The following is a 49,288-nucleotide window of genomic DNA, read 5'->3' on the forward strand; positions in this document are numbered from 1 at the left end:
CACCACTTTCGATCTCTCCGATTATGGTAAGTTTCTCTGATGCGGAATATTTAACTTTAGACATGAAAATGCTCCCCTCATAGCAACAGGTTTTTTATTATTTCACCTGTCTACTATTTGGGGAGCATATCACTTTTGCGACAGCCTCTTCTTATGTCGAAAATATCTAGTTGCTGCGATCCTGCGGGTGCGGCTCGACTGCAAGCATTGCCGCCTTTGCGTTCGCTTCAACCTGAGCCGGGTCCTTGCAGCCCGGAATGACAGCCGTTACGGCTGGGTGCTTCAAGCACCAAGCAAGCGCCCAGCTCGCCATATCGACACCTTGCGGTACCTCTTCACGCTGAATGTGTTCTACTTCCAGCAGCTTAAGCCGTGTGTTCTCTTTATCATGCCTGTGGCGTACATCGGTATCACCGAACACGGCACCCGGCTTATATTTGCCGCTCAAATAGCCGCTCGCCAGCGGAACACGTGCAAGCACGCCCAAATCCTGCTGCTCGCATGCTGGAAATACTCTTTCCTCCGGCTGACGGTCGAGACGATTATATACGACCTGAATGACGCGAGAATTCACCTTTGTTGAGGCTTCTGTCTGATGCAAATTGTCATTGCTGCCGATAGACGTCCCAAGAAAACGGATTTTCCCGGCTGCAATTTGCTTATCCAGAGTGGTCCACAGCACATCATTATCAAATGCTTGGTCTGGTCCTGAGTGGAACTGGTACAGGTCAATATAGTCCGTCTTTAGCGCCTTCAGTGAAGCATCAAGCTGAGCTACAACACCTTCAGCGTCAAATACGTCGGTACGCGTGAAGCGCTCGTGGAAATGATGGCCAAACTTTGTTGCTATGATCCAATCCTCGCGGTTGCGGCGGCTGATATAATCTCCAATGAGTGACTCTGAGAGGTGATCACCGTAACATTCTGCGGTATCAATCAGATTGATGCCAAGCTCACGCCCTTTATCGAGAATCAAATCGACTTCATTCTGCGAATACTCCCGGCCCCATTCTCCTCCAAACTGCCAGGTTCCGATGCCGATTACCGACACATTTAGTTCTGTGCTTCCGAGTCTTCTATACTTCAAGATCAACACTCCTTCTAAATGATGTAGCCTGTCCTTTTCATTTTAACATTTTAAACCATGAGTAAGAAATAGCATGCTTCCGTATTCTGTGCTACAATACTGAAATTGCTATGGCAATTTTATTAGGGAGGTTTACTGAATCACCATGCTTATTATTGGTATCGCTGGCGGCACCGGCTCGGGAAAAACTACGGTTGCACGCTCTGTCATTGAACGTCTTGGATCGGAAAAAGTAACTTTCATATCTCAGGATAACTACTATAAAACCTATTCGCATCTCAGCATGGCTGAACGTGAATTGATCAATTATGATCACCCTCTCTCTTTCGATATCGAGCTGCTCGCTCAAGATCTACTGCTTCTAAAAGAAGGGAAAACCGTTTACGCGCCAGTCTATGACTTCGCCGCTTATGCTCCATCCACTACAGAAACGGTAGAGCTTAAGCCGAACAATATCGTAATATTGGAAGGACTTCATGTACTCGCGGAAGAGAGCATTCGGAAGCTGCTCGACATCAAAGTATTCGTCGATACGGATCCCGATGTGCGTATTCTGCGCCGTGTGCTTCGGGATATTGAGGAGCGCGGCCGGACGATCCAGTCCGTTCATGACCAGTACTTGAAGACGGTTAAGCCAATGCACGAGGCTTTTATTGAACCATCCAAAAAATATGCCGATTTAATCATTCCCGAAGGCGGACACAATGAGGTCGGTATTCAGTTGCTGTCCATACTGACTGAAAAATATATGACAGATCACGAGCCGCCGATTCTCGGCTAATTGCGCTCTAAACATAGGAAAGGGGCAGTCCCTCCGGTCATTTCAGACCATGAGGGACTGCCCCTTTTTTAGTAAATGTAAGTTTAAAGTGCTATTCGGCAGCCTCTCAGCAACAATAAGACTACTTTCTAGATCTATTTCGGCAAAATGAGCTCATCCGATGATAATAAGACTATTTTCTAGATCTATTTTTTCGAGCAACCATTAAACAATCGAGTTTGTTTGGTTTCCGCGCTCATGATGCTTGTTTGCGAAAAACAGTACCGAAGCCGTCAGACATAAACAAAACAGAATCAAATAAAGGAATGGCGCGCCAAAATAATCGACAACCGCGCCGCCCATCGCATTGCCGACAATGCCACCAAGTCCCCAGGTTACAGCCGCATATACCGTTTGCAGAGTCGCTTTCGTGCCCTCAGTCGCATAGCTTTGTACGATTTCAACAGCTGTGCCCGCGACAAAAGCGAACGCGATCCCATTTAACAGTTGAACCGCCAGCGTCAATGAAACGTTGTCGAAGAAAAACATCGCGAAATATTGGATGCCATAGATCAAAGCCGCGACGCACAGCAGCTGATATCTGCCTATTCGCTTGCTTAGCTTCGTCGCCACCCAGAACATCGGCACCTCAATAATAGCGGCTATCGCAAATGCACTGCCGATCCAGCTCTTATCAAAGCCCATTTCCTTAAAGTATAATGGCAAAAAATTCATATTAATCGATGCAGACATCATCATCAGCATGCTAGTAGCGACAAAGATCATAAATGGTTTATTGCGAACAACCTCGCCCATTTGGCCGAATAACGTCACATTTCTTCGAGTAACCTTCGTTGCTGGAAGCAGCATGAGCGCCAAGCAGACGGTTATACTCACAATAAGATAATAAATAAAGATGTCGTTGTAGCCGTATTTTTCGTATAAAATGCCTGTAGCAAATGTACCTATCGCATAACTTAAAGCTCCCCATAATCTGACGCTGCCAAAGGAAAAACCTTTTTTGCTGGCAATTTCTACAGACATCGCGTCGCCTATCGGTCCGCCAGAGGATTGAAACCATGCAAAGAAAATAGACAAGAAAAGAATCCCCGCAAGTCCCTCCATAAGCTGAAATCCAAGCCCGAGTATCGGAGCAATGATAACGCAGATCATGATAATTTTGCGCGGATTGTTGATTCGGTCATTAATCATGCCCATCACGGGCTGGGCAATGACGCTGACCAGAGCCCATAAAGACAGGATGAGACCAACCGTTGTATGGCTAAAGCCGCGATCGCTGAAATATAGACTGGTGTAAGGCATAACGACAGAAATGGCTAGATACCATAAAAAATAATAGGTTGCTAATGACTTCACCGGGTACGTACCTTCTCTCTACAGCTCTTCCTTAATCTCCGATTGCCAGCCGAGCTGCCTGCACATCTCATGCATATTGCGAATATCCCGTCTTGCTTCAATGCGGGTTAACCCTAATTCCATTGCATGCTTAGCAGCCCACCGAAGCAAATATACGAGCGTATCCGCTTGCGCTTCCTTAGCCGCAAAGTCGAGTAGTACAAGCGTATCTTCTACGACACCAGCGCGTACGAAACCCCAATAGGAGCCTTCAAACTGCCATATGTGGAACAGCTCACGATTCTCTATAACGCCGAATTCATGAATTGGATTCTCCAAATGCTCAAGCCATTCCTGCTCGGAATTGAATTGAAGCGTATATTGTGGAACGTTCCATGCTATGGTCTGAGCAGCTAGCGCAGACAGCTCCTCTTTATTTGCCAAGGGAGCCCAGCCCTCCGAAGGATAATCCAGCTCAGACGGAACCTCAACCGTTATTTTCCAAGGCTTGTAGCCTACTTCTAACCCTGCTGACTCCAGCATTTCGGGAATACCAACGCATCGTAGTCCTCTTTGCTTAGCGGTTTGGATAAGTGCTCTTAAAGCCTCCGGAGTGCCTGTCGCAATATCATTGCTATGCATGACGACAATCGTCCCTTTATCTAGAACGGGTTCGACCTTTGCAATGATATCTTCCGAAGATACGCCCCTCCAATCTCCTGAATCGACGCCTTCAATGTCCCGATAGCCGCCCCATTCGTCCAGCCAATCCAAGTTTTCCTCGCGGAAAGAACAATAAGGAAAACGCATAAAAGTTGGGCAAGCAAGGCCTGTCGCATCCTGATAAGCCAGCTCGGTCAGCTTAAGCTGCTCCAAAAATACAGCCTTAGGCACCTGTGCCATCCGGCGATGATGATACGTATGAGGGGCAAGAACATGACCCCGAGACAAAATCTCTCTAGCTTTATCTGGATATCTATCTATCCACTCGCCCGTAAAAAAGAAGGTGCCAATCGCTTCTTCTTCCTCTAGAACAGAAAGCCAAAGTTCAAGTGGTAGATGTGAAGGCCCGTCATCAAACGTAAATGCACATATCGGCTGGTCGTTATTTCCCTTCCAAAACGCTTCAATTGTCATATGGCAACCCCTATTCTCTCGTTAGTTTCCTGTATTATAGTTGAGAATAAAAAAATGTTCCAATACTCTCCTCTCCTTATCTAATACAATCCTACTGTCTTACAAAAAAAACTCGTCTTGCTTAAAAAGCAAAAACGAGTTTCCTTCTATCCGCTCTATTGAACAGATAAAAGTATGCCAAAAAACGGGAATAAGACAGCTATGCAAGCAAAGGCAGCAAACATGCTGCGTTTCTCTTTTTTATAGCTGGGAAATAATAAGGCCAGTGCTGCAATTCCAATAACAATCATGCTGATATATCCCAAACTCCAGTTCCACTGCAGCGACAAGTCTTGCAAATCGCCATGCAAAAAAGTAAATAACGGAGATGGAGAAGGCTGTTCGAACTCCCCTTCATGAGGCGGCTCCTGTACACCCATGTAGGCGGTTGTGATGAGAATGACTAGTGCAAGAAACGTTTCCGCGCGAAGCCACCATTGCAATCTACTTTTATGTCGACCATGATCTGTAATTTTTGATAGAAACCCATTCATAAAGCCTAGAAGAACAAGCGGCAAGAAAACAAGATGCTTAAGTAGAAGCGCTTGTCCATAATTGATTCCCCATGAGTTGATATAACCATCGACTAGGAGAAACATCATCATTATACCAGCCGCTACAATTAGGACGATGCTGCTGATCGACATTGGCGTAAACCATCGTACAAACGCCTTCCAGTTCCATTCCCCTTTTGTAAACCAAGCAACAATAAGAAGCGTGCCGAGCCAAAGAGAAACTGCAGCGACATGAACGGATTGTGAAAGTACGCCCCAGAAAGGCGAGAAGCCTGCCGGATGGCTGGCCCAGCCATGAGCTAGAATACTGGCACACCATAAGAGTGCTAAAACCCATTTGGTCATTTTACCCTGCAAGCCTTTAAACTGTGTGATCATGTACATCACGGTACATATAATGAGATTCCACACCCAAGCATTGCCGTACGAATAATCTTTTACAACAATTAATAAAACTTGAATAAAGGGCATGTCCTGCGCAAAATCGTGTAAAACAAGCGCTGATCGAAGAATCGACATAAATGAAAAAAGCGGGATTGCCAATAAAGCATATTGAAATAAATCAGTGATGTTCTTTAATTGTGGTTTGGACTTCTCTGGAATGAATTGAAGCAATAGATAACCACCGGTCAAAGCAAAGGACAAATAAAGCAGCGTTTCAAACAAATAAATGTACAATATGATCAACTCCAAGCACAGGGTTCAACTCAAAAGTCATCATATCATAAATAAAAACAAATGAATGCATGCTCATATGATATTTGTTTGAAAAATAGGAATGCCTGAACTCGAGTACGTATTCCATAAACGAACAGCTCCTTCCTCGGAAGAGAAAAGAGCTGCCAGCTGCTATTGGATTATTCAAATATTAGCTTATTTAACCGCACCAGCTGTAATCCCGCTTGCGATTTGCCTTTGAAAAATAATATAAATAATAAGAACGGGAATAATGGTGATCAATAGCGCTGCGAACAACGGACCCCACTCTGTACGATACTGCATCTCGGCTTGCATAACGCCAATTTCCACCGGCAGCGTATACTGGGTCGGATCATTAATAAGTATCGTACCCACGATATATTCGTTCCAGATGTTCAGGATGTTGACGATGCCAACCGTGATCAAACCCGGCTGCGCTAGCGGAAGCATAACTCGGAAAAATGTCCCGTAATAAGAAGCGCCATCCACGATTGCTGCTTCCTCGAGCTCCTTCGGCAGCGACTTGAAAAACCCAACGAGCACAAAGATGCCGAAGGCCAGCAAGCTGGACGTATAAACAAATATCAATCCAAGCTTCGTATTAATTAGGCCGAGTGAATTCATTAAGAAAAACAACGGAATGAGCGCTAGTACAAACGGTACCATCATTGAGGAAATATAAAGCAGAAACAACGCATTGCTTCCTCTAAATTTATATCTCGCCAGCACATACGCTGTCGTTGCGGATAGCAGCAGCGCCAATATCGTCGATCCCGTCGTAATGACAAGGGAATTCACGAAATAAGTATCAAAGTGGTATTTGCTCCACACATACGAGAAATTGGACCAAATAAGTGGAATCTCCGGCAAAGCCCACGGTGCATTTAAGAAAAATTGTTCATTATTTTTTAGAGAATCAAGCAAAGTCCAAATGAGCGGGTACAATACCGATATGCCCCATAGGATCAAAATGGCATAGATGATTAGCTTGGCGATCGGATTTTTAATCTGTATATTCATCTCTTTATCCCCCTTAGCTCATCTCAACGGGATCATGACGCATAAGCCGTTGAAGTATGATTGTCGTAATTAAGGACAGGACCAGGATGATAAACCCTATCGAAGCGCCATACCCAAAGTGGAATTGCCGGAATGCCATTTGATACAAGTAGGAGCCCATAACCTGTGTGCTGTTATCCGGTCCGCCTTCTGTCATAATCCATACGATTACGAAGGAACCGTTAAGCGTAGTCATCATGATGTTAAGAATGGACACTTTCATCTGCTCCCAAACGAGCGGAAGCGTGATGCTCCAAAACTGTTTCCATTCCCCTGCGCCCTCAATGCTTGCCGCTTCAAAATAGGAAGCAGGAATGCTTTGAATAGCTGCAATGAGAAGAATCATATAAAAGCCGATACCCGCCCAAATAGCCGGAGGCAGAAGCATCCAAATCGTATGATCGGAAAAACCAAGCCACGTTATCGATACTTTTTCACTCGTGAATAATGACAAAAATGCATTCAAGAAGCCAATTTGCGGATTATATATGAAATTCCACAATACGCCAATAACAACGACGGAAATTACATTCGGAATGAAGAAAATCGACCGAAAAAATCCAGCCAGCTTAAAGCCAAACCTAGTGAGTGCTACTGCAAAAAACGTCGCGAGAAGCATAATTCCGATTACTTTGCCAGCAACAAGAAAATAGTCGTTGCCGATCGCTCTCCACACAATGGGATCATGGAACATCTCTTTGAAATTATCAAAGCCAACAAACGTTTTTGTCTCCGACATGCCGGACCAGTCAAAAAATGAATAATACAAGCTTTGCACTACCGGATAGATTGTAAATACGCCGAAAAATAAAAGAGTTGGGATGATGAATGATGCGATAAATATATTTCTCTGCCATTTTACTGTCCCTGAGTTCATACCTTCCATCCCTCCGAGTAAATTCACAGAAAGTGATCGAGGCGTTGTGCCTCGATCAATCTCTGCCGTCAATCTTTTGAAGGCTTATTATTTGCTAACCTTTTTCACCACGTCAGTTACCCGCTTAACCCACTCTTCAGGCGTAATTTTGCTAATCGTCAGTGCATCTGTTGCATCCATCATCGCTTTATCAACGTCAGCGTTGTAAGTGATTGTTGGGATAACAACCGTGTTAGGATCTGTCAAATATTTAGCAGCATCTTTAACATGGCTTGGCGCATTGGAGCTGCTGATGTCGCCTTTAATGTTAGAAGGAGCGCCACTTAGCTCAGCCCATTGTGAAGCTTGATCTTTCGAGAAAATGAATTGCAAGAACGCTTTAGCTGCTTCTTTGTTTTTCGCTTTTTTCGCAATGGCTACAGTAGCTGTGGATGTATTCGCAACCACTTTACCGCCTGCTTCTTGCGTAATGGAAGGAATGAAACCAAAGTCAAAGCCAGCAGGAACGTCTTTAGCCATTTCATTAGGCAGCCAAAGGCCATTCACAATGAAAGCATCTTTGTTTTGCAGGAATAGCATTTGTGAATCCGTGTGATTGATTTGGATAGAAGCTTTGTCGATGTAATCCTTATCGCGCATTTCTACGATTTTGTTCAATGCAGCAAGAACAGCAGGGCTCTCAAAAGCTTCTACTTTGTTAGCTGCCATATCTTGAAGAATGGAGAAATCGTTGTTGTTTGCTGATACGATAGCTGGATACAGGAACGAGCCATTGATATAGTACGGGTATTTACCTGTGTGAATGAACGGCGTAATGCCGTCTGCTTTGATTTTTTCGCTTACAGCAAGGAACGATGGGAAGTCAGTTGGTTCAGCCCAGCCTTTTTCCTTGAAGAGCGCTTTGTTCCAGAAAACACCCCATGAGTTGAGTACGAGTGGAATGTTGTATACTTTACCGTCAAATTGTTGAGCAGGTTGAGCCAAAATGTCGCTGATTAGATCACCGTCAACGTTTTTGGCATCTTTCAGCCAATCCGTCAAATCTTCCAGCTGGCCGTCTTCAACCATTTGGCGATCGTTCAATACCGGACCATCGATGTATACGAAATCTGGCGGGTTGCCGCCGATCCAGCGAGGTCTATTTTGATCGTTAATTTTAGGTCCTGCGGATTCTTTAATGTTAAGCTCCGGATTTGCAGCTTGGAAATCAGCAATAACTTTTTTCCACCATTTATCGCCATACCCGCCCACAAAATATTGAATTTCGAAATCGCCTGTTAGCTTAACCGTCGTGTCGGTAGCAGCAGGTGCGTCCGTCGCTTCAGCAGCCGGCTCCTTTGTAGGTGCATTAGTAGCTGCTCCACCATTATTGCTATTCGAGCCACATCCAACTAACGATACGGCAGCCAAAATAACGGCGATACCAAGCGCTGCAATCTTTTTCTTCATAATCATTAAAGCAAACCCTCCCAAAAATGATGTTTTTTACACTGTACTTAGGGGCTCATCTTGCTGCTCCATCGTGTAATTTCATCATAAATTGGGAGGGCTATAATCTCTATTGAATATCTTCCATATATTCTTTATTATCTTCTCTTCCGTGCATATAAAGCTATTTTTCGAGTAATTTCGCTAAGATAGTGCTTATTTTTGCGGATTGCTCTTGTTTTCTGCAAAAGACTGCAATTCATCTAATGCCGCCTTTGGCGTCATTTGCTCATATAGAACAGCTTCACCGAGCTTACGGGTATAATCAAGCACCGCTTGCCAAGCAGGCTCCTTCGCCGGATAAAACCTCGCTTTGCTTAACGCTTCCAAATCGCTTTTGATCACTTCGCTCTTCTCCGACAGCTTGGCGCCCACCGTCGTCGTGACGGGAAGAAACCCTTCGCGTTTAATCATTTCTTCATAAGCTCGATCTTCATAGAGGAAGTCAAGAAACTTGGACAATGCTTCTTTGTTCGTATGATCGGTTTTGAAGGAGACAAGCAGATCATGTACACCAAACGTAATTGGCGATGTACCATCCTTTACTGGAATCGGACCCTTTCCCCATTCCAGCTCCGGAAACTCTTTGGGGACGACTGCCGAGAAATAATTGCCTGATATCATCATAGCAAGATTGCCTCCGCCCATAATTCGCTGCTTCTCGTCGCGAGTCGTTATGTTTGGCTCTGGCTCAGTCAAGCCTTTATCAAACAGCTCTTTAAAAAAAGACAATCCTTCCACATTGGTCGGTGAATTAATGGCCCATTTCCCATCCTTAATCCAATCTCCGCCCGAGCCAAAAAATATATAAGACAAAGTCGCCTGAGTCTCATTGTCCGACAGGTCAATTCCGAAGCCGTCTGCTGCACCAAGCGCTTTAATTTTCATTGCGGCCTGCTCCAGCTCCGACCATGTTGTCGGAGGGGCGGCAATGCCCGCTTTGCGGAACAGCTCCTTGTTGTAGTATAAATTCCGTGTAGTGGCTACGTATGGAATTGCGTATTGTACCCCATCTATCTGATCCATATCTACTAAGTTCGGATACAGCCGATTCGCTAGTTCAGGCGATATAATATCGTCCATATTATTCAACAAGCCATCCTTGGCGTAATGGGCATACACATTCGTATTCAGAAGATCGGGAGGCTGGTTTTTGCTAATCATTGTCGTATAGATTCCATCGAGTATATCCCAGTTGGCTACTTGCAGCTCTACATCAATGAGGGGGTTTTTCCTCTCAAACTCTTTTACTAGCTTCTCAAGCAGCGGCTTCGTTTCCGTACTGTATTCGGAGGCGACAAACCGAATCAACGCCCGCTCCTCCTTCGGAGTTGCAACTGGCTCTGGGTTCTCGTTCATGCACGATGAGGAAACTACTGTAATTAACAAAAGGCTGATAGCAACCATAAGAGGCTTAGTTCCATAGCGTTTTCGCTGCATAGGGTTATATTATCCTTCCAAATAGGAATCTACTTACTCGTTATAAATGGGAATAGCAGCTTCTGATTTTCCGTTGTATACATATTTTCTTTCGTGATGACATTGGATTCGATATAGGTGATAGGCTCGGTTTTTTCTCCATCAATTAGCTTTAGCGCCGCTTTCACGCCAAGATAACCCATATTAAATGGCTTTTGTACAATAGAAGCTGTCATAATGCCCGACTCCAGCAATTGAACCTCATCACTGGTGCTATCAAATCCAATAAGATTAATAGCACCTGCCTTGTTATACTCCTTCAGCAGCCTTGCAACCCCCTGTGACGCGGATTGATTGAGTGTAATAAATGTATTAATGCCGGAATCGCTTCGAAGCAGCCGCTTGGCAATTTCATAGGCTTGATCCTCGGAATCATCTGCATAATAGGTTTCCATTGCACTCGCTTTGTAGCCCTTCAATGCAAAGCGCATTCCCTCCAGCCTCTCTTGCGAAATAATAGAGCTCGCGTAATCACTAATAACGGCAATATTCGGATCACCGTCCGTTTCCTGAATGGAGGTTTGTCCTGCTAGTTGTCCTGCTTCTTTATGGTTGCTTGAAACAACGATAGGAGAGGGCTTCATACTCGGAGAATGATTAATAATGACCAGCTTGATGCCTGCAGCGCGCGCCTTGGCAAGAATAGCTGGCATTCGATTATCCATTACCATATCAATGACAATCGCTTGCGGCTTCCGTGCGATCGCATCCTCCAAGATTTGAATCTGAGCATTGGAATCGCCTTCAATAAGCGGACCTTCTACACTCAGGTTTAGCCCCGTTTCCTTAGCTGCTGCTTCCGCACCCTGATTGACTGCCTGCCAGAAATCAAGTCGAATATTTAAGGATTTCAAAATGACCGTAACATTTTTCTCCTCATGGTTAACACCAAAAAGCAGATTAAAGTTGAATACAAAATAGATGGCAATCATCGCAATTGCCACGACTAGCAGCAGCGTAAATCGATGCTTTCGCATTATTTTGCTTCCCCCTTAATCGAGCTTCGGTATTACGATCGTAATACAGGTGCCCTCTTCAATTTCGCTGCGAATTTGAATGCCATACTCATGCCCAAAATAAAGCTTGATTCGCTCGTTTACATTGCGTATCCCGATGCCCTGGTTGGCGTTATCCTCCAAATTGCTGTAGAGAAGCTTCCCTAGCTGTTCCGCTGACATCCCTTGGCCGTTATCCTCTACTTCAAAAATAATTTGATCGCCTGCCTGCCTTCCGCGGATCGTAATTAATCCATCATCCATGCCATACATGTTCCGGATGCCATGATAGATCGCATTTTCTACAAAAGGCTGAAGCAATATTTTTAACGTTTTATAATCAAGAATCGATTCGTCCATATCAATGACATAATTAAGCTCATCGTTATAGCGCATTTTCTGTATAAGCAAGTAGTTCGTAATATGCTCAATTTCCACTCGAATCGGAACCAGCTCTTTTTCCTTCGTAATGCTTGCGCGGAACAGCTTAGCTAAAGCGGATGTCATCAGAACGACCTCCTCATGCTGCTTCTGCTCGGCCATCCACACAATCGAATCGAGAGTGTTGTATAAAAAATGAGGATTGATTTGCGATTGAAGCAGCAGCAGCTCGCTCTTTCGCTTATTTTCCTGATTTAAAATCGTTTCCTCCATTAGAAACTTGGTTCGGCTGACCATTAAGTTAAAAGATCGACCCAGCTGTCCGATTTCATTCATTTGGCCAATTTCCGTCTGAATATTGAAGTTGCCCTTCTCTACTTGCTTCATGTCGGATTGCAATACTTTAATAGGCTTGGATAAACGATGTGACAATCCTATAGAAATCAGCAGCGTAATGGCTAAGCCGCATAAGGAATAAAAAATAATGGAATTACGCAGACCCTCTTTGTTTGCAATTAAATCATCTGAATAAGCCACTCCGGCAATTCTCCAACCAAAGTTCGTGTCCTGCACGGAGTAAATACGTTTGTCTCCACCCTCGTTCACGACGAAGGATTGACCGCTTGGAGCCTGCAAAACTTCTGCAATACGCTCTGTACGCAATTTGCTATCGATGAGCTGCTGCTGCGGATGATAAACGATATGACCTTCGTTATCCACGATGAAGAGATAACCTTTTTTGCCGAGGTTAATATTTTCGCAAATGTCATTAATGACACTTAAGTTTAGATCAACGAGGAGTACGCCATCCGCCTTAATTCCATCTGTGCTCTTAAGCTCACGACTCAGAGAAACCACCCAGCGGTATTCGTTTTCAATTAAGCTTTGTACATGAGGAGCAGAAACGACGGACCTGCCGCCTGCCGCTTTTGCCAGCTGATACCACTCTTGATCCTCTGTCTTTGTATTTGGATTTAAGGTAGTAATTCGGCGGTCAGAAACAAATCGTCCATTGTATCCAAACACCATAATGGATGCAATGTCCTTGCGCGTATACAAGATCGCCTGGAACAAGTCGGAAATTTGCTTCTCGTACGTGCGGCGGTTCTCTGCGCTGATGAAGTTATTGTCCGATATGTAATACTTGACGTCCTTATTCGTTAAAGCGAGCAGTGAAATATTTTCCATATTGTCGACATACGATTGAATATTTAGGTTGACCTGCTTAATAATTTCCTCAATGTAGCCTTTCGAATTCCGCTCAACCGCCGATACGGAAACTTGATAGCTTACTAGACTTGTTAATACGATAGCAGCCAAAATCAGCATAGAAAAAGCTAAAGATATATTGGATTGAATGCTTTTTAGCGGAAACAAAGGAAAGAACCGATCTTTGAGCATGTTAGGCTCCGCTCCCCTTTATTTGTCTCTCTCTGTAATCCTTTGGCGTTATACCTGTGTGCTTCTTAAATAAAATGCTAAAATAATTCGGGTCCTTGTAGCCCACCTGCTCCGCAATTTCATACAGCTTCATCGCCGAATTGTGAAGCAGCTCCTTCGCCTTGGCCACCCTTACACCGGTCAAATACTCAATAAACGTCTCTCCTGTATGCTGTTTGAACACGAGACTGAAGTAGCTTGAGCTCATGAGCACATGACGGCATAAGTCCTGCAACGACATCTTTTCATTCGCGTAATTTGTATCGATATACTCCACCGCGCGATGAATTTGCATGTTGGTCAAATAATTACGGTTATCCGCTATAGTAGAAATAACGGAGCTTACCATGTCCTTTAGCCAAATCTCAACCTCATCCAGCGTCTTGAATTTGAACACGTTCATCAGCTTCATTTGCTGCTCAAACGGCGATTCCTGCTCTCGAACGGCTAGCTCCTGTACAGAGTTCATCAGCGAGAGAACAACCTTTTGCATTTGCAGCATACAGGCTTCTACTGGAACAAGAGAGGTTTTCAGCTCCGCTACCCCTTGTTCAATCAATTGGTAGGCTTCTTGAATGGCGCCTGTCTTAACAGCAGCAGCCAGCTTGCGGTCGAGGTCATGGCTCAGCGGCATGTATCCGGAAGGTTTTCCTTCAATATCAATAATGCTTAGCACTCTATTTTTACCTAGCAGAAAACGATAGTCCAGCACCGACAACGCACTCTTGTAAGATAACGGCAGCTGTTCAGCAAGCGTACATGTTCGTCCGATTCCTATCGTCACTGTAAACTTCAAATATTTCTCAATATGATAGCGGACCTCCTCAGCAAGCGAAAATCCTTGTTCATACAGGAGGCTTTCACTGTCATGTCCAAAAATGATGGCAACCATCCGCTCCTCACGGGTTCGGAATGTCAGCACATGCTCTCGGTCCAGCGTTTCATTAAAAATATCATAAGCAGCGAATCGCAAAAATTCGACATCATGCTCATAGGAGGACAGTTCTCGGTCGCCAAAATCGTCGATATCTACGACCATGACCAAATATAGCGGTGATATCGGCGGCAGGTTGAAATAAGCAAAACGTTCTGCGATTTCCCCTTTTCCTAAACCAACCGCAACTAAACGCTCTAGAAATCGCTCTTTAAGCAGCGGAAGACTGTGCTCCAGCTGGTTGTTTAGCCTGCCCAGATCTTCACGACGCTGCTTCTCTTCATCCATCTCTGCTTTAATTCGATCCAGGAGCTGACGTATCTCTTGCGCTGTAATCGGTTTCAGAATGAAATCAGAAATTTTAAGCCGAATCGCCTGCTGCGCATACTCAAATTCGTCATAGCCTGTTAATATAATCATTTTTATATACGGGAATTGAGCGGAAATTAAACCAGCCAGCTCTAATCCGTCCATAAACGGCATACTGATGTCTGAAATAACGAGCTCCGGCCTATCCAATTCTACGGCATCCCACGCTTCTCGACCGTTAGCGTAATCACCAATCAATTCGAAGCCATGTTCATTCCAATTGATTGTATTTTTCAATCCGATTCGGACAACCGCTTCATCATCGACAATAATTACTTTATACATCGAAGCCTCTCCAGTCTGTAAATGCCAATATACGAGCAGTAACAATATACTCCAATTATGCATGAGAATACACAAGCTTACAATTCTTTGATTCAGGAAAATGTCGAAAAACCCGGCCGCAAGCGGTTCGGGTTCTCTTGGCTTAAGCGGCAGCAAAATCATGCTGCTCCTTCCACCATTTCATATACTACTTTGCTTTATTCATCCACCATACGTTTCTTGTATACGTACAAGCAGACAGCATACATCGCAATAATCCAAACAAAAATGATAGCTAAATGGGACAATACGTCTACCAGCCCCGCACCAGCCTCCACTTGTTTTGCTAATTCAATCAGCTGCAGGTTCGGCATGAACTTGGCAACGGTCAGGATTGGATACTGATCCATCAACGGTGTAATCAATGACCCAAAAGCAAAAATGACAAATGCCGGCATGATCGCAACGGAGGCTTCCATCACCGATTTGGTTAACAAACCGATGAACGTGCCTAAGCCCAAGTAAAAAACGGAAGATAAAAATATTGCGATGATAATGACCAATAGGTTTTTCGGATGATAATCGGTAAGCAAAGCAGACAAAATAATTATAACCGTGCTCGCAATAAAGCTTAGCAAGCTTTTGCCGCAAAAAATCTCGAAAATACTCGCCGGTGACAGCATAAGTCCGCGCAGTGTGTTTTTTTCTTTCTCTTCGGCGACTAAAGAAGACTGCACATAAGTAGCTACTAAAATTAAGGCCATATTGATGATCAAATAATGTACATCAATGGTATTCCCACCAACGCGCCCAAAAAAAGCAGCAAGGACTAAAGGAAGGATCAATGTCGTGGTTATATACATGTTTCGAGATACGTCTTTATAGTCTTTTTGCAAAATGGCCCTTACTCGTTTCATTGAAAATGTCATGATAGTTTCCTCCCAGTCACTTCTACAAAAATATCGCCTAATGTCGGAAAATTGGATTGAATGGATGCTACTTGGTTTTTGCTCATATAGTCAAATACCTTCTGCGCCCCATCAGACCCCTTTGGTACAATAACCGTTGACCCATCAGTTAGCTCCACTGTAATGGTTGCATCACTATGCTGCTCACGCAGCTTCTTTGGTTCATCGAGCAATTGAATCGTTCCATTGTTTAGGAAAGCAACGCGGTCGCATAAAGTTTCGGCTTCGTTCATATCATGCGTCGTTAAAAAAATGGTTGTGCCCTTGGCTTTCAATTGTAACAAGCCTTCATAAATATGCTTCGTATTCACAGGGTCAAGCGCTGATGTGGGCTCATCCAGGAACAAGAGCTCTGGTTCATGCAGAAAAGCCCGAGCGAGAATGACCCGTTGAAGCATGCCCTTGGATAATTTAGATACCATCTTCTTGCTCTCTTGCTCCAAATTCACCATCTGCAGCACGACATGAATCCGGCCTTCGGGCACATCGTATAAGTCACAAAAAAACTTCAAATTATCGTAAACAGACAAGCGAGCATACAAAGACGTATTGTCGGTAATGATCCCAATTTTTTTGCGATACTTCTCTTCTCGCAATTTACTCGTGGGTACTCCAAATACATAGGCACTCCCCGAGGTCGGCTTCGACTGCGCTGTTAATATTTTGATGGTTGTTGTTTTGCCCGATCCGCTTGGTCCTAGAAATCCGAAAATCTCACCCTTCCTTACGTTAAAGGAAACGTCCTTTAACGCCCTGGAATTCGAAAATGATTTCTCTAATGAAGTCACTTCAATTATATTTTGCATGCCGCTCTCAACCTCCGTTGTTTTATCCGATCTACCTTCATCTTAGGTGAGAGGAGGGAGAGGCGCATTATAATCGCATTGAATGGAGCATACAAAGGGGTGAATGATGCTTATTTCGGGCTGAATAGCGCAATAATCACGTGGTTTGGAGCAGCGGTTTCGGTGAATGGAGCTTATTTAAGCCCGATCATTTCCTTTAACTCAGCCATTTTTGTTTTTGACAGCGGTACGTTAGTCTTTAAATGATCATCAAGCACCAAGCTATAGCTATTGCGAGTGAAGGTGATGACTTCTCTTACCTTTTGCAAATTAACGATGTAAGAACGATGGCAACGAAAGAAACCATACGTCTGCAGTCTTTCTTCCAGCTCATTAATTTTGAAGGATGTTGGATACATCTCCCCTTTAATATAGAGATTCGTTTGTCCTTCACTGCTTTCGATATAATCAATTTCCGGAGGATTAAACAATATAATTTTGTCATTCATTCTTGTCGGAATTTTCTCGAATCTGACGTGCTGAACGATAGGCTCATCATCTTCAAGGTCCTCATCACTTTCTGCATGTGAAGGCATAAGTTCTTCCTTTTTATCCGCATCTTCTGGAGATATTGATTTTGGTTCTTCTTCTGTATCTTGAACATCAAAAGCTTTGAGTCCCTTCTCATCCAGTCGATAGACCCGGCTCGTCACACTAAGCGCTGTTTCCATATTCCCCGTGAGCACGAGAATCGCTTTGCCGCTCTCCCCGAGTCTATGCACCATCTTATGAAAAACAAGCTTCGTTTCGAGGTCGACATTCTGATCCGGCTCCTCAAAAATGTAAAGAGCAGGATTTTGAAATAATAAGCGTGCAAACTGAACCCGCCTTTTCTCTGACAGGCTCAGCTTCGTTAGGCGCTTATTGGCTTTCAGATCGAGCTTGACGATGCGGACAGCTTCATCGATGGATAGGCTTGAACCGTATAGCTGTTTAAAGAAACTAAAGTTTTCTTTGACCGTCAGCCGTTCATAAGAGCCTTCTTCCAGCAGCAGAAGACCTATCTGACTAAGAAAACCCTTCCTGTTATTTGCAAATGACAGCTCATTCACTTTAATTTCCCCACTGGAAATCGGCAGTTTTCCTGTCAGCATCGCCAATAACGTATTTCGGACATTCATGCTCGAATAAAGCGCGACCACTTCATGACGTGCAATTTCGATATGAAAGGCAGGAAATACGAGTACGTTTTCGGTATATCTCTCTAACTCATTAATGGTAAGAACCGACACATGATCACCTAGCTTATCTATAGTTTAAAAGCCATATTTTTCATTTAACTTGTTTATTATACATGACCTAATCACTGCAATGAATTTAAAAAATCCACAACCAGGTGAGGTTGTGGATTGCGTTTAACGATTTAAATGAAAATATGCTACCCGCTTCTCCTTGTAAAATTTTCAGCAGCTTCGAATGTTTAATATCGAGCATGGCTTACTCTTACTCATGCGGCTATTGGAAATCCAAGAGAAAATATAGCACCGCCGCCCTTGCGGTTGTCGGCAGTAATGAGGCCCCCGCATCGTTCCACAATCGCTCGCGATATAGCTAGGCCGAGGCCAGACTCCCCGTCCTTGCCTTTCACAAAACGATGAAATAAATAAGGAAGCAGCTCATCCGGAATGCCGCCGCCATCATCGGACACCGATATTTCTATCCGGCCTTTCTTAGCCGAAGCATGAATATAAATATTTTTGTCCGCATGTCGAATCGCGTTTGTCACAACATTAAGCATCGCCTGAAGAAGCTTGTCTTGGTCTGCTCGTACAATCAGCTGTTCATGCTCATCATAGCTTGGATGCAGAGTAATTCCTTTTTTGACGAGCATAGGGTTTACACGTTCAATCGTCTCAGCGAGCAAATCCTTTAAACACACCCACGAGGGCTGATAAATATCCTCCTCGCTGTCCAGCTTCGCTAACAACGTCATTTCGGTCACCAGATTTTTTAGCCTGTCACTTTCGCTTAAAATAATGTCCAAGCCTTTATAAACACCTTCACCTTCAAACACTCCGTCTCTAATGCCTTCCGCATAACCCGCAATGGACATTAAAGGTGATTTCAGCTCATGTGAAGCATTTTGGAAAAACTGCTTTTGCGCACGGTTAAAGCGATTAAGCTCGTCAGCCATTTCAAAAACGACCTGTGCAACAGAACCAAGCTCCCCCCCTGCCTTTACGCGTTTCACCTTGGAAAACTGGCGGCTCTTCACCTTTGTCAATTCTTCCTTTAATTTCATGAGCGGCTTGATTAGCTTCCTCGTGATCAAATGGCTGAGCACCAGCATGAGCATTCCGCCCAAACCGAATACAAGAAGCAGACGTTTCAGCAGCGCCTGTTCAATTTCTTTGATTTTGCTGACCGGTGTAAAGAGCGTCAAGGTACCCTGCGGAATGGCGTTCACTTCAACAAGAAACCCTTTATCCGTACCATCTACTACATTACCAACGCTCGTAATGGCTGCTGTCTCCGTGCTCGATGCTTTACCCGCCTGCAAGGTTTGCATCGGCAATACCTCTTGCATAATATTTCCTTGGGCATCCGTCACGACGGCTTCAATGGATGGGTTAATTGACAATGCACTGGCAGAAAGTGTCACCCGGCTATCGATTGCTGCTTGGCTCAACGTCTCCGTCTTCATCATAGTAGCGGACAGCGATGCGCTTGCCATCTTCAATTCTTCCTTCTGCGCAACCATAAAGTGATCTAATAACACATAGTGAATTAAGAGCGCTGTGATCGATAGCACAAGCACAAGCGCGATGCCAAATGCGAGATTAATTTGATGAACGAGCTTCATATTAATACACACCCCGATCCGTTCTCATTCGATAGCCATGACCCCATACCGACTCTATAGGTAAATGTTCTATTTTTTTTCGTATTCGTTTAATAAGATGATCGACTGCACGATCGCTGCCGAAATAATCGTCGCCCCAGACGAGTGTGAGCAGATCAGCTCTAGCAAAAGCACGATTCGGCTGCTCAATAAACACCTTGAGCATCGTGAATTCCTTGCTCGTCATGTCGACTTCCTCGCCTTGCCAGAATACACGTCTTTCCTCCAGCATCAATTGAAGTTCACCAAGCTCCAGCCGTGACAATGGCGTTGCAGCATTCGCCGTGTTTTCTTCGGCTTGGTTAATTTTATACCAGCGTTGGAGCTGCCGCTTTATGCGTGCCATCAGCTCCCGAGGACTAAATGGCTTAACTAAATAATCGTCGCTCCCAAGCTCTAAGCCTAATATTTTATCAACCTCTGTATCTTTGGCTGAAATCATAATAATGGGCACTTCTGCCTCATTCCGAATTCGCCTGCATAGCTCATAGCCATCCATTCCCGGCAGCATAATATCGAGCACCCACAGATCCGGAGGATTGGTTTGCCACAGCTCCCATGCGTCCTCTGCATTTTCCAAACCGATTGTCTGGTAATTTTCCTTCTGCAAATAAATCTCGACTAAATTACGTATATGAAAGTCATCATCCACAACGGCGATGCGATAATTGCTGTTCACCTTCACTAACCCCCTGAGCATTTCTTCTATAAGTATACCAAGCCCACAATCGCAATGGGGTCGTGCCATCGTTTTTCCACAAATACACCAATGTTCTGACACAGCCTTCTTGTAGAGTAAGACGAGTAAGACAAACCCATTAGGAGCGTGAAACCATGAACCATAAGTTGATTATTTCCAGAGTTGTCCTTTCATCTGCTTTATTAATGTCCGCTGTTGCAGGCCCTGCCATCTCGAATGCAGCGTCTAAAGCGCCAGCACCTGAAAAATTCTCAATGCTGCAAAACGTAACAGCAAGTACTTCCATCTCCGCAGATGCAACGACTGGTGTAGCTGTGGTCAACAGCTTTACTAATCCGCTCGACTTAGCCAAAAAGTATGCACCTGACACACTAGCGGACTGGCAGGATACATTAGACCAATATGAGAAAACGATCGGCAGCACGATGAAGAACCTCATTTCATCTGTTGAAGCAATACCAGCAATTTCAGCTGGCAAGGAAACGATTTCGATTTCTAAATCGGAGAATGTCGGAACTTTATCAATGAGCACTTCTGCAGTGAAAATCTCAGATTCCACTAAACTAAATATTGCACCAGCTGATGTCGTACAGCTTGATAAGAATACAGGTACGGCAGTTCAAATGACTGAAGCGACTATTAGCGAAGCCGACAGCGCTGACATGGCGTTTATTAGAGCAGAGATTAAGCTGGCGCAAGCGGTTCAAGCTGAAGATGCTGCTGCTATTAAGCAATCACTGAGCGAGCTTCTTGTACAATACAAACAGCAAATCGCTGAATGGAAAGCAGAAAAGTAAAACCTATAAAAAAGGAAACAAGCTCACCTCCTTCATGAGGTGAGTTTGTTTCTTTTTCGCATATGCTTACGCATCTAACGGTAGAAAATTACTGTTTCTAAGCTTTACAGCATAATTTAAAGTGAAGTCTTTAGCCAAGGATGTGTGTATGCCATGAAACGTAATCAGCAAGCTTTACGAAAGCTCGATAAGCCTAATTTTCTTGTCATCCTGGTGGATGAGGAACGTTATCCCCCTGTATATGAGAACGCCGAAATAAAAAAATGGCGCAAAAAAAATCTAATCGCACAGGAGCTGTTGAAAGAAAACTCTATGGAGTTCCATAGGCACTACATCGGGAGCTCCGCATGCTGCCCAAGCCGGGCAACCTTATTTACCGGACATTACCCATCGCTCCACGGCGTCAGCCAAACGGTTGGAATCGCCAAAGAGTCTTTCGATTCCGATGTGCATTGGCTGGATAAAAACACCGTTCCTACGATGGGCGACTATTTCCGCGAAGCCGGCTATCAGACGCACTACAAAGGGAAATGGCATATAACCAATGCAGATATTATCGTGCCTGGCACCCACAACAGCATTCCAAGCTTTGATCCTTTGACAGGCGTACCTGACAGAGAGCGAACCGACTTATATTACCAAGCTAATCGCTTAGATGACTTCGGCTTCTCTGACTGGATTGGTCCGGAGCCAAATGGAAAAAATCCGCGTAATTCCGCCTCCTCTGCAGGTTTTGGAATAAGCGGACGCGATGTGGTTTATGGTGAGGAAACCGTGATGCTGCTTGAAAACCTTGATCGTCAAAAAAGCAATGATAAAAATGCCAAGCCATGGTTAGTCATTGCTTCCTTCGTTAACCCGCACGATATTGTTTTGTACGGTGCGCTCACCGCGCATCTGCCCGCCTTCCGTTTCGAAGTGGAGCCTACGGTACCATCCGTTTCCCCGCCACCAACGATGAACGAATCGCTGCTTACGAAACCACGCTGCCAAGCAAGCTATCGCGATACTTACCCTAAGGCACTGCAGCCGATTATCGACAATCCATTTTACCGTCAGCTTTATTACCAGCTGCAAAAAAATGCCGATCAGCAAATGTTAAAAGTATACGAGGCGCTTGCTCGCTCATCATTTTATGACAATACGATCGTTATTTTCACCTCAGACCATGGAGATTTGCTCGGATCTCACGGAAATCTTCATCAGAAATGGTACTGTGCCTATGAAGAGTTTCTGCATGTGCCATTCCTTATTCATAATAAACATCTTTTTCCGCATAATAAAAATGTGGATACCCTTACAAGCCATGTTGATTTGCTACCTACTATGCTTGGACTTGCGAATGTGGACATCCATACCATTCAATGCTGCTTGCAAAAGAGATTCAGCGAAGCCCGCCCTTTTGTTGGGCGCGACCTCACTCCTATCATTTTGGAACAAAAACCGGCGGTAACCGGCGATAGTCCTGTATATTTCATGACCGATGACGACGTGACACGCGGCCAGCACCAAGTAAATCCACTCGGGGAAGCCTATGCATCCGTTGTTCAGCCTAATCATATTGAGTCTGTCCTCATGACGATCATTACCGATGGCAAGAAACAATTGTGGAAATACTCCCGTTACTATGACAACGTGCAATTTTGGAGCCAACCAGGCGTACAAGATGTAACCTTTTTGCAAGCTGATGCTGCGAAAGGTGAACAGTACCCGCTGTGGGCGACACAAGTGAAAACGGAGCCGGCTCCTGAGGAATTTGAGCTGTACAACTTAACCGAAGATCCTCTAGAAAATCGCAATCTTGCGAATCCAGCCTATGCCACGCAGCATACGAAAGAAATTGAAACATGGATGATGGAGCTGCTGAATGAGCAGCGCATGCAAAAACGTCTTGTCCCAGCGGATACGGGCATCACTTAATGCCATGAATCAAATCAAGCCTTGCAGGCGAATAATCGCCTGTGCGCGATCAACAACTTCCAGTTTGCTATAGAGATTGCTGATGTAGTTGCGTGCTGTACCTTCGGCTATGAACAACGCATCAGCAATTTCTCGATTGTTCAGTCCGCGTATAATAAGCTGTGCCAACTTTTTCTCGCGATCTGTCAGCTGGATGTGGCGCTGGCTCGGATTTTGCCATTGCTCGTGATCTTCTGTAAACCTGTTCATCCTCTCAGCCAGTTTGGCTGCAACCGCGGCTGGAAGAATAAACTGCCCGGATATCGTATCACGAATCGCGGCAATCATTTTATCGATGTCCATATCCTTCAGCATATAGCCGCTTGCCCCATGCGCCATGCCCTCTACAATATAATCCGCGTCTATGAATGTCGTTAAAAACAAAATAAAAATGTTGGGCGAGCTCTGCTTTATTCGTTTTAAAGCGGTGATTCCATCCATAATCGGCATTTGAATGTCCAGCAGCATAAGGTGTGGCTGAAGCGTCTCTGCCATTTCACACGCCTCTTCCCCATTTTTAGCTACGCCAACGATCTCGAAATCATCTTCTAAGTCCAGTATGGTTCGAAGTCCTTCCCGTGTCAGCATCTGATCATCGGCAATTACAATCGTTATCTTATTCATTCCCTCTCTCCATTCAATCGTATCTTGTAGGGCAAATCGATCTTTAACAGACAGCCTTGATTTGGCCATGATTCAATAGAGAGGCTTCCGCCCAGCTGTTCCACTCGCTCTTTCATCGCCTTTAACCCAAATCCGAGCGCAATCTCAGGGGCTCCAATTCCGCAATCCTCAAGCCTGAACTGCAAATAGGTGCCGACGGTTTGCAAACTAAAGCGGAATTCCTTGCTCCCCCCATGCCGGATGCCATTGGTTAAGCCTTCTTGGAGCGCATGATAGATCGCCTTCTTATGCGCTGTCGACAGCTTCGGCAAAGGCTGAATCACTGCATGAACTTCTACTTCCATATTGCGCTCTGTATCTTGAATGAGCCGATTCAGCATTTGTCCGAGGTCAGCGAACTTGTCCTCCTTCAACATATGGACAGAGCCGCGGATCTCATTCAAGCTATGCCTTGCTAGATCCTGCGCTTCTTTCAACCGCTGCATGCCACCCTCCATGTCCTTGTGCAGCAGACGCTTTCCAGCTTCAATCTGAAGGATCGTCGAGGTAAGTGAATGACCGACAATATCATGAATATCATGGGCAATGCGGCTCCGTTCCTCATAAACAGAAGCTTCGGCAAGCGCAGCAGACGTCTCTTGCATCGATCTCTCAAGACTGCGAGTCCGCTCGACGACTTGTGCCTCTAAGTTGTTTTTAAGATATTGTATCCCCGAATAAAGCTTAGCGTTTTCTATGGAAATGGCGCACTGGGAGCCGAGCAGCTTCAGAACATCAAGCCGCTGCGGTGTGAAGACGCTCGTCGATAGCTTATTCTCCATATAAAGCAAGCAAATCAGCTTATTCTGATGCATGATAGGCAGACATAAAACCGACTTTAATCCATTATTTTTAACATACGGATTTCGGACGAACATCCCTTCATGGGCTGCATCATGCAGGACAACTTCCTCTTTCGTTCGTGCTGCATAGCCAATAATAGCCGCTGAGGCGATTTCCGATTCCTCCGCAAGGGGCACGGTTTCAATGTGAAGCTCCTCTGCTGTTCCATACGCCTCAACAACCCAATTGTCTTCGTGACCAAAAATAAGCACGCCATATTCCGCGCCAGCATTATGAAGCATGATACGCATCAGCGTATCGAGCAAACGATTCATTTCCATTTCGCCCGATAATGCTTGCGCGGACATGACTGCTGAGAGATAATCCACACTTTCAAGGCCCGACTCCCGTCTGATGTGGAGCAGATGCCCATATTTTTGTTCCAGATCAGCCGCTTTCGCAGCCGCCCCCCATTCAATATAAGCTTCATACGCTTCCGTCATATAGATTTTCGCGAGCTGCTGCCTGCCTTGACGAAGGGCAAATTTTGCAAGGCATTCCGCTGCTATTGCAAGATCATGTATATATCCATAAGCACGCGCTGCCTCAATCGACTGCTCAAACAGCTCCTCCGCTTGACGGCTCTTTCGTGTAATCCGCGCCATTTCAGCTTTAATGAGCAAATATTTATGCTTATAGTTTTCTGGACAACGCGAAGTGAGCACTTTCATTCTTTTCATATGCTTCTTAATAGTTGTCAAAAATTCTTTTTGCTCCTGTACGGAAACATCCTCATAAAGCTGTGCCAGCACTAACGATTCATAGAAATATTGTACGGTGCTCTCATAGTTATCATTACGCAAAGAAATAATTGCGGCTGCTCTCTTCAAAGCTTCATTTGCTTCCTGATACTGACCAAAAAAATAGCCAGGCAAATAATGAAGCGTGCAAACCAGCTCTTGAATCGTATTAAATTGATCTCCGTGCACCGATCCGGCAAAATCCTCGCTAAAGATATCTGTTTCCATAAATGGATCATTCGGCGCGCGATATCCCGTTAAACGGACAAGGAGATTAGCAAGCAAAACGGCTTGCTTCCAATGAAGCGTATTATTATGGCGCAAAAAATCGCCTGAATGCGCAATTAACCGGTTATAAATATCACTAAGCGGATGACCATATTGCAGCAGAGTTGCACAATTAATTAATACACTTTGATTGCTGTGCCACAGATCTCCCGATTCCAGTCCAACTTTCCCAGCATGCTCGGAAAAGGTCTTCAGCATCATCGGATCAAATTTGCGCCAGCTGTCGTAACAAAGGGTGAATGAAGTAAGTGTCTTAACATGCAGTATAGGGTACGGCTTCGATAATTCACAGGCGAGCATCCCCCATTCGAATGCCTCTTTATAATGCCGAAACTGAAAATTCAGGAACATGGCATAACCGACAAAACCGATTGAAGACTCCGGGGCCATGCCGTAATCCAGTGTCATTTCGACCATGGTAAACGTAGTAGCAAGCCAGCCTTTTTGATTTACAAAAAAACTGGCATTACTCGTATAGACCATCGCGGTCATAGCAGCTTTCCGTACTTCATCTGTCATTGGCGGTAGTTGCTGCAGCGATGCTATCGAATGTTTCTTAATTTTGCTTCTGAGCTTTAACCACTGCACAGTCAATTCGAATGTGTTTGGCTCAAAACGAGGGTGAATATCCAATAGCTCCAACGTTTGACGGCCCAAAGAAAGGACCTCGTCGTAATTGTCATTCGTTGCCTCTAATTGAATTTTCATGGTCCAAACGAGCGCTTTATCTAAATTAGTTTCCGCTTTGCTGATCAACAAATTAAATAAATCATGTGCTTTCGCAAAATGACCGCATAAATATTCCGCCTCGGCGCGTTCTCTGAATATTCGGAAGGCAAGCGAGTAGCTATTTTTCCAACATTCCTCTTCGATAAGGGCAGCAGCATGACGCAAATAGCCTAGTGATGTCTCATATGCGGTCGATTGTTTCGCTTTCAAGGCCGCCTTTAAGTTCAGCTCGGCGAGTTCCAGCTTCTGCTCTAGACGTTCTATTTGTTTCCATGCCTGATTGAAATGATTGACGGCTTCGAATACATTTGCATCTTCAGTGAATGCTACACGGTCCGCAAGCAGCGATCCGATTCTCCAATGCAATGCGGGAAGCTCATCCTCGGATACAAGATGATAGGCAGCCTGCTGAATGCGATCATGCTGAAATTGATAAATTTTTCCGTTTCCGAGCTTAACTGGCTGCAATAATTGTTCACGCTCGGCTTTCTCCAGCACTTCTTCAAGCTCCTGCAAGGGTAGATTCGTAATGGGAACAAGCATATCTACATCAAAGCTGGTGCCAAGAACAGCTGCCCGCCCAAGCACATAAACCATCTGATCCGGGAAAAGCTTCATCTTATCCGATATATAATCAGCCGTATTGGCCGGAACGTTCCTTTCAGCAATTAGCTGCAAATCCCACTGCCAGCGCCTGCTCGGTTCATCAAACATAACTTGCTCATCATCAACCAAATCCTGAATAAATTGCTTTAGAAAAAAAGGATTGCCTTCCGTCTTATGGAGCAATACAGCAGCCAGCTCATCGGTTTCAGCAGCTTCGCAGCCCATGGTGTCGCTTAGAAGGCTGGTTAAATCAGCGGCTTCCAAAGCCTCCAGATGAATACGGCTGTTCTTTGTGTTGTGCTCTTCAAAATGATTCTCCAAACGGCTCAGCGGATGCAGCGGCGTAATTTCTCCATCCCGATAAGCCAAGATGACGAGTAAATGATTGATGTCCCTATCCTCTAGAAGATAAGCAAGATATTGAAGCGATTCTTCATCCGCCCATTGAAGATCATCAAAGAACAAAACCAACGGGCAGTCCCGGTGAAGGAATAGATGAATAAAACGGCTCAAAATAAGGTGAAAACGGCGCTGTGCTTCCACTGGCGGCAATGAAAGTACCGCTGGCTGCTCTCCAATCAGCAGCTCCAGCTTTGGAACCAATTCAATCAACAGCTGTCCATACCCATTTAAGGCATCTATAATGCGCAGCTTCCAAACCTCTGCCTGCAGCTTGCTCTCCATGAGCATCAGGCTAACCAATTCATCAATGGCTTGAATCCATACGTCGTAGGGTTTTGCCGCTTGTTGCGGATTGAATTTGCCCGTAACAAAATAAACTTCAAGCGGCATCGATTTTCTAAGCGTTTCATTCACAAAGGACGTTTTCCCTATTCCTCCGTTGCCACTAACCCAGATAACCTCCGCAGCGCTTAACGACGCTCGCTGCAGTGCATCTTGCAAGCATTGCTGCTCTGAGCGTCTGCCGTAATACTGGCTTGAAGTCCTCCAAAGATCGGAAATATCACGGCTTGCCAGTGCAAAAGCTTCTACTTCTCCAGATAACTGGAATTGATGCAGACATTCCTCCAAGTCCGACTTCAACCCGAATGCACTGATATACCTCGCATCAGGCATCTTCTCCATACACTTGCTTACAATAGCAGATACCATCTCGGGTATAGAGGGATACCTCTTATGCAGAGGTTCAGGCGTGCTGGCAATATGCCGATATATAACATCCATTACATCTTGTGATTCAAAAGGAAGGCTTCCCGACATCCATTCGTATAAGGTGACGCCGAGCGAATAGAAATCTGAGCGGTAATCGGGGATCATTCCCGTTCTGCCCGTCTGTTCTGGAGAGATATAGGACAAAATGAAGTCAGGCCTGCCTGTTGTTAATGGAAGCGGACTCTTGTTAAGTTCAGTTGAACACATTCGAATATCAATAAGCTTCACTTCATAGGTATCGGGATTAGCGATGAGATGAAAGGGGGTTATTTCATTGAGTATTATTTTTTCACGATGTATTTGCATCAGGCTATCTGCTGCCGATACTGCGATGGCCAGCAACGCTTCATGCATAAAAGGGTTATCGCGCATGCGCAATACTCGATCTAGCGTACTGCCTCCGATATCCTGCAAAATCAGAACAGGTCTGTCTGCTAACATTTCCAGACTGTATGCTTCTAACGTTCCTCGTCCGCCGAGCTTAACGAGCAACTCATACTCATGCTGAAATGCAGCAACCACGTTTGGTCCTGGATAGATGTCACATGTGGTTTTGGCGATAACCGTAATGTTATCCGCTTGGCGAATCATTCTATATAGGTTTATATCATCATAACTGCCTATTTCATCGATCATTTGATAACCTGATATCTCAATCAAGAAGTCGCACTCCCCAGTTGCTAGATATGGAAAGAATTCATTATTTAAATATAGATAGGGCGTGTCTGAAAACCCGTTCAGTGGCACCTTTCACCGCCTTTTCGCCCCCTGCTTCGTTCCGTTTGCTTGACGTACCCCGGTACGCCTTCACAAACGCGCCTTGCATGGAACGAAAATTCGGCAAAATTTGCTGTCCTCAGAGTTCTCAGACACGCCCTAATCAATTAAAGGAAGCCCAGAAGAAATTTAACTTCATTATAGCATTGGCTCTTCTACTATGAATACCGCGTTCGTGCTTGGAATAAAAAAACAGACCATCCGATGGAAAGTCTGCTCGTTACATTCACTTAAACATCCGTTTTCGATGATTGCTCCCAATTTTATACCAATATTTAGTATGTTCATCCTTGAACAGTCGAATGCCTACCAATCGGAAAGGTGTCCAAATCTCTCGAAACATGATATACTCAGCCATTGTTTTCACCTCAAAAATAATTCTTATTATCTATTTACCTTTAGCATTTCTATCATTTACATGATACTAATTACCTATAAACAGTATAATCCAAATTATCCCTTTTATATAGTGAGAGTTGTCATTTTCTTGTCATATGACAACAATCTGTCAGCATATACGTAAAAAATGGGCTGTCCCAACCGTAGATTAATCTACTTTTGAGACAGCCCATTAGTATGATAGAAATATAAATCCAATTGCTTAACAAGCTATACGGATATGACAATTCCAAAATATTTACGTAATGCTTCCGCATATTCCTCTTGTGTAGAAGGTGTAACTACCTGAACGCCCTCTGTCGTAAATATACGAAACTCTTCGCCTGCGATCGTATTTCTTCCTTCAGCTGTCCGAATGGCTGCCATCGGCGTGCTCACAAATATCGAATCTTGTGCATGCTCACACCAGTAGGAAGTCATAATGAAATCCTGCGGCAGCTGCGGTTCCTCGGTAAAGGTATAAAGGCGGCTCCATTCCCCCTTCTTCCTCTCCAGCAGCACCCAGCCAAAAAAGGCATCCCGCTCCAGCTGATACGCTTCATTCTTTTGCTCATGGACGACATTTTCTACCAAAAGGATCGGGTTTTGTGGTGCAATACCGCCTACTCCCACATCGCATAGATACGGCTTTCCTTCAGCTAATACCTGTAAAATATGATGCCTGCGTTTTGGCGGTGTCTGTGTTTCATCACGCCAGAACCGGGCAAAATAGTTCGTCACGTTAAAGCCGAGCTCGGCTAGCAACCAACCAAACAGTGCATTCAACTCAAAGCAATAGCCACCGCGCTGCTTTGTAACGATTTTATTGAACAGGTCGGGAATTTCCAATGATAGCGGAACCCGATTTATAATATCTAAGTTTTCGTAGGGTACGGTATGTACATGGCAGTTCTGGAGCTCCGTAAGTGTTGCCAAACTGTTGTCGATCGGGCCTTTATAACCTATTCGTTCAAGATACGCCAATACTTCAGGTTTCCATTGCTTGTGGTCAATTACCATTTTATCTACCCCTCGCTGTTCGTAGACTTGTTATTTATTTCATCATATCTTCCTGCATCGACTAATGGCAAGACAAGCGCTACAATTAAAGAAAATCAGTAAACATACGGTATTCAAAATAAATCATTTACGGGAGGCTATTTATTTTGGGGACAAAAGATAACTTTACAGGCAAAGCCACAATTTACTCCGAATACCGTTCCAATTATCCAATAGCTTATATTAACTATCTTATTCAGAGCAATAACCTATCACGGGATCATACTGTAGCCGATATTGGTTCCGGCACTGGAATACTTACGAAGCAGCTGCTGGATCAAGATTTAAAGGTCATTGCCATTGAACCTAATGAGGATATGAGATCCACCGCAGAAAAAGAATTAAATCATTATGCTAAGTTTACCTCTATAAATGGTGCTGCTGAGCATACGCCGCTGCAAGGCCAAAGTATTGATTTAATTACGGTTGCCCAAGCCTTTCATTGGTTTGACAAGGAGCAGTTTAAGCTCGAGTGCCAAAGAATACTAAAACCAGATGCTAACGTTGCCTTAGTGTGGAATAGCAGAGATGCTTCAAGCGAGCTCGTTATTGAAAACGCAGCGATCTGCCAAAAGTATTGCCCTGCATTTAAAGGATTTAGCGGCGGTATCGATAAGACTCCTAACGTGTATGAGCAGTTTTTCCGAAACGGTAGCTATGAATTTAAAGTATTTGAATACCATTTGGAATTTGATTTAGACCATTTTATTGGACGTAATTTATCCGGCTCCTATGCGCCAAAAGAGACTGACGAACAGTATGAACCGTTTATTCAATCCCTCTCCGAGCTGTATGCAAAATACAGCAAAAACGATGTACTTATCATGCCGAATCTAACACGCAGCTATATGGGTAACGTCTAAATCAAGTAATCACGTACTGCTATATATCTAAAGGGGCTGTCCCAAAAGTAGAAATCTACATTTGGAACAGCCCTTGTTTTGTTTATGGAGGCTTGGACAAAGCGAATGCCTGAGTGAATCACTGTTAACTATGTGCTCCTTTGCCCGGAATTTGTATTGGATTTATCGCTAACGAACCTAGCAGCTCTTATTTAATCGATTCGTAATGGATTAAATATGTAACGAACTCCAGCGTCGCTATTTTGAGAAAAACAGCTCCTAACCCCTCATACAGCATGCCATAACGTTAATCAGGTTCGTTAAAATTTAAAAGATGCCGTTTTCTGCCTAATAAGTATATTACGATTCGTTAGAGAAGTAATCAATCGAAATTATCTGCTTACTAAATTTGAGAAACCATAAAAAATTGAGTAAACTATAGGTAATAAAGGAGGCGTATGCTTATGGCCGATTTGGCAGCAAATATGGAAATTGGAATTAGTACTTTTTTGGAAACGACACCGGACCCGGTGACCGGAGTAATCATGAGCCATGCTGAACGTCTGCGCAATGCGGTTGAGGAAATTGTGCTCGCAGATCAAGTTGGACTAGATGTTTATGGTATTGGGGAGCATCACCGTGCTGATTACGCTGGCACTGCGCCTGCGGTTGTACTGGCAGCAGCAGCTCCTATGACCAAAAATATTAGACTCACCAGCGCCGTTACCGTTCTGTCCTCAGACGACCCGGTTCGTGTATTTCAACAGTTTTCCACACTCGATGGTCTCTCGAACGGCAGAGCCGAGATTATGGCAGGGCGGGGATCATTTATTGAATCCTTCCCGCTATTTGGGTACAGCTTAGAAGATTATGATGAATTGTTTGAAGAGAAGCTAGAGCTGCTTCTTGCTATTAGAGATTCCGAAAAGGTCAATTGGCGCGGTGGACATCGTCCTGCTATTCATAATCTACCTGTATACCCGCGGCCAGTTCAGACCCCGCTTCCCGTTTGGATCGCAAGCGGAGGCAACGCACAATCTGCGATTCGCGCAGGCCTGCTCGGCCTTCCTATCGCCTTCGCTATTATTGGCGGGATGCCTGAAAATTTTGCACCGCTGGTCGATCTTTACAAAGAAGCAGCTGCAAAAGCTGGCCATGATCCTAGCAAGCTGCAAATCGCCACACATTCACACGGTTTTGTTGGTGAAACTACGGAGCAGGCAGCCGATTTATTTTTCCCGCCAACTCAGGCCCAGATGAATGTCATTGGTCGTGAACGCGGCTGGGGGCAGCATTATAGCCGTGCAGCTTATGACTCTGCCCGCAGCCTTCGAGGCGCTTTATATGTGGGTGATTCTGAATATGTTGCGGAGAAGATTCTTTTGCTGCGCAAAAATCTAGGCGTTACTCGATTCTTCCTGCATGTGAATGTAGGTACGATGCCGCACCGCGAGGTACTGCGAGCAATTGAACTGCTCGGCACTAAGGTCGCCCCAATTGTACGCAAGGAGCTTGCAAGAAGCGAAGGAAAGCAATAAAGAAGATAGCCATTATCTAAAAATAGAAGTGTGCGGGCCTGCGATGGCCAGTGCAATTCTTTTTTTAGGTTGGGTAAATCTTCTAATAAAAGGAAAAACAAAAAAGACAGAGAAATAGTACACAATCCGTCACTTAAGGAGCCTGTGTATGAATCATCTTTCTCGCAAACAAATACAGCAAATTCAGCATATGTTTCCCTCATTCGCCCATCTTCCTGCTGAGAGCTGGGAAGCTGCACAGCTATTATCCATTAATCCGGCTACCTCGCATTCCATTCGCGAAGGCCATATTTTGCAGCATGCTATGTTTATTGTCAGCGGTCAAATTCGAGTGTTTAAGCTGAGTCAAACAGGCAGAGAAATTACTTTATACCGGGTACATAGCGGTCAGTGCTGCGTCCTTATGATGGCAAGCATATTGGGCGAGACTGAATATGAAGCATCGGTTGCGATAGAGGAGGAAACGGACGTGTTGCTGCTGCCCGTTTCCGTATTTCGAGACTGGATGAACACGATCAAACCCATAAGGCAATATATTTATAAACAATTTATTGATCGAATGACGAATGTGACAAAGCTGCTGGAAAATGTCGCTTTCCAGCCGCTCCCTTATCGCATTGCGGACTATTTAATTTCGGAATCTGTGAAGGGAGATTGCTTGCGGCTTACTCATGAACAACTAGCTATAGAAATTGGGACATCACGCGAGGTCATTACCCGCATTTTAAAAAGCTTCGCGGAGCAAGGAGCGATTGCATTAAGCAGAGGAAAGATCACCATATTGGATCGCGGCATCTTAAACCGTATAATAGAACAGCATTTGTGACAATGTCACTGAGATTTGAATCGCTCTCCCCTACAATTAATAAGGAATCAATCCTATTTAACGGGAGGGTACATGATGACCCATTATTACGATCGTTCGAATTTAAGCCGGATTCCAGAGCTGATTAAGCTCGTTCCACAGGCTGCAGGTTCCTTTTTAGCTTTTGAAAAAGACGTTTATCATGCTTCTGATGCCATACCTGCAAAAATGAAAGAGCTCATTGCTGTAGCCGTTGCTCATGTGACAGGATGCCCCTATTGCATTGATATGCATGTGAAGAAATGCAAGGAGCTAGGGGGCACGCGGGAGGAAATAGTAGAGGCCGTTTTGGTTGCAGCATCCACAAGAGCAGGCGCAATTCTCAGCCATGCGACCCATGCCTTAATCTCATTTGAAGAAGACGATAACAAACGATCACACAAGAAAGCAGAGCAATCATCCTCAGCGCCGGACTGTTTCTGTTAAGTTTATTTCTTCAAATTAAAAAGCAGCAGCCCCCATTTGTTGTCGCGGGGGCTGCTGCTTATTCCATCAATCCAGAAACGGGCTAACCGTTATGCTTTCGACACTAATCTCGCCATTTCCGCCTGTGAGTCTAATGATATTATCATCACCTGGCTCTAGCTGAACGGTAATACTAGCAAGGCCGCTATAGTCCAGCAGACTTCCTGTCGACAGTGCATTAAGCAAGGAATAATCATGACCATTCACGGTCAGGTTTAGTTTGGCGAGTCGCTCTGCTGTTGCATAACGAATATGAATGGCCGCTCTTCCGCCTTTTTCTCCGTCGATAGTTTGAAACTCACAATAAGAGCCCGCGATATCCAAACGATTAACGACACTTTCTCCKTGCTCGTTTGTTTCAACAACCGCTCCTCCGTCCACACGGCTGGCAGAGTAGGTTTTCTGATTTGTGTTAGGAGCCGGAGCATCCCCTACAGGCTTGACGCCTTCTTTGGTTTGAACGACGGTCTGAATCGTTCCATCTTCATTAAAATACAAATAATCAATACACATGCTTCTTAAATTGCCTTGGCCCGAAATTTCCTGATTGTGATAAAACAAATACCACTGCCCCTTAAACTCCGCCACAGAACCGTGAGTAGTTGAACAGCCAGTCGGCTCTAGAAAAATACCTCTATATGTCCATGGTCCAAGCGGATGCTTGCTGGTAGCATATCTCATGCGGTTGTTTCCATCTAAATTATCGGCGTAGGTCAGATAGTAGAGATCAGCCCTTTTGAAAACCCAAGCCGCCTCATGAAAATCCTCCAGTCCTTCCATCTCGCGCATTTCGCCTTTAATGGACATCATATCGTCGTTCAGCTCGCCGCCCTCGCATCTGCTGCCCCCGCCGTAATACATATAAGCACGTCCATCATCGTCAACGAGCACGCATGGATCAATGAGTGCAAATCCGCCCAGTCCCGAGATATAACCTTGATCCTTAAAACCGCTTCCTGGTTTTTGACTCGTCGCCACACCGATTTTCCATGTATCATTCCAATTTGACCCGCTGGGATGCGGGTAATAGAAATAATAGGTTCCGTTTTTGTAGGCGCAATCGGGCGCCCACATGAAGCCGCCTTCCGGCCTGCCCCATGCTACATCGTCCGAACGAAGGATTTCACCCTCATCCAACCAGTTCACCATATCGGAAGAGGAGTACACATGGTATCGATCCATTAAATCACAGCCTCTTGCCGGGTCCATATCATGTGAAGCATAAATATAAACCTTGCCGTCCTCCCAAACATGAGCAGAAGGGTCAGCCGTATATATTGTAGTTATTATCGGATTTTGAGATGTTAGCTTCACACGTTCATGTTCTACTGGAATACCTTCATTTTTTATCATGTTCATCTATTCCTCGCTCTCCAGCCTATATTTTATAAACTTAACCAAATGATTAGCTTACTCCAGCATAACTCGACTTACCTATACGTCACCATGAGACGATATTAAACAATCTAGTCGATTTGAATAGCATCTTCATATGCCACGTTCATTACATTTGTTTTAAAAGGCCAAATAAAAAAAGAGCACCGTCAACGGTACCCTCCAAAAAAATTAATAACTATATTCCGACACGGATCTTAAACGGTCGTATACTTCCCGCGGCAGCGTATTCCCTTCAGCTTCAAAAGCAAGCCATACCGCTCCGACAACCGGTTCAATCTCGAGCTTAACTAATGATGCATCTGGAGCACAGCTTTTGACAGCTTGTTCGATATACGGGTGAATAAAACTTGCCTCTCCCCTAGTTAGTACGCTGCCAGCAAGGACAACATCGAACTTGTCCGCCTCCATCCTCAGACGTTGAATGACAGCCCGCGCCGACTTGCCCAGCTCCTCCCCCTGCACTCGCAAAATCGTTAATGCAACCTCATCTCCCTGTTCTGCTGCTTTAAACAGCAGCTTCACCGTTCTAAGCGGAGGTGTTTTATCGTGATTCAAATAATCATTGAACATGCTCTCCACACTGTCGTAGCCTTGGTCCTGCAGCAGAAGGTTCGTCAATATAGTCGGCCGCTCCCGCCCATCCCAAGCCCGGATAACCGAGCGGAAAGCTTCAATGCCTAAGTCGCTGCCACCGCCGAAATCTCCGAAAGCATAAGAGAAGCCTCCACACTGATAAAACTCATTCTGAGAGTTAACGCCCGCGCTGTTCGTTCCCGCACCACAAATCAGTACAACGCCATACGGCTGATCCGTTCCCGCTCGAAGAGCTATCGCTGTATCGCAATTCACTTCATGCTTCGCAAATCCCAGTTCTGCGATCATAGGTCTCAATATTTCATAATCTGCTTCCCTGTCTGCACCAGCTAATCCAAAATAAGCGAACTGAATGTCACTGCGTACTACATTTGCTTCTTGTAATGCCATCTCAACCGATTCGCGTATGTTGCGTTTGGCCGCCTCATAATCAACCTGATGATTGCCGTTACCGCTATTCCCTTTTCCTACAATTCTGCCCGACTCATCTGTAATTAGCGTGTACGTCTTGCTGCCGCCGCCATCTACACCCAAGTAATATTTCAACGGATACACTCCCTTGATTTCATGTTTGTTATTGCCTCAAAGAAGTTGTCTCCCGAATAACTAGCTCTGGGCTCAATTGAACAGTGACATTTCTTTTGGCTGCACCGCTTATGCTCTTCAGCAGCAGTTCAACCCCCATCCTTCCAATTTGCGCGGCCGGCTGGCGCATCGTCGTCAGCTTCGGGTGAAACTCCGTGGCAAGAATCTGATCATCAAATCCAATGATCGAAATTTGCTGAGGTATTCGAATTCCTTCAATTATAAAAGCATTCATAGCGCCGAGCGCCATATTATCATCGGACGCGAATACCGCAGTCGGCAGTCTGCCAGCGTCCATCCAGCCCCGAGCAATTCGATAACCCGTAGATATTTCAAAATCTCCGCGCTCCACACAGAAGGGTGTTATGCCCGCTTCTTCCAATGCGGCATGGTATCCTCGTTCACGCTCTCGACTGCTCAAAAACAGCTCTGGACCACTAATATGTGCGATATCCCTGTGCCCCAAATCAATTAAATGTTTGGTTGCTTCATATCCACCATAAAAATTGTCTACGATGACAGAGGTAGCAGGCGAATTCATCTGCTGATTATCGAGCATGACAAATGGAATTCGGTTTCTCTTAAGCTCTAGTACGTACTCATCCTCACGTATGGGCGACAATAAGATGACGCCATCGACACGTCCTTCCTGAAATAATGATCGATGGATGTGATCGTCCTCTTCTGTTGAAATCGATAATGCAAGAAAGTAGCCATTTTCCGCAAGTCGATCATTAACCTCCTTGACGACCGCATCGAGAAACGAGTCATGCAAAGTTGTTAACGCTAGTCCGATTATGCCTGTTTTTCCTCGTGCAAGACTCCTTGCAGACGCATTAGGGTGATAATCAAGCTCCTTCATAGCCTGAAGAACCCGCTCCCGGTTGCTCTTTCTGACACTTGGCAAATTGTTTAATACCCTTGATACCGTCACAATGGATAATCCTGATTTTTTGGCAACGTCCACAATGCTTACCTTCATAAGAACGCCTTCCTCAGACTAGTRGTAATCATGCTTTGTATAAAATGGAGGGGAGCAGCCTCAATCGCCCCTCCCCTTAACCCATTACTTATTCACTCTTGCCAAAAGATCCTTCAGCTTCTGTTCAATGACTGGCAGCACATCCTCAACCTTCTGCTTTCCGTTCTCTACACCTGAAAGTTCATTGATGAACAGCTCATTGATTTGAGAGTAATTGGAAATTAAATGATTGTATGATTCGAAGCCGTATTTATAAGCACCCTCGAATACTTGCTTAATACCTGCTGGATCGATGCCTTCAAAGTTGCTGTAATACTTTTCAGCAGCTGCTTGGTTGACCGGAGGATTGCCTCCGCTAAGCTCGATCGATTTCTCCTGAATTTCAGTTGTAACCAAGAACTTAATCCACTCCGCAGCTTCCTTCGGATGTTTCGAATCCTTAAGTACAAATAATGGATCCACGTAAAGCACGCTTCGCACATCACCTTTTGGACTTACTGGAACCGCAGCAACACCTACTTTAAAGTTGAAATCTGCAGCGGCAGCAAGGCTCCATGAACCAACTACAGACATCGCGATTTTACCCGATAGGAACGGATCACCGAATTGCCCGGATACGGATTGGGAGAATGCTGGCGTTGGTGACACTTTCAAATCATGAATGAGACCATAAAGTGTTTTGTAAGCATCAATCACATCAGGCTTAGTCAGATTAATTTCGGAAGGTTTGCCGCCATTTGTCCATGTATCATCAGAGTAGACATTTGCACCGAAGTATTGAGGACGTTGGTCGCGCTCACCGAATCCAAAGTCGACGCCATATTGAGCTTCCTCCAAATTTTCAGAGTCTACGGTCAGCTTCTTCGCATATTCGACCATTTTGTCGAATGTCCAGCTTTTATCCTCGTAATCAGTTGGAGGGTAAGGAAGTCCCGCTTTATCAAAAAGATCCTTGTTGTACAGCATCACGGTCACGTAGCTGTTTAACGGAATACCATAGGTTTTACCATCAACCTTGTAGATGTTCATTACATCTTCCGGAATATTGTAGTCTGCTGCTTTGAAATCCTCAAAATAAGGGGTCATATCCATCAGCATATCTTTGTTGTAATATTCCATAAAACCGCCATAACCCCAGTGAGAGGTTACGTCCGGCGCATTTTTCGCAGCAATGGACGATTGCAGCTTGGAATCAAACTGTTCATAAGGTGCTTTAGTCACTTTTACTTTAATGTTCGGATGTTTTGCTTCAAACTCTGGAATCAGCTTCTCTACAAACGTTCTGTCCGGCGAGTCAATCGTATAATGCGTGATCGTTACCTGTTTTTCTTTACCGGAACCCTCGTTTCCGCCGTTTGAGCAAGCGGTTGCAAACATCGATAATGCGAGAATAGCGGTAATGGATAACCATTTCTTGTTCTTCATTCTAATTTCCCCCTTGGTTTTATTAGATTTCATACAAGCAAGCTAAAACGCTTAAAAAACTATTTAATGCCTGTAAGTACGATTCCCTCAACGAATCTCTTCTGTGCTACCGCAAACAACACGATAATTGGCAGTACGGAAAGAATCGAAGCGGCCATCAGTAAATTCCAAGGCGCTAAACGAAACTTCGATGACAGCATAGCAGCCATCCCTACTGGAAGCGTGAAGTTCTCCTGCGAATCTAAGTAAAGTACAGGGGTGAGCAGGTCATTCCAACTCCAAATGAATGAAAATATAGCAACCGTAGCGAGTGCTGGTCCTGCTAAAGGCAGTGTAATATTCCAGTACAGTCTGAACTCACTGCAGCCGTCAATCCGGCCGGCGTTATAAAGCTCGTCAGGCAGCGTAGAGAAAAACTGTCGCAACAAAAAAATCATATAAGCTGACCCAAAGAAAGCGGGCAGAATAAGCGGCAATAACGAATCATGCAGTCCCAGATTCATAAATAATAAGAACTGCGGAATCATGATCGCTGGATAAGGAAGCATCAATGTGCTGAGCACTAGCATGAACATAAGCCCGCTGCCTTTTCCCTTATATCTAGCAAATCCAAAGGCAACGAATGATGAAGAAAGCACCGTTCCAATAACTGTGAATATGCCAACAATCAAGCTGTTCTTATATTGCTGCCCGAATTTAATTTCGGTATTGGTAAACAATTCACGGAAATTTTCCCACGCAAACACTTTTGGAATAATTGTTGGGGGAAACATAAGCATTTCTTTCGTCGTCTTCAGAGATGTCGAGAGCATAAACCAAACCGGTGACAGCATCGTAATTGTTACCGCTAATAAAATAAGAAATCCAACAATTTGCGAAAGCTTTAGCTTTCTTTTGACAATAATCCGCTTTGAGGTCGCGTCATGGGTCACTTCACTCATTTACTGCCCCCTCCTTCGTAGTAAACGTAACGTTTCGACGTCCTCATGATAAAGTAGGTTACAACGAGTACTGCAACGAGAAGGATCCAGGCCATGGTAGACGCGTATCCGTAGCGGAAATTTTTGAACGCATTGATGTAAATGTTGTACACGTAAAACCATGTAGAGTAGTTCGGTCCACCACGCGTGATGGTATAGGCCTGTGTAAACACTTGGAAGGATTCAATGACACCGATGATAAGCTGGAACAGAAAAACGGGCGAAATCATTGGAAAGGTTACGTTCCAAAATGTTTTCCACCGGCCAGCACCGTCGAGCCTTGCTGCCTCCAGCAGATGAGCCGGCACACCTTGGAGCCCTGCTAGGAAAATAAGCATACCTGCGCCGAGTCCCCAGAACGACATAATGATGAGCGCCCACAAAGCGTAATTCTCATCCAGGAACCAGTGGATGGGGTCAATTCCGAAAAAAGATAATCCATAGTTAAACAATCCCGCCTGTGGATTAAACACCCAAAACCATAACAAGGCCATGGATACGCCTGAAATCATACTTGGAAAATACATCGCTGTTCGGAAAAAACCGTTAAAAGGAATTTTCTGATTAATCAAGATTGCAAACATAAGTGATAAAAATAACGTAATAGGAACACTAATAAGCGTGTACTTGAGCGTAACCATTATCGAATTATAAAACTGTTCATCCTGAAAGAGCTCTTTGAAATTGTTTAATCCCACGAAAACAGGCGGGTTAATAATATCGTAGTCTGTGAAGCTGTAGTACAATGATGCGCCTACTGGATATAAAGCAAATATGAGAAAACCAATAATCCATGGCGAAATAAATAAATAAAAGTGTTTGTTTTCCCGTCTCTGAAATTTGCTGTTCTTCAGTAAAACCGCCCCCTTCCATTTGGTTTCCTATTCCTTTTGGCCTTAAAAGAAGCAAATTTAAAAAACTCTTAATCGCTCTCTTGTATGTCCCCTTTTTTCCACCATTACTTTGCTTCTGCATTTCTTCGAAATCGCTTTTCAAATCACCTCTTTTTCTCTCTGTTATTGCTTTTCATTCACGAAAGTTAAACCGCTTTAATATTCAACATGAGTTTATACCGACATTCAAAATATGTCAATTAATATTTTTTTTGTTTATTATGGATTATAGATTCCCTTTACTTAGTACAAAAACGTACGGTTTCTGTTTTTGTCTTTACTTGTCTCTTATAAGTATCTAACGTGTATTTTGTCGTATATTTTGTTTAAACGTTTAAACTTTATTATGTGAAAGCGCTATTCAATTATCGGGTTTTATTTTAATATAGGCAGAAGTTATTTGAAAACTCGTGTTTAAATGAGATAATAAATATGAATGCGACTGTTTATCATAATACACGGCAACTCCATATCGAGGGCTTAATATCATAGAAGAAATGAGATGAAGTGGAATGAATAAGGAAATTAAAATCTTGGCTATTTCGGGGAGTCTTCGTCAAAACTCCTCAAATACATCGCTAATGAAGGCTGTCATCGGATTAGCCCCCGCAAACATGAAATTTACTATCTATGGCGGGTTAGGCGACCTTCCGCATTTCAACCCTGACATGGATCTAGATGAAGGACCGGTGCCTGTCAGAGAGCTAAGAGCACTTCTTGAGGAAACGGATGGCGTGCTTATATGTACACCCGAATATGGGAACGGTGTGCCCGGCGTTTTGAAAAACGCGCTGGATTGGCTTGTATCCACAACGGCGTTTATGAATAAACCTACAGCGGTAATTAGTGCCTCACCTACTCCAATGGGCGGGGACAAAGCTCATGCTTCACTTCTGCTTACTCTTAAAATGATTAATGCTGATATTGTTGAGGGCGGGACATTAATTATTCCACATATTACTTTGAAGCTTAATAAAGAAGGCATGATTAACGATTCCCAATTAAAGCAGGAGTTAATAACCGCGCTTCAATCACTTGAGCAGGCTTGCTACTAGACTTAATAGCGACTCAGCCAAAATAAATAGAAAGAGCCCGCGCAATCACTATATAAATAGTAATTGCGCGGGCTCTTTTGCTCATGATTCTTAAACTTAACGCCCTCTAGGCGCTCCCGTCGATTTCCTCACCATTAACTCCGGATCAAACTCCATGATCGTATTTCTTTTTGGAGAATCCTTGATTAGCTTCAGCAAAATATCTACACCCTGCCGCCCAATTTTCTCAAATGGCAAACGGATGGTTGTTAGCGCAGGATGGAATTCTTCCGCATAGATCTGATCGTCGAAACCTACGACGGATACATCTTGAGGAATGCGAACCCCTTCGTTTTTGAACGCGTCCATTACGCCTAGGGCCATAAAGTCATCTGCTGCGAATACAGCTGTGGGCAGCTTGCCTGCATCGATCCAGCGCTTGGCAATGGCGTAGCCTGAAGGAATATCAAACGATCCTTGCTCCACTTCAAAAGGCTGCAAACCTGCTTCTTCGAGCGCGAACAGAAACCCTCTCTCACGCTCACGGCTGCTCAGAAACGGATCTGGCCCGCTAATATGAGCAATTTCGGTATGTCCAAGGTCGATGAGATGTTTGGTTGCATCATATCCGCCTTTGAAATTATTAACAATAACAGAAGGAACCGTCGGATTGCGCTGCTGATTATCAAGGATGACAAAAGGAATTTTCCGCTTCTTCAGCTCCATCACATATATATCTGCATTAATTGGCGAGAGCAAAATAACTCCATCTACACGGTCCTCTTGAAACATCGAACGATCGAATGAATCTTCGTCCCCCTGCGAGATGGAGAGTGCCAGGAAATAGCCCTGCTCTGCCAAGCTATCATTAATTTCTTTGACTACAGCGTCAAGAACAGTATCATGCAATGTCGTCAAAGTTAGACCGATAATACCGGTTTTGCCGCTTGCAAGACTGCGGGCTGATGCGTTCGGATGATAGTCCAGGTCCTTCATGGCCTGCAACACTTTTTCTTTATTTTTCTGGCGCACGGATGTCGACTTATTAAGAACTCGGGATACCGTTACAACCGACAATCCTGACTTCTTGGCAACATCGAATATACTAACCTTCATTGATGAACCGCTCCTGTTAAACGCAATTTACATAAACATACCACATTTACCACTAGATTTCACATAAGTTGAGACTTTATTAGAGTAAATTTATGTTTTATTCCATTGACAGGTCTATATTCTGGTTTTGACCGTAAAAGGCACCTCGCATCCCTGCTCAATTGTGGATCGGCATATAAAAGCTTTGCATAAATCGAATAGAAAAAAAGAACCGTCACGTGGAAGGACGGTCCTTTTGTAAAATCTATTTTGCTCCTACTATGAATGGTTTAATTGGTGAAGCAAGCCGTTTAGCATTTCGTCTGTGAACGCCCCTTGGCTGAAGGACACCAAGCTGCGAAGAGGCATAAATTTCATCATCGCGGCCATCATGTCTGCCATTTCGTTATCCTCAGACATCAAGATTCCCATTCCTGCTTGAACCTGCTGCATAATGCCTTGCACGATTGGACCCTTCTCCGTATCGCTTATTAAGTCACCGAGAAGGCTATTGCGATGATACACAACTTTCAGAGGGACAGTGGATTGAACGCGCAGTGTCTCGCCTAGGACAATATCCTCCGATGAACGCCCAATAAGAACAGCAAAGTCTCCGCTCTCGACATGCCAGTCTTTTAGAGCAACATTGTAATAAGCGAAAGATCGTTTATCCAGCGTAAACGTTATCTTCTTTTGCTCTCCAGGCTGCAGCTCCACCTTGGCAAATCCTTTCAGCTCTTTCTCCGGCCGAATCACGGTGCTCACGACATCTTGAACGTACAGCTGAACGATTTCTTTGCCGGTGCGTGTTCCTGTGTTCTTAACCGTGACGTGAACGCTTACCGTTTCCGTATCATTTATTTCCTTGCTGTCTATCAACAAGTTTGTGTACTCGAATGTTGTATAGCTCAGACCATGCCCAAACGGGAACATCGGCTTAACGCTCTTCGAATCATAGTAGCGATATCCGACAAAAATGCCTTCCCGATATTCCGCATGATCTGCCTCGCCTGGATAAAATAGAAATGATGGATTGTCGCTTAGCTTAGCAGGAAATGTCTCTGCCAGCTTGCCGGATGGATTCGCTTCTCCGAACAGCAGATCAGCAATCGCACCACCAACCGCTTGCCCCCCTAAGTATGCCTCCAAAATGGCTCCCACCTCATCAGCCCAAGGCATCTCGATAGCCGAACCATTCATAAGGACAACAACGACGTTGCTTTGCACACTCGCTACAGCCTTAATCAATTGATTCTGATTACCCGGCATATTTAGATGTTTTCTATCGTACCCCTCAGATTCATAACGGTCGGGAAGACCTGCAAATACAACGGCCACATCGGCTTCGCTAGCGGCCTTCTTCGCTTCTTCCACGAGTGCATCATCACTATTATCGTTATCTAGCGAGTAACCCTCAGCATAAACAATGAATGACGAGTCTCCAGCCAACTGCTTCATTTCCTGCAGCGGATTATCGAGCGCAGTCGGCACGATATGCGAGCTGCCGCCGCCTTGAAACCTAGGTTTTTGAGCGAATGCGCCAATGACCGCCACTTTTTTTCCTTTGCTAAGCGGCAGCAGCTGTTTTTCATTTTTCAAAAGCACCATACATTCACTAGCAACCGTGCGAGCTAGCTGATGATGCTCTCCCACATTGTAAGACGCGTTCTCTTTTTTCTGATCAACACTCATGAAGATAATTCGAAGAAGTCTTGCAACAGCTTGATCGAGCAATTCGACGGATAGCTTGCCGCTTTGCACGGCCTCTATTATTTTTTTGTCGCCACTGCCGTTGCTGGAAGGCATTTCTAGCTCAAGCCCCGCTGCAAGCGCATCTACTCGCTCATCTACCGCACCCCAGTCGGAGACAACAAAACCTTCATGGCCCCATTCTTCCTTCAAAATATCCGTTAACAAAAATTCGTTTTCCGAAGCATACGTTCCGTTTACTTTGTTGTAGGCGCTCATGACCGTCCATGGTTTACCTTTTTTCACCGCACCCTCAAAGCTTGCCAAATATATTTCGCGCATTGTCCGCTCGTCGACAACCGCATCGACTGACATCCGGCGGTGTTCTTGATTGTTGAGTGCAAAATGCTTGAGTGAGGTGCCAATACCTTGGCTTTGTACCCCTTGAATATGGCTTGCCGCCATTTCCGAGGATAGGAAAGGATCTTCAGAAAAGTATTCAAAGTTCCGTCCGCATAGCGGCGTCCGCTTGATGTTCGCGCCTGGCCCAAGTAAAACAGCCACATCCTCTGCTTGGCATTCCTCGCCAAGAGCCACGCCTACCTTTCCAACCAATTCACGGTCCCAAGAGCCGGCAAGCCCTGCCGCTGATGGAAAACAGGTAGCAGGAACGCTATCAAAAATACCTACATGGTCAGAAGAACCTTTTTGCTTACGCAGCCCATGAGGCCCATCCGTTACCATTATAGAAGGAATATGAAGTCGTTCAACACCCTTTAGATGCCAGAAATCGAGCCCCGAACACATACCTGCTTTTTCTTCCAAAGTCATTTGGTCAATAAGCGCTTGAATATCAATTTTCATTTAAAACCCTCCTCTATTATGTTTCTCATTACACCTATGTTTAGACGCCTTAAGCTCTGAATACAGCATTAGGATTCTCATGCCTAGCCGTACTAAAGAGAATGCTGCCCGCGATAAATAGGACAATAAATGCAGGATGCTCGCCGAAGTTTTCAAAAAACTGTCCAAACAAGGAGTGTTCCTCGTTATATATTGCTTTGGACAAGCTCAAATCAGCAAAACTAAAAACGATCATGACTGCGACCCACAAGAGCACAAATCCCCAAATAAAGAGACGCATTCCTTTCGATGTCATATCCATACTCCATTTCGAAAAATGTACATTACAGCAAGCGCTTACATTTATTCAAAAATGATAGAAGCTGCGACTAAACCATTACTTCCAGCATGGTCATGCCTCATTTTCAAATTCCCCCTCATCCCCATTGTTTCATTCCAATACGTTGATTATAAAATGCCAATTCCACAAAATATGGTATAAATTTCAGAAAAATAGTATTTTATTGAGGTGGCGTGAAAACAGAAAAAAAGGAGCTCCTTTAAAAGGGCTCCTTGAATGCCAGAATAGCGATTATACTTTTCGTACCGTTTGAAGCTGCATTAGTCTCCGAAATTTAATATAAAAACGACTCGCCACGGGATGACGTAAAAGAACGCTAAAATCATAAACAAAGCAGCCAGCGTTTGAGGTTCGATTGTGGACATGTAATAGTGAAGCTCGAAACGAATGGCAATGACAACGAGAAAAGCGACGATGAATCCCCAGTTCTTCTTGGCGTATATAAATGATCATCACGAATTTCATAGTTTGTGGTCCATATTAGCGGAATCGAGAGGATAATACCTATAGCCGCAGCAATCAAAAATTCGTAAAACGGCGCATGGACATTGGAATTAAATATCAACAGCAGACCCGGCAGCATAAATAGAATCGGGTACAACAGCCTTTTGCCGTCTCCTCGAATGGGGCGGTAAAAGCTCCTTGTTCGTCTCCACAGCACGAGGGCAGCAATGGCAAAGACAAACACATAAAATGAACGATCCATTTCAACACCGCTTTCTACAAATTAAATATTGAATTTCCATAATTTATATTATACCTACTCGAATGAAATACCTGCAATACGATTCCTTTGGATATAAAGGGATCACTATGTGAAGTATATGCTGCATGCCTATTTTCCGCCAATTATATATATTTAATATATATAATTACTCTATACAATACTCATGACTTGGCTATGTAAAAGGGACTATTGTCTATTTCTTTTGCGCTATAATACTTTAGGTCTCGAGTTGTCTTCTGTTGGAACCTTTGTCGAAACGATTGTATTAAACATAAATATATTTAATATATAGTTTAGGTACTGCCGTATGCGCATTAGCGAAGCCGCCTAAGAAGGAGGGAATGGAAAAGGCGCTATGACGATGGTATTACCCAATCAGATGAGACGAGGTGTAAGATCGTGATTCGAAAACTTACTGTCACATGTCTGGCTATCGTATGTACGCTGTCTTTAACGCTTGGCGCTTCAGCACCAGCTGCAGCAACTGCGGAATCCAAATCCGGCAAAAGCTCCATTAGCTGGCCAAATAAGCAAGCGCTTCCATCCTTTGCAACCCCCAAAAAACTAGATGTAGCTGATATTTATGATGCGCCAGGGGACATTAAGCTTCTACTTGCAACGCTGCAGGGTATCGTTAACCGTGAGGAGCCTCGAATCTATCTGCTGGAAAACCAAGAAGAAGGCAAACTGACCTGGCTAAAAGATTTGAAGGTTCCCTACAATGTGCATGCAGATTACTGGGATATCGTCAAAAAATATAAAAAAGAAGTGAAAGGCATCATTGTTTACGATCCGAAGGTTGCTGATACTATCAATGTTGCGACTACTCTTGCTGGGTTAAAGGATGCCGTTGTCGCTAGCCCTGCTCTCGCCGCGCAGTTGAAAGCAGCACCATTTAACCTAAAAGTGCTCGATGATTTACAAGGCAAATTCAAAGACCGTTTGGATGCTTACACATGGCAATATGAGAATCTATGGGCCAAATCGACACATCGGATGTTAGTCGGATTAAGCCCTGACACATCCGTTAGAATACCACCCGGACTCCCTGAATCGTTCAAGACCATTGCGGAAGACACCACGCAGGAGCGCGATGGCAAAAATAAAAATACGTATGAGCTGGATTTGACGAGCAATTTGGGCAAAGAATCCGTATTTCTTCGCTTCGAGGACGCTTTCCCTCAGGATGGCTGGGGATCCGCCGTTCATGAAGTAACCGTGAAGGCAGATGGGCAAACAATCGCGCAGTTTATTCCAGGTACGCCTGAGGAAGAGGCGTTTCTGTACGACCGCCAAAGCTCTCAAGTATCAACAGGACAAGGCGGACACCGATTCGCAGACAATGGCCGATACTTCGTCTATAAGTTTACGCCGCCTGCAGGTACAAAGCAGTTAACTGCCTCCGTCCTTATGTGGAATCAATTTAAGGTATCGGCAGGCAATATCCAGCCGCCAACCTCAGACCAGAAGGAGCCTTACGGCTACCTCCGTGATTATGCAGTTGCGAACAAAGCAATGGTGTTCTGGCTTGATTCCAACGTGCCGGAACAGAAAGCGCTTTTCGAAAAAATCTTATCAGGCGTCAAGCCAGGCACCCCTTACTTAGGCTGGTTTAATAATGACGTTGAAGGCGAATTCAGCTCCGTAGAAATTACATCCAATTACAGTGTCTACGTGCTTGCGGCCGACTGGTTCAGCAACTTAACGGTTTTCTCGGGTACAAAGGCAAAGACAGTCAAAGCCAAAACGCCTAAGGCGCCTAAGCTTGCAAATAAAATCTACGTCACGTATACCTTCAGCGAGGGCGACAACTTCCAATACAATCAGCATAGAATGCGTATCCTATGGGATGATCCTACTCGCGGAAAAGTACCGATCAACTGGACATCAAGCCCGCTTCTTTATGACGGCGCACCCGCTATTCTGAACTATTTCCAAAAGACAGCGACGGAAAATGACCTCATCATTGCTGGTCCTTCTGGGTCAGGATACTTCTACCCGGAAGCATGGCCGGAAGCCACATTCTCTGATTTCCTTAAGCAGTCTTATACGTATATGAAGCAAACAGGAATGACCGTTCCGTATGTGCTGAATCGTGTGAACAGCGAGAATGTTCCGCTCAGCGCATCAAAGGCAGCTGCCTATGAGAAGTTTTACAAGGCAAAAGGACTATTCCTAAGCTGGGAAGATCATTACGGTGTCGAAATCATAAACGGTACACTGCCCGTATCCACGATTCAAGGCATAAGTACCGCACAAGACGGGAAAAACATTTTGGCAGCAGCCAAAGCAAAATGGGATGGCAAATCACCATTATTCGTATCACTCGGGCTGCTCGCATGGAGCATGACACCTTCTGATGTTGTGGCGATAACAGAATCGCTCGGACCAGAATATCAAGCTGTACGGGCTGACCACTACTTCTCACTTATCCGCGATTACAATAAACTGCCAGCCAAATCGCAGCTAGCGGAGGACGAAAACGAGGATTAGATTTAAAGTGGACGAGGCTTTTGTTAAAAGTGGAACCAAAAAGGGGCTGTCCCATAAGCATCAAGCTCGCTGAGGAATAGCTCGCTTTGAACGGGAGTATTGGTAGCAGTACAGGAGAGCTATTCCTGTACTGCTATTTTTCTATTCTGGTCTATGCTTGCTTCATAGGATTATGGGCAAGCGAAAGCCACCCGACCTCCAGACTTACCTTAGGTAAGCTGCGAAGCAGAAAC

The 49,288-nt window shown here is 44.5% G+C and carries 38 protein-coding genes and 2 pseudogenes; 9 read left to right on the plus strand and 31 right to left on the minus strand.

All coding sequences use genetic code 11. The features are described from left to right. Positions 1-166: 166 nt before the first annotated feature. Complete coding sequence (locus AC1DPK_RS28770; protein ID WP_441959073.1) at positions 167-1,087, minus strand: aldo/keto reductase; 921 nt, start codon at positions 1,085-1,087, stop codon at positions 167-169. A gap of 145 nt (positions 1,088-1,232) precedes the next feature. Between AC1DPK_RS28770 and udk the strand changes: the two genes are divergently transcribed. Continuing rightward, on the plus strand, positions 1,233-1,868 hold the full coding sequence (gene udk, locus AC1DPK_RS28775; protein WP_076268584.1) for a uridine kinase: 636 nt from the start codon (positions 1,233-1,235) through the stop codon (positions 1,866-1,868). Positions 1,869-2,072: 204 nt separating this feature from the next. Here udk and AC1DPK_RS28780 read toward each other — a convergent pair whose 3' ends face one another. The 15 genes from AC1DPK_RS28780 to AC1DPK_RS28850 form a co-directional block, all read right to left on the minus strand. Next, positions 2,073-3,224 carry an MFS transporter gene (locus AC1DPK_RS28780; protein WP_477512397.1) on the minus strand — a complete coding sequence of 384 codons (1,152 nt, stop codon included), beginning with the start codon at positions 3,222-3,224 and terminating at the stop codon, positions 2,073-2,075. An 18-nt stretch (positions 3,225-3,242) separates the two neighbouring features. Then, a complete protein-coding gene (locus AC1DPK_RS28785; RefSeq protein WP_477512398.1) occupies positions 3,243-4,340 on the minus strand; it encodes a polysaccharide deacetylase family protein in 1,098 nt (365 codons plus the stop codon). Between the two features lie 155 nt (positions 4,341-4,495). Then, positions 4,496-5,572 carry a copper resistance D family protein gene (locus AC1DPK_RS28790; RefSeq protein WP_477512399.1) on the minus strand — a complete coding sequence of 359 codons (1,077 nt, stop codon included), beginning with the start codon at positions 5,570-5,572 and terminating at the stop codon, positions 4,496-4,498. A 195-nt stretch (positions 5,573-5,767) separates the two neighbouring features. Beyond that, positions 5,768-6,613: a carbohydrate ABC transporter permease gene (locus AC1DPK_RS28795; RefSeq protein WP_076268588.1), complete on the minus strand. Its 846-nt coding sequence runs from the start codon at positions 6,611-6,613 to the stop codon at positions 5,768-5,770. Positions 6,614-6,626: 13 nt separating this feature from the next. After that, positions 6,627-7,529 carry a carbohydrate ABC transporter permease gene (locus tag AC1DPK_RS28800; protein WP_477512400.1) on the minus strand — a complete coding sequence of 301 codons (903 nt, stop codon included), beginning with the start codon at positions 7,527-7,529 and terminating at the stop codon, positions 6,627-6,629. A gap of 87 nt (positions 7,530-7,616) precedes the next feature. Then, the gene (locus AC1DPK_RS28805; protein WP_083682071.1) at positions 7,617-8,984 is read right to left on the minus strand and encodes an ABC transporter substrate-binding protein; all 1,368 of its coding nucleotides are present in this window, start codon (positions 8,982-8,984) and stop codon (positions 7,617-7,619) included. Between the two features lie 189 nt (positions 8,985-9,173). After that, positions 9,174-10,457 carry an extracellular solute-binding protein gene (locus AC1DPK_RS28810; RefSeq protein ID WP_477512401.1) on the minus strand — a complete coding sequence of 428 codons (1,284 nt, stop codon included), beginning with the start codon at positions 10,455-10,457 and terminating at the stop codon, positions 9,174-9,176. Positions 10,458-10,486: 29 nt separating this feature from the next. Beyond that, positions 10,487-11,473, minus strand: a complete 987-nt coding sequence (locus tag AC1DPK_RS28815; protein WP_477512402.1) for a substrate-binding domain-containing protein — start codon at positions 11,471-11,473, stop codon at positions 10,487-10,489. Between the two features lie 15 nt (positions 11,474-11,488). Then, a complete protein-coding gene (locus tag AC1DPK_RS28820) occupies positions 11,489-13,273 on the minus strand; it encodes a cache domain-containing sensor histidine kinase (RefSeq protein ID WP_477512403.1) in 1,785 nt (594 codons plus the stop codon). Position 13,274: 1 nt separating this feature from the next. Further along, positions 13,275-14,900 (minus strand): response regulator transcription factor, encoded by a 1,626-nt coding sequence (locus tag AC1DPK_RS28825; protein ID WP_477512404.1) that lies wholly within the window; start codon positions 14,898-14,900, stop codon positions 13,275-13,277. A 197-nt stretch (positions 14,901-15,097) separates the two neighbouring features. Beyond that, positions 15,098-15,808 carry an ABC transporter permease gene (locus AC1DPK_RS28830; RefSeq protein ID WP_477512405.1) on the minus strand — a complete coding sequence of 237 codons (711 nt, stop codon included), beginning with the start codon at positions 15,806-15,808 and terminating at the stop codon, positions 15,098-15,100. After that, positions 15,805-16,653: an ABC transporter ATP-binding protein gene (locus AC1DPK_RS28835; RefSeq protein WP_477512406.1), complete on the minus strand. Its 849-nt coding sequence runs from the start codon at positions 16,651-16,653 to the stop codon at positions 15,805-15,807. Before AC1DPK_RS28835 ends, AC1DPK_RS28830 begins: the two co-directional genes overlap by 4 nt. 173 nt (positions 16,654-16,826) lie before the next feature. Further along, the gene (locus tag AC1DPK_RS28840) at positions 16,827-17,924 is read right to left on the minus strand and encodes a LytTR family transcriptional regulator DNA-binding domain-containing protein (protein WP_477512407.1); all 1,098 of its coding nucleotides are present in this window, start codon (positions 17,922-17,924) and stop codon (positions 16,827-16,829) included. Positions 17,925-18,139: 215 nt separating this feature from the next. Further along, the gene (locus AC1DPK_RS28845; protein WP_477512408.1) at positions 18,140-19,495 is read right to left on the minus strand and encodes a sensor histidine kinase; all 1,356 of its coding nucleotides are present in this window, start codon (positions 19,493-19,495) and stop codon (positions 18,140-18,142) included. Between the two features lies 1 nt (position 19,496). Continuing rightward, entirely contained in the window at positions 19,497-20,213 is a 717-nt protein-coding gene (locus AC1DPK_RS28850; protein ID WP_339206184.1) for a response regulator transcription factor, read from the minus strand. Between the two features lie 155 nt (positions 20,214-20,368). Here AC1DPK_RS28850 and AC1DPK_RS28855 point away from each other — a divergent pair, with 155 nt between their 5' ends. Both AC1DPK_RS28855 and AC1DPK_RS28860 read left to right on the plus strand, forming a co-directional pair. Then, on the plus strand, positions 20,369-21,031 hold the full coding sequence (locus tag AC1DPK_RS28855) for a hypothetical protein (protein ID WP_477512409.1): 663 nt from the start codon (positions 20,369-20,371) through the stop codon (positions 21,029-21,031). Between the two features lie 153 nt (positions 21,032-21,184). Beyond that, positions 21,185-22,951: a sulfatase family protein gene (locus tag AC1DPK_RS28860; protein WP_477512410.1), complete on the plus strand. Its 1,767-nt coding sequence runs from the start codon at positions 21,185-21,187 to the stop codon at positions 22,949-22,951. Positions 22,952-22,960: 9 nt separating this feature from the next. Here AC1DPK_RS28860 and AC1DPK_RS28865 read toward each other — a convergent pair whose 3' ends face one another. The 3 genes from AC1DPK_RS28865 to AC1DPK_RS28875 all read right to left on the minus strand — a co-directional run bounded on the left by AC1DPK_RS28865 (position 22,961) and on the right by AC1DPK_RS28875 (position 30,207). Next, a complete protein-coding gene (locus AC1DPK_RS28865; protein WP_430055984.1) occupies positions 22,961-23,614 on the minus strand; it encodes a response regulator transcription factor in 654 nt (217 codons plus the stop codon). After that, positions 23,611-28,692 carry an AAA family ATPase gene (locus AC1DPK_RS28870; protein ID WP_477512411.1) on the minus strand — a complete coding sequence of 1,694 codons (5,082 nt, stop codon included), beginning with the start codon at positions 28,690-28,692 and terminating at the stop codon, positions 23,611-23,613. Before AC1DPK_RS28870 ends, AC1DPK_RS28865 begins: the two co-directional genes overlap by 4 nt. A gap of 726 nt (positions 28,693-29,418) precedes the next feature. Then, complete coding sequence (locus tag AC1DPK_RS28875; protein ID WP_477512412.1) at positions 29,419-30,207, minus strand: arylamine N-acetyltransferase family protein; 789 nt, start codon at positions 30,205-30,207, stop codon at positions 29,419-29,421. A gap of 146 nt (positions 30,208-30,353) precedes the next feature. On the opposite strand from AC1DPK_RS28875, the gene AC1DPK_RS28880 reads away from it, so the two are divergent. From AC1DPK_RS28880 to AC1DPK_RS28895, 4 genes are all read left to right on the plus strand, one after another. Further along, positions 30,354-31,109 (plus strand): class I SAM-dependent methyltransferase, encoded by a 756-nt coding sequence (locus AC1DPK_RS28880; protein WP_477512413.1) that lies wholly within the window; start codon positions 30,354-30,356, stop codon positions 31,107-31,109. Positions 31,110-31,573: 464 nt separating this feature from the next. Beyond that, entirely contained in the window at positions 31,574-32,626 is a 1,053-nt protein-coding gene (locus tag AC1DPK_RS28885; protein WP_477512422.1) for an LLM class flavin-dependent oxidoreductase, read from the plus strand. Positions 32,627-32,774: 148 nt separating this feature from the next. Continuing rightward, entirely contained in the window at positions 32,775-33,452 is a 678-nt protein-coding gene (locus tag AC1DPK_RS28890) for a Crp/Fnr family transcriptional regulator (protein ID WP_477512414.1), read from the plus strand. A gap of 72 nt (positions 33,453-33,524) precedes the next feature. Next, the gene (locus AC1DPK_RS28895) at positions 33,525-33,917 is read left to right on the plus strand and encodes a carboxymuconolactone decarboxylase family protein (protein WP_477512415.1); all 393 of its coding nucleotides are present in this window, start codon (positions 33,525-33,527) and stop codon (positions 33,915-33,917) included. A gap of 66 nt (positions 33,918-33,983) precedes the next feature. On the opposite strand, the gene AC1DPK_RS28900 is transcribed toward AC1DPK_RS28895, so the two are convergent. The 6 genes from AC1DPK_RS28900 to AC1DPK_RS28925 all read right to left on the minus strand — a co-directional run bounded on the left by AC1DPK_RS28900 (position 33,984) and on the right by AC1DPK_RS28925 (position 40,774). Beyond that, positions 33,984-35,315: a family 43 glycosylhydrolase gene (locus tag AC1DPK_RS28900; protein WP_477512416.1), complete on the minus strand. Its 1,332-nt coding sequence runs from the start codon at positions 35,313-35,315 to the stop codon at positions 33,984-33,986. Between the two features lie 207 nt (positions 35,316-35,522). Beyond that, a complete protein-coding gene (locus AC1DPK_RS28905) occupies positions 35,523-36,494 on the minus strand; it encodes an N-acetylglucosamine kinase (protein ID WP_477512417.1) in 972 nt (323 codons plus the stop codon). A 28-nt stretch (positions 36,495-36,522) separates the two neighbouring features. Continuing rightward, a complete protein-coding gene (locus tag AC1DPK_RS28910; protein ID WP_441881146.1) occupies positions 36,523-37,515 on the minus strand; it encodes a LacI family DNA-binding transcriptional regulator in 993 nt (330 codons plus the stop codon). An 84-nt stretch (positions 37,516-37,599) separates the two neighbouring features. Next, positions 37,600-38,940: an ABC transporter substrate-binding protein gene (locus AC1DPK_RS28915; protein ID WP_179089816.1), complete on the minus strand. Its 1,341-nt coding sequence runs from the start codon at positions 38,938-38,940 to the stop codon at positions 37,600-37,602. 59 nt (positions 38,941-38,999) lie between these two features. Continuing rightward, positions 39,000-39,881: a carbohydrate ABC transporter permease gene (locus tag AC1DPK_RS28920; RefSeq protein ID WP_477512418.1), complete on the minus strand. Its 882-nt coding sequence runs from the start codon at positions 39,879-39,881 to the stop codon at positions 39,000-39,002. After that, on the minus strand, positions 39,878-40,774 hold the full coding sequence (locus AC1DPK_RS28925) for a carbohydrate ABC transporter permease (protein ID WP_076268610.1): 897 nt from the start codon (positions 40,772-40,774) through the stop codon (positions 39,878-39,880). The genes AC1DPK_RS28920 and AC1DPK_RS28925 overlap by 4 nt, the downstream gene beginning before the upstream one ends. Before the next feature lie 551 nt (positions 40,775-41,325). On the opposite strand from AC1DPK_RS28925, the gene AC1DPK_RS28930 reads away from it, so the two are divergent. Continuing rightward, positions 41,326-41,868: an NADPH-dependent FMN reductase gene (locus AC1DPK_RS28930; protein ID WP_477512419.1), complete on the plus strand. Its 543-nt coding sequence runs from the start codon at positions 41,326-41,328 to the stop codon at positions 41,866-41,868. 96 nt (positions 41,869-41,964) lie between these two features. Here AC1DPK_RS28930 and AC1DPK_RS28935 read toward each other — a convergent pair whose 3' ends face one another. From AC1DPK_RS28935 to AC1DPK_RS28955, 5 genes and pseudogenes are all read right to left on the minus strand, one after another. Then, on the minus strand, positions 41,965-42,963 hold the full coding sequence (locus AC1DPK_RS28935) for a LacI family DNA-binding transcriptional regulator (RefSeq protein WP_339206155.1): 999 nt from the start codon (positions 42,961-42,963) through the stop codon (positions 41,965-41,967). Between the two features lie 258 nt (positions 42,964-43,221). Beyond that, entirely contained in the window at positions 43,222-45,495 is a 2,274-nt protein-coding gene (locus AC1DPK_RS28940) for a glycoside hydrolase family 3 C-terminal domain-containing protein (RefSeq protein ID WP_477512420.1), read from the minus strand. A 49-nt stretch (positions 45,496-45,544) separates the two neighbouring features. Then, complete coding sequence (locus AC1DPK_RS28945; protein WP_441912430.1) at positions 45,545-45,790, minus strand: hypothetical protein; 246 nt, start codon at positions 45,788-45,790, stop codon at positions 45,545-45,547. Between the two features lie 305 nt (positions 45,791-46,095). Then, positions 46,096-46,278 (minus strand): CcdC protein domain-containing protein, encoded by a 183-nt coding sequence (locus tag AC1DPK_RS28950; protein ID WP_477512423.1) that lies wholly within the window; start codon positions 46,276-46,278, stop codon positions 46,096-46,098. Positions 46,279-46,325: 47 nt separating this feature from the next. Further along, positions 46,326-46,541 (minus strand): annotated as a pseudogene (locus tag AC1DPK_RS28955) (CcdC protein domain-containing protein); the annotation flags it as partial. A gap of 420 nt (positions 46,542-46,961) precedes the next feature. On the opposite strand from AC1DPK_RS28955, the gene AC1DPK_RS28960 reads away from it, so the two are divergent. Next, positions 46,962-49,055, plus strand: a complete 2,094-nt coding sequence (locus tag AC1DPK_RS28960; protein WP_477512421.1) for a GxGYxYP domain-containing protein — start codon at positions 46,962-46,964, stop codon at positions 49,053-49,055. A 151-nt stretch (positions 49,056-49,206) separates the two neighbouring features. Here the strand turns inward: AC1DPK_RS28960 and AC1DPK_RS28965 are convergent. After that, positions 49,207-49,288, minus strand: a pseudogene (locus AC1DPK_RS28965) (transposase); the annotation flags it as partial.

This window comes from Paenibacillus sp. 01T424, assembly GCF_056398745.1.

Coding starts and splice junctions, on each gene's coding strand:
- AC1DPK_RS28895 (WP_477512415.1), top strand. CDS start 33,525: ATGATGACCCATTATTACGATCGTTCGAATTTAAGCCGGATTCCAGAG.
- AC1DPK_RS28930 (WP_477512419.1), top strand. CDS start 41,326: ATGAATAAGGAAATTAAAATCTTGGCTATTTCGGGGAGTCTTCGTCAA.
- AC1DPK_RS28795 (WP_076268588.1), bottom strand. CDS start 6,613: ATGAATATACAGATTAAAAATCCGATCGCCAAGCTAATCATCTATGCC.
- AC1DPK_RS28915 (WP_179089816.1), bottom strand. CDS start 38,940: ATGAAGAACAAGAAATGGTTATCCATTACCGCTATTCTCGCATTATCG.
- AC1DPK_RS28820 (WP_477512403.1), bottom strand. CDS start 13,273: ATGCTCAAAGATCGGTTCTTTCCTTTGTTTCCGCTAAAAAGCATTCAA.
- AC1DPK_RS28920 (WP_477512418.1), bottom strand. CDS start 39,881: ATGAGTGAAGTGACCCATGACGCGACCTCAAAGCGGATTATTGTCAAA.
- AC1DPK_RS28825 (WP_477512404.1), bottom strand. CDS start 14,900: ATGTATAAAGTAATTATTGTCGATGATGAAGCGGTTGTCCGAATCGGA.
- AC1DPK_RS28845 (WP_477512408.1), bottom strand. CDS start 19,495: ATGAAGCTCGTTCATCAAATTAATCTCGCATTTGGCATCGCGCTTGTG.
- AC1DPK_RS28855 (WP_477512409.1), top strand. CDS start 20,369: ATGAACCATAAGTTGATTATTTCCAGAGTTGTCCTTTCATCTGCTTTA.
- AC1DPK_RS28875 (WP_477512412.1), bottom strand. CDS start 30,207: ATGGTAATTGACCACAAGCAATGGAAACCTGAAGTATTGGCGTATCTT.
- AC1DPK_RS28785 (WP_477512398.1), bottom strand. CDS start 4,340: ATGACAATTGAAGCGTTTTGGAAGGGAAATAACGACCAGCCGATATGT.
- AC1DPK_RS28935 (WP_339206155.1), bottom strand. CDS start 42,963: ATGAAGGTTAGTATATTCGATGTTGCCAAGAAGTCAGGATTGTCGGTT.
- AC1DPK_RS28830 (WP_477512405.1), bottom strand. CDS start 15,808: ATGACATTTTCAATGAAACGAGTAAGGGCCATTTTGCAAAAAGACTAT.
- AC1DPK_RS28805 (WP_083682071.1), bottom strand. CDS start 8,984: ATGATTATGAAGAAAAAGATTGCAGCGCTTGGTATCGCCGTTATTTTG.
- AC1DPK_RS28945 (WP_441912430.1), bottom strand. CDS start 45,790: ATGACATCGAAAGGAATGCGTCTCTTTATTTGGGGATTTGTGCTCTTG.
- AC1DPK_RS28940 (WP_477512420.1), bottom strand. CDS start 45,495: ATGAAAATTGATATTCAAGCGCTTATTGACCAAATGACTTTGGAAGAA.
- AC1DPK_RS28910 (WP_441881146.1), bottom strand. CDS start 37,515: ATGAAGGTAAGCATTGTGGACGTTGCCAAAAAATCAGGATTATCCATT.
- AC1DPK_RS28815 (WP_477512402.1), bottom strand. CDS start 11,473: ATGCGAAAGCATCGATTTACGCTGCTGCTAGTCGTGGCAATTGCGATG.
- AC1DPK_RS28810 (WP_477512401.1), bottom strand. CDS start 10,457: ATGCAGCGAAAACGCTATGGAACTAAGCCTCTTATGGTTGCTATCAGC.
- AC1DPK_RS28885 (WP_477512422.1), top strand. CDS start 31,574: ATGGAAATTGGAATTAGTACTTTTTTGGAAACGACACCGGACCCGGTG.
- udk (WP_076268584.1), top strand. CDS start 1,233: ATGCTTATTATTGGTATCGCTGGCGGCACCGGCTCGGGAAAAACTACG.
- AC1DPK_RS28890 (WP_477512414.1), top strand. CDS start 32,775: ATGAATCATCTTTCTCGCAAACAAATACAGCAAATTCAGCATATGTTT.
- AC1DPK_RS28860 (WP_477512410.1), top strand. CDS start 21,185: ATGAAACGTAATCAGCAAGCTTTACGAAAGCTCGATAAGCCTAATTTT.
- AC1DPK_RS28865 (WP_430055984.1), bottom strand. CDS start 23,614: ATGAATAAGATAACGATTGTAATTGCCGATGATCAGATGCTGACACGG.
- AC1DPK_RS28835 (WP_477512406.1), bottom strand. CDS start 16,653: ATGCAAAATATAATTGAAGTGACTTCATTAGAGAAATCATTTTCGAAT.
- AC1DPK_RS28800 (WP_477512400.1), bottom strand. CDS start 7,529: ATGAACTCAGGGACAGTAAAATGGCAGAGAAATATATTTATCGCATCA.